54 protein-coding genes, 1 tRNA gene and 1 pseudogene (1 of these 56 only partly in view) are annotated in these 56,991 nt (G+C 68.4%); 48 read left to right on the forward strand and 8 right to left on the reverse strand.

Annotated elements, in window-relative coordinates:
* The 3 genes and pseudogenes from ACFVTC_RS37305 to ACFVTC_RS37315 all read left to right on the forward strand — a co-directional run.
* Positions 1-92 (forward strand): annotated as a pseudogene (locus ACFVTC_RS37305) (IS5/IS1182 family transposase); the annotation flags it as partial.
* A 655-nt stretch (positions 93-747) separates the two neighbouring features.
* Positions 748-1,545, forward strand: a complete 798-nt coding sequence (locus tag ACFVTC_RS37310) for a hypothetical protein (RefSeq protein ID WP_390133552.1) — start codon at positions 748-750, stop codon at positions 1,543-1,545.
* Positions 1,532-3,664, forward strand: coding sequence for a DNA methyltransferase (locus ACFVTC_RS37315; protein ID WP_390133396.1), 2,133 nt, complete (start codon positions 1,532-1,534; stop codon positions 3,662-3,664). Before ACFVTC_RS37310 ends, ACFVTC_RS37315 begins: the two co-directional genes overlap by 14 nt.
* 593 nt (positions 3,665-4,257) lie before the next feature.
* On the opposite strand, the gene ACFVTC_RS37320 is transcribed toward ACFVTC_RS37315, so the two are convergent.
* Both ACFVTC_RS37320 and ACFVTC_RS37325 read right to left on the reverse strand, forming a co-directional pair.
* Entirely contained in the window at positions 4,258-5,043 is a 786-nt protein-coding gene (locus ACFVTC_RS37320) for a hypothetical protein (protein WP_390133398.1), read from the reverse strand.
* Positions 5,040-6,128 carry a DUF1152 domain-containing protein gene (locus tag ACFVTC_RS37325; RefSeq protein WP_390133400.1) on the reverse strand — a complete coding sequence of 363 codons (1,089 nt, stop codon included), beginning with the start codon at positions 6,126-6,128 and terminating at the stop codon, positions 5,040-5,042. Before ACFVTC_RS37325 ends, ACFVTC_RS37320 begins: the two co-directional genes overlap by 4 nt.
* Positions 6,129-6,208: 80 nt before the next feature.
* On the opposite strand from ACFVTC_RS37325, the gene ACFVTC_RS37330 reads away from it, so the two are divergent.
* The 14 genes from ACFVTC_RS37330 to ACFVTC_RS37395 all read left to right on the forward strand — a co-directional run bounded on the left by ACFVTC_RS37330 (position 6,209) and on the right by ACFVTC_RS37395 (position 15,123).
* Positions 6,209-6,949 (forward strand): GntR family transcriptional regulator, encoded by a 741-nt coding sequence (locus ACFVTC_RS37330; protein ID WP_351726424.1) that lies wholly within the window; start codon positions 6,209-6,211, stop codon positions 6,947-6,949.
* A 281-nt stretch (positions 6,950-7,230) separates the two neighbouring features.
* Entirely contained in the window at positions 7,231-7,671 is a 441-nt protein-coding gene (locus ACFVTC_RS37335; protein ID WP_390133402.1) for an ATP-binding protein, read from the forward strand.
* An 89-nt stretch (positions 7,672-7,760) separates the two neighbouring features.
* Positions 7,761-8,489 carry a GntR family transcriptional regulator gene (locus ACFVTC_RS37340; protein WP_390133404.1) on the forward strand — a complete coding sequence of 243 codons (729 nt, stop codon included), beginning with the start codon at positions 7,761-7,763 and terminating at the stop codon, positions 8,487-8,489.
* 123 nt (positions 8,490-8,612) lie between these two features.
* The gene (locus tag ACFVTC_RS37345; protein WP_390133406.1) at positions 8,613-8,963 is read left to right on the forward strand and encodes a hypothetical protein; all 351 of its coding nucleotides are present in this window, start codon (positions 8,613-8,615) and stop codon (positions 8,961-8,963) included.
* A gap of 4 nt (positions 8,964-8,967) precedes the next feature.
* Positions 8,968-10,344: an FtsK/SpoIIIE domain-containing protein gene (locus ACFVTC_RS37350; RefSeq protein WP_390133408.1), complete on the forward strand. Its 1,377-nt coding sequence runs from the start codon at positions 8,968-8,970 to the stop codon at positions 10,342-10,344.
* An 80-nt stretch (positions 10,345-10,424) separates the two neighbouring features.
* Positions 10,425-10,634 (forward strand): hypothetical protein, encoded by a 210-nt coding sequence (locus tag ACFVTC_RS37355; RefSeq protein WP_266701378.1) that lies wholly within the window; start codon positions 10,425-10,427, stop codon positions 10,632-10,634.
* Positions 10,631-11,257, forward strand: coding sequence for a DUF2637 domain-containing protein (locus ACFVTC_RS37360; RefSeq protein ID WP_390133411.1), 627 nt, complete (start codon positions 10,631-10,633; stop codon positions 11,255-11,257). Before ACFVTC_RS37355 ends, ACFVTC_RS37360 begins: the two co-directional genes overlap by 4 nt.
* A gap of 18 nt (positions 11,258-11,275) precedes the next feature.
* Positions 11,276-11,467 carry a hypothetical protein gene (locus ACFVTC_RS37365; RefSeq protein ID WP_351625549.1) on the forward strand — a complete coding sequence of 64 codons (192 nt, stop codon included), beginning with the start codon at positions 11,276-11,278 and terminating at the stop codon, positions 11,465-11,467.
* A complete protein-coding gene (locus ACFVTC_RS37370; protein ID WP_390133413.1) occupies positions 11,467-11,658 on the forward strand; it encodes a mobile element transfer protein in 192 nt (63 codons plus the stop codon). The genes ACFVTC_RS37365 and ACFVTC_RS37370 overlap by 1 nt, the downstream gene beginning before the upstream one ends.
* Before the next feature lie 10 nt (positions 11,659-11,668).
* Positions 11,669-11,863, forward strand: coding sequence for a hypothetical protein (locus ACFVTC_RS37375; RefSeq protein ID WP_153288610.1), 195 nt, complete (start codon positions 11,669-11,671; stop codon positions 11,861-11,863).
* Between the two features lie 14 nt (positions 11,864-11,877).
* Positions 11,878-12,129, forward strand: a complete 252-nt coding sequence (locus ACFVTC_RS37380) for a SpdD protein (protein ID WP_390133554.1) — start codon at positions 11,878-11,880, stop codon at positions 12,127-12,129.
* A 116-nt stretch (positions 12,130-12,245) separates the two neighbouring features.
* Positions 12,246-13,562: a replication initiator gene (locus ACFVTC_RS37385; protein ID WP_390133556.1), complete on the forward strand. Its 1,317-nt coding sequence runs from the start codon at positions 12,246-12,248 to the stop codon at positions 13,560-13,562.
* Positions 13,563-13,582: 20 nt separating this feature from the next.
* Entirely contained in the window at positions 13,583-13,753 is a 171-nt protein-coding gene (locus ACFVTC_RS37390; RefSeq protein ID WP_028805806.1) for an AlpA family transcriptional regulator, read from the forward strand.
* Positions 13,750-15,123: a tyrosine-type recombinase/integrase gene (locus ACFVTC_RS37395; protein WP_390133415.1), complete on the forward strand. Its 1,374-nt coding sequence runs from the start codon at positions 13,750-13,752 to the stop codon at positions 15,121-15,123. The genes ACFVTC_RS37390 and ACFVTC_RS37395 overlap by 4 nt, the downstream gene beginning before the upstream one ends.
* 113 nt (positions 15,124-15,236) lie before the next feature.
* Here the strand turns inward: ACFVTC_RS37395 and ACFVTC_RS37400 are convergent, their stop codons facing one another.
* Both ACFVTC_RS37400 and ACFVTC_RS37405 read right to left on the reverse strand, forming a co-directional pair.
* Positions 15,237-17,945 (reverse strand): NACHT domain-containing protein, encoded by a 2,709-nt coding sequence (locus ACFVTC_RS37400; protein ID WP_390133417.1) that lies wholly within the window; start codon positions 17,943-17,945, stop codon positions 15,237-15,239.
* 792 nt (positions 17,946-18,737) lie between these two features.
* A tRNA-Arg gene (locus ACFVTC_RS37405) sits at positions 18,738-18,809 on the reverse strand.
* 270 nt (positions 18,810-19,079) lie between these two features.
* On the opposite strand from ACFVTC_RS37405, the gene ACFVTC_RS37410 reads away from it, so the two are divergent.
* From ACFVTC_RS37410 to ACFVTC_RS37535, 26 genes are all read left to right on the forward strand, one after another.
* Complete coding sequence (locus ACFVTC_RS37410; protein ID WP_390133419.1) at positions 19,080-19,670, forward strand: response regulator; 591 nt, start codon at positions 19,080-19,082, stop codon at positions 19,668-19,670.
* 300 nt (positions 19,671-19,970) lie between these two features.
* Positions 19,971-21,227 carry an ArgS-related anticodon-binding protein NrtL gene (gene nrtL / locus ACFVTC_RS37415; RefSeq protein WP_390133421.1) on the forward strand — a complete coding sequence of 419 codons (1,257 nt, stop codon included), beginning with the start codon at positions 19,971-19,973 and terminating at the stop codon, positions 21,225-21,227.
* Positions 21,228-21,234: 7 nt separating this feature from the next.
* Positions 21,235-22,626, forward strand: a complete 1,392-nt coding sequence (gene lysA, locus ACFVTC_RS37420; RefSeq protein WP_390133423.1) for a diaminopimelate decarboxylase — start codon at positions 21,235-21,237, stop codon at positions 22,624-22,626.
* A gap of 167 nt (positions 22,627-22,793) precedes the next feature.
* A complete protein-coding gene (locus ACFVTC_RS37425) occupies positions 22,794-24,092 on the forward strand; it encodes a homoserine dehydrogenase (RefSeq protein ID WP_168534062.1) in 1,299 nt (432 codons plus the stop codon).
* Positions 24,093-24,098: 6 nt separating this feature from the next.
* The gene (gene thrC, locus ACFVTC_RS37430) at positions 24,099-25,157 is read left to right on the forward strand and encodes a threonine synthase (protein WP_390133425.1); all 1,059 of its coding nucleotides are present in this window, start codon (positions 24,099-24,101) and stop codon (positions 25,155-25,157) included.
* Positions 25,158-25,608: 451 nt separating this feature from the next.
* Positions 25,609-26,538, forward strand: coding sequence for a homoserine kinase (thrB, locus tag ACFVTC_RS37435; protein ID WP_390133427.1), 930 nt, complete (start codon positions 25,609-25,611; stop codon positions 26,536-26,538).
* A 388-nt stretch (positions 26,539-26,926) separates the two neighbouring features.
* On the forward strand, positions 26,927-29,017 hold the full coding sequence (gene rho, locus ACFVTC_RS37440) for a transcription termination factor Rho (RefSeq protein WP_390133429.1): 2,091 nt from the start codon (positions 26,927-26,929) through the stop codon (positions 29,015-29,017).
* 127 nt (positions 29,018-29,144) lie between these two features.
* Positions 29,145-30,959, forward strand: coding sequence for a trypsin-like serine protease (locus ACFVTC_RS37445; protein ID WP_390133431.1), 1,815 nt, complete (start codon positions 29,145-29,147; stop codon positions 30,957-30,959).
* A 210-nt stretch (positions 30,960-31,169) separates the two neighbouring features.
* Positions 31,170-32,309, forward strand: coding sequence for an LCP family protein (locus ACFVTC_RS37450; RefSeq protein WP_390133433.1), 1,140 nt, complete (start codon positions 31,170-31,172; stop codon positions 32,307-32,309).
* 169 nt (positions 32,310-32,478) lie between these two features.
* Positions 32,479-32,700, forward strand: coding sequence for a 50S ribosomal protein L31 (gene rpmE, locus ACFVTC_RS37455; RefSeq protein ID WP_390133435.1), 222 nt, complete (start codon positions 32,479-32,481; stop codon positions 32,698-32,700).
* 173 nt (positions 32,701-32,873) lie between these two features.
* Positions 32,874-33,950 (forward strand): peptide chain release factor 1, encoded by a 1,077-nt coding sequence (prfA, locus tag ACFVTC_RS37460; protein ID WP_390133437.1) that lies wholly within the window; start codon positions 32,874-32,876, stop codon positions 33,948-33,950.
* A gap of 79 nt (positions 33,951-34,029) precedes the next feature.
* Positions 34,030-34,869, forward strand: a complete 840-nt coding sequence (prmC, locus tag ACFVTC_RS37465) for a peptide chain release factor N(5)-glutamine methyltransferase (protein ID WP_329290446.1) — start codon at positions 34,030-34,032, stop codon at positions 34,867-34,869.
* 53 nt (positions 34,870-34,922) lie between these two features.
* The gene (locus ACFVTC_RS37470) at positions 34,923-35,570 is read left to right on the forward strand and encodes an L-threonylcarbamoyladenylate synthase (protein ID WP_168530259.1); all 648 of its coding nucleotides are present in this window, start codon (positions 34,923-34,925) and stop codon (positions 35,568-35,570) included.
* Between the two features lie 52 nt (positions 35,571-35,622).
* Complete coding sequence (locus ACFVTC_RS37475; protein WP_390133440.1) at positions 35,623-36,270, forward strand: protein-tyrosine-phosphatase; 648 nt, start codon at positions 35,623-35,625, stop codon at positions 36,268-36,270.
* A gap of 191 nt (positions 36,271-36,461) precedes the next feature.
* On the forward strand, positions 36,462-37,703 hold the full coding sequence (gene glyA / locus ACFVTC_RS37480; protein ID WP_390133442.1) for a serine hydroxymethyltransferase: 1,242 nt from the start codon (positions 36,462-36,464) through the stop codon (positions 37,701-37,703).
* Between the two features lie 126 nt (positions 37,704-37,829).
* A complete protein-coding gene (locus ACFVTC_RS37485) occupies positions 37,830-39,197 on the forward strand; it encodes an MraY family glycosyltransferase (RefSeq protein ID WP_390133444.1) in 1,368 nt (455 codons plus the stop codon).
* Positions 39,198-39,482: 285 nt separating this feature from the next.
* Complete coding sequence (locus ACFVTC_RS37490) at positions 39,483-39,920, forward strand: hypothetical protein (protein WP_390133446.1); 438 nt, start codon at positions 39,483-39,485, stop codon at positions 39,918-39,920.
* Positions 39,921-40,130: 210 nt separating this feature from the next.
* Positions 40,131-40,967 (forward strand): F0F1 ATP synthase subunit A, encoded by an 837-nt coding sequence (gene atpB, locus ACFVTC_RS37495; protein WP_390133559.1) that lies wholly within the window; start codon positions 40,131-40,133, stop codon positions 40,965-40,967.
* A gap of 73 nt (positions 40,968-41,040) precedes the next feature.
* A complete protein-coding gene (gene atpE / locus ACFVTC_RS37500; RefSeq protein WP_031039373.1) occupies positions 41,041-41,271 on the forward strand; it encodes an ATP synthase F0 subunit C in 231 nt (76 codons plus the stop codon).
* 40 nt (positions 41,272-41,311) lie between these two features.
* A complete protein-coding gene (locus ACFVTC_RS37505) occupies positions 41,312-41,863 on the forward strand; it encodes a F0F1 ATP synthase subunit B (protein WP_390133448.1) in 552 nt (183 codons plus the stop codon).
* The gene (locus ACFVTC_RS37510) at positions 41,860-42,681 is read left to right on the forward strand and encodes a F0F1 ATP synthase subunit delta (RefSeq protein ID WP_390133450.1); all 822 of its coding nucleotides are present in this window, start codon (positions 41,860-41,862) and stop codon (positions 42,679-42,681) included. Before ACFVTC_RS37505 ends, ACFVTC_RS37510 begins: the two co-directional genes overlap by 4 nt.
* A 125-nt stretch (positions 42,682-42,806) precedes the next feature.
* Entirely contained in the window at positions 42,807-44,396 is a 1,590-nt protein-coding gene (gene atpA / locus ACFVTC_RS37515; RefSeq protein ID WP_390133452.1) for a F0F1 ATP synthase subunit alpha, read from the forward strand.
* A gap of 21 nt (positions 44,397-44,417) precedes the next feature.
* The gene (locus ACFVTC_RS37520) at positions 44,418-45,335 is read left to right on the forward strand and encodes a F0F1 ATP synthase subunit gamma (RefSeq protein WP_329527421.1); all 918 of its coding nucleotides are present in this window, start codon (positions 44,418-44,420) and stop codon (positions 45,333-45,335) included.
* A complete protein-coding gene (gene atpD / locus ACFVTC_RS37525) occupies positions 45,335-46,771 on the forward strand; it encodes a F0F1 ATP synthase subunit beta (protein ID WP_390133454.1) in 1,437 nt (478 codons plus the stop codon). The genes ACFVTC_RS37520 and atpD overlap by 1 nt, the downstream gene beginning before the upstream one ends.
* 130 nt (positions 46,772-46,901) lie before the next feature.
* Positions 46,902-47,276, forward strand: a complete 375-nt coding sequence (locus ACFVTC_RS37530; RefSeq protein ID WP_054233220.1) for a F0F1 ATP synthase subunit epsilon — start codon at positions 46,902-46,904, stop codon at positions 47,274-47,276.
* Between the two features lie 161 nt (positions 47,277-47,437).
* Complete coding sequence (locus ACFVTC_RS37535) at positions 47,438-47,884, forward strand: DUF2550 domain-containing protein (protein ID WP_153288573.1); 447 nt, start codon at positions 47,438-47,440, stop codon at positions 47,882-47,884.
* Positions 47,885-47,974: 90 nt separating this feature from the next.
* Here ACFVTC_RS37535 and ACFVTC_RS37540 read toward each other — a convergent pair whose 3' ends face one another.
* Together ACFVTC_RS37540 and ACFVTC_RS37545 are read right to left on the reverse strand one after the other, a co-directional pair.
* A complete protein-coding gene (locus ACFVTC_RS37540; RefSeq protein ID WP_390133457.1) occupies positions 47,975-49,813 on the reverse strand; it encodes a glycosyl hydrolase family 18 protein in 1,839 nt (612 codons plus the stop codon).
* 192 nt (positions 49,814-50,005) lie between these two features.
* Positions 50,006-50,578 (reverse strand): cob(I)yrinic acid a,c-diamide adenosyltransferase, encoded by a 573-nt coding sequence (locus ACFVTC_RS37545; protein WP_390133459.1) that lies wholly within the window; start codon positions 50,576-50,578, stop codon positions 50,006-50,008.
* A 41-nt stretch (positions 50,579-50,619) separates the two neighbouring features.
* Here ACFVTC_RS37545 and ACFVTC_RS37550 point away from each other — a divergent pair, with 41 nt between their 5' ends.
* The 4 genes from ACFVTC_RS37550 to ACFVTC_RS37565 all read left to right on the forward strand — a co-directional run bounded on the left by ACFVTC_RS37550 (position 50,620) and on the right by ACFVTC_RS37565 (position 55,148).
* Positions 50,620-50,862 (forward strand): hypothetical protein, encoded by a 243-nt coding sequence (locus ACFVTC_RS37550; RefSeq protein WP_390133461.1) that lies wholly within the window; start codon positions 50,620-50,622, stop codon positions 50,860-50,862.
* A gap of 125 nt (positions 50,863-50,987) precedes the next feature.
* Positions 50,988-51,836, forward strand: a complete 849-nt coding sequence (locus ACFVTC_RS37555; RefSeq protein ID WP_390133463.1) for a 3-hydroxyacyl-CoA dehydrogenase family protein — start codon at positions 50,988-50,990, stop codon at positions 51,834-51,836.
* A 153-nt stretch (positions 51,837-51,989) separates the two neighbouring features.
* The gene (locus tag ACFVTC_RS37560) at positions 51,990-52,313 is read left to right on the forward strand and encodes an STAS domain-containing protein (protein ID WP_168530273.1); all 324 of its coding nucleotides are present in this window, start codon (positions 51,990-51,992) and stop codon (positions 52,311-52,313) included.
* Between the two features lie 291 nt (positions 52,314-52,604).
* On the forward strand, positions 52,605-55,148 hold the full coding sequence (locus ACFVTC_RS37565; protein WP_390133466.1) for an ATP-binding protein: 2,544 nt from the start codon (positions 52,605-52,607) through the stop codon (positions 55,146-55,148).
* An 84-nt stretch (positions 55,149-55,232) separates the two neighbouring features.
* Here ACFVTC_RS37565 and nucS read toward each other — a convergent pair whose 3' ends face one another.
* On the reverse strand, positions 55,233-55,904 hold the full coding sequence (gene nucS, locus ACFVTC_RS37570; protein WP_194280581.1) for an endonuclease NucS: 672 nt from the start codon (positions 55,902-55,904) through the stop codon (positions 55,233-55,235).
* Positions 55,905-56,147: 243 nt separating this feature from the next.
* Here nucS and ACFVTC_RS37575 point away from each other — a divergent pair, with 243 nt between their 5' ends.
* Positions 56,148-56,540 (forward strand): SCO5389 family protein, encoded by a 393-nt coding sequence (locus ACFVTC_RS37575; protein ID WP_101400700.1) that lies wholly within the window; start codon positions 56,148-56,150, stop codon positions 56,538-56,540.
* Positions 56,541-56,621: 81 nt separating this feature from the next.
* Here the strand turns inward: ACFVTC_RS37575 and ACFVTC_RS37580 are convergent, their stop codons facing one another.
* Positions 56,622-56,991, reverse strand: the 3' end of a protein-coding gene (locus ACFVTC_RS37580) for an LLM class flavin-dependent oxidoreductase (RefSeq protein WP_390133468.1). Its footprint extends 659 nt past the window's final position; the window shows 370 of its 1,029 coding nt (coding positions 660-1,029); its start codon lies off the right edge, out of view; its stop codon occupies positions 56,622-56,624.

Consider the following 56,991-nt stretch of genomic DNA (forward strand, 5'->3'; position numbering starts at 1 on the left):
GGCGACTGCACCGCCGCTACGAGCGCAAAGCCGAGCATTTCCTCGCCTTCACCAGCATCGCCTGCACCCTCATCTGCTACCGCAGACTCACCAAAAGAGATGACTTCTTAGACCGAGGCGTCCGTCGAGTGGATCGTGACCTTCGATGCTGCCCTCTACGTGATGCCTGATGGCGATGAGATGCGCAAGCGAGTGTTCGGCACCATGGGGCTTCGTCGGGTACCACGAGGAGCTGGGCCAGAACCACGGTGAGGCGTGCCTGTGGATCGACGCCTTGTGCCGGGAGGCCATCGGGGTGCTCTCCGCGTTCCTGCGGGAGGAACCGCTCCCGGAACCCTCGCAGTTCTTCCTGGATCACGGGACATGGTCAGGGCGCACCGTCGTTCCCTCGAAGCCCCGTCATGACGCCCGTCAGCTGTGTCGGGGTGTATCGCAGATAGTGCGCGAACAGCGAGAGATAACGAGAAAGAGCGGGAGCCAGTGAGACTGACTCCCGCTGTCTCATCTGGGCATCCGCCCAGCTCAGCGGGTGTTTCTTGCTGGCTGTGTGGCGAGTGCCCCCGGCAGGATTCGAACCTGCGCACACGGCTCCGGAGGGCGTTTCAGTCCTCGACAAAGAAGCTGGTCATAGCCTTGCGCACGCTCTGGGGGTCGCGATCCGTCCACACACAGTCCACGGTGCCACTAGGGTTGCCCGGCAAGTTGACATGGGCTACAGGATCGTAAAAAGGGCGAATCTTGACAATCGTGACAGTTGCCTCAGTTTTCATCTCTTGCCATGAGGCCATGCGGCGTGGGGAATTGATTCACCGCAGAAACAGGAGGGATAAGGAGTTTCACTTCCAGGATTGGGTCGGTGATCGAATCACAGAAACGGGGTTTTCATGGGAAGAAACAAAGAGGAATAGGTACCCTGACTACATCATGGCCGACCATCTCGAAGGGTACGAGGTGAAAGGGCTAGAGACCCCGGGGAGGCAGGCGGATTTCGACTGTAATAGTCAGCTCGCGACGGGAATGCATGAAGGGAGGTCGGTCTACTACATTTTTGGCCGCTATCCCAAGAAGTTCGAGGGTGATGAGTTCCCGGTTCTTGACCTAGTGATCTGTCATGGTGATTTCCTGAACGCTCACCACGACTATGTGCACAAGAACGACAGCTTCCGCGATTTCGGATCCTACGGCGATATCTTGGTGCGTGACCGGAAGATGTATGTCGCTCCCACGCCTTATGTGCTGGCGGACGGCCTAGTTTCCAATTGCACATTGATCGCTCCAGAGGGTGAGGTGCTTGACGGGGCTGACAGTCTCCGGGAGGTCGGCTCCTTGCTACGTGCTGATGCTGATAAAATTGCAGCTAAGTACACCTTCAACTTCCGCGACAACTCGCTGCGCACGGAGTTGGCAGATAATCCGACAGCCGGGTCCACTCGCGCCTTCACGGCGTATAGGGCAAAGAGTGATCCGGCCGGTGAAGTTGCCATGAAGCCCGTGAGGCGAGTCCCCCGACAGCCCCTATTGGATGAGAACGATGAACCTTCCTGATCACTTGGCTCTCTTCGGCGCTGACGTCCAAGTTCATCGGGGCGTCCCGAGCTCCTCCGCGCTTGAAGTGAATTTTCCGGCGATCGAGCTAAGCAAGATCGCAGAGAATGAGTCGTGGCGTAAGGAAGTTCATCGGCCGGCTACGAGTACTCACAAGTGGTGGGCCAAGCGGTTGGGGAGTGTGTTCCGCGGCATCATTGCGGCCGCAGTCACTGAAGCAGACGGCGACGCGCTCAAGACCTACAGCAGTGCAGCAGATCTGGGTGGCTTGGTTGTGCTTGATCCGTTCGCGGGTTCCGGCACAACCATTGTCGAAGCAGTAAAAATGGGTGCAAGTGCTATCGGGTCAGACATCAACCCTGTTGCAACACTCGTTCAGCGCCAAGCGGTGCAGCAGTGGGATATCTCTGAATTGCGCCGAGCATTCAAACTTGTCGAATCAAAATGCCGTGAAGAGATTGATCGCGTACACCGCACCGAGAGTGGCGAGTCGGTGCTCTATTACTTCTGGGTTACGGTGGCCCGCTGCCCACATTGTGAGGTCAGGACCCGTCTTTTCTCGACTCACGTTTTCTCACAGAACGCCTATCCTAAGAAGGTTCCCGCGGCTCAAATTGTTTGCCCGGTATGCTTGGACGTGCAAGCGGGGCGTTATGACTTCGCATCGGCGGAATGCCGCAACGGCCACAAGTTTGAGCGCGTCGGCGCGGTTAATCGCAGTCAAGTGACATGTCCTAACGGGCACACATCTAAGGTGATTGACGCTTTGGGTGGAGAAGTTCCAGAGCGTGAAATGTATGCGAAGCTTGTTCTGGGGCTTGATGGGAAAAAGCGATACGAATCTATCAATGCGTTTGATCATTCCTTGTATGCAGAGTGTGTTGAGCTATTGCAAACGAAGGAACGTGACCTCATTCTTCCGGTCGGTCAACTCGATCTGGGAGAAAATACTCGTCAGGCGATGCGCTGGGGGTTCACGGAGTGGCGTCAGTTCTTCAACGAGCGGCAACTCTATTCGCTAGGGATGCTCGGTTCTGCGATTCGTGATGTAAATGCTGGGGATGCCGAGCGAGAGGCGCTCGTTGCGCTTTTCTCCGGAACGCTGGAATTTAATAACATGTTCTGTTCCTTCAAGGGTGAAGGAACAGGTGCGGTTAGGCACATGTTCAGTCATCACATCCTCAAGCCTGAGCGTATGCCACTCGAGGCGCACCCATGGGGTACACCTGCGTCGTCTGGCTCGTTTTCTACGCTATTCCGTAGCCGTATCACTCGCGCCCACGAATACAAGACTGATCCCTTTGATCAGGTTTTGATCAATGGGGGTGTGCAGAGAACCGCAGGATTGTCCATGCCATTTGACGGGCGGCTCGTTGACGCATGGCCGGAGCAAGGGCTTGAGCGTAGGCAAGTCTACATTCGGAATGGTGATTCGTCTCGCACCGATCTGCCTTCCGGGTCTGTAGACCTCATCGTGACAGATCCTCCCTATATGGATAATGTTCATTATTCGGAACTTGCCGATTTCTTCCATGCTTGGCTCATTGGAATGAAGCCCTTCTTGGGATACCCATCTTCTGAGGAGACGACAAGGCGTGCGGAAGAGGTGCAGAGTGCTGATCCGCGGAAATTCGGTGATGCGATCTCGCAGGTTTGGAAGGAGTGCGAGCGAGTCCTGAAGCCTGGAGGCTTGTTGGCTTTTACCTTCCACCAGGCTCGGTTGACAGGGTGGGTCAGCCTCGTTGAAGCACTGACTAGCGCTGGTCTTGGGGTTACTGCTATTCAGCCGATCAAGGGCGAGATGAGTACGAGTGTCGCGAAGGGCGGAAATGAACCGTCAAACCTCGACTCGATCATCGTATGCAGGAAAAGGGGTGAGATTCCTTCCGGTTGCGACTCGCCTGAGGCTGCGGCTGCACGAGGAGAGAAGCTCCTGGGTGAATTGCAGGAGGCAGGTATTCAGGTTGGCGTTGGAGACGTGAAGTCGGTAATCCGTGGGCATGTCCTCGCGACCTACACGCTCGGGCACGGAGTGGAGCTTGCAGCCCTTTCGGAGCTGGCTGAGTCTCTGACGGTTAGCAGCGTCGCTCGGCTTTGCGGCGCAGCTGTCAGCGGCTGACTTGATGAGGTGAGTCGCCTAGCGTGATCAGAGGGCACTTCGGGCGGCGACTCGGGTGAGCGATCACAAGACCCTGCCCGTTACGTAGACAGGGTTTTCAGCCGTGGTGCTGCTTTGACCGGCGAACACGCCCCGCGTCCGTTGCGACGCCGCCGGCCCGCACCGAATGCCAGAATCCGACGGTAGGGCGAGCGAGCGGTCGGCGGAGCGGGTTTGGCCGGTGGCCTGCCCGGTCTGGGGTCGAGCATGATCAGGGGGCCGTACGCTGGTTGGCAACTCGGGCAGGCTTTGGGCCTGACCGCAATTAGCACGAGTGGCCCCCTGGTCTTGCTCGACGCGGGACCCTGACCGGGGAGGTGGCTAAAGCCGCGGAACCGATCGCCCCAGCCACGATGTACCCCTTCTCTGGTACCAGGTGGCTGATCGCTGCGAGCGCGGTGCGGGCGCTGGCCGGGCTGGAGCGGGGCGGAGACAGGAGCGCAGGCCCGGCCGGGGGCCGGGCCGCGCGCGGTGAGCGGAGCGAGCCGCCTTGAACCAGTAGAGAAGGTTGTAACTCACCGACGGGTGCGCTCATGATCACGGTCCGGCCGGAGCTAGAACGGTGGCCTTTCGCCGTAGCTCTCGCCGAGGCTAGGGTCTGTGGGCAAAGGGAAGCTGTCCGCCGTTAGGTCGCTGTCGCAGAAGAGGAAAGGATTCCGTTGGCCTTCCAGCCCAGACGAGTCCTCGCCCCAAGCGTCGAGTGCATCGATGGCCCGTTCCCGGTGCTGCCACCGCTCGCTGGTTCCGAGGACCTCGCGGAGCAGGGGTACCAGCGTCGCTCGGTGGGGCAGCAACTCCGCGTCGTCCAGGAGCGGGATGCATGCTGCGATCGCCGCTTCGCTCACATGCCGGTCGGCGTCATGGACGTACGCGAATGCGGCGGCGAACAACTGCGGTCTGGTTTGCCGGATGGCCGCGGCGGGCGGATAGCTGTCGAGAGGGAACCCATGGAGGCGGCTCGCGGCATCGATCTCGTCGGTCACCTCGTCGGCAACAGAGCCGATCCAGGCCAGTAGTTCGGCCCGCATGCAGCCGGGGGCGTCTCGGCGGTTCTTGTCGACCGGGAGTGCCGTTCTCGGGTCGGTCAGGATCGCGGCCAGGTAGAGCGCGGTGGGGACTGTTGCTTCATAGATCGTGTTCTGGTGATGAAGGATGTCGTGAACGTAGGCGAGGGCCTTCGTCCTCACGGTCTGATCTATGTCCAGCAGCGCGCCCAACATCTTGGGCGCGTCCGTCGCCGGTCCATAGGCATGGTTCAGCCCCGCCCAGTCGGTCTGTGTGAGTGTCCAATGCGGGTCGGGCAGATCAGTGGTGGTAGAAGACGCCTGGTCGTTCCTCACGCGATGCGCCACAGGGGTGCTGTGTGTCGCTCCGGGCGGGTACTGATCAGCAGTCGGCGCAGATCTTCACGTTGGGAGCCGCTGAGGTTCAGCACCTCCGTAAGCCGGCGGAACGTCGTATGGCTGACTCCGCGGCCCCGGGCCTCGTTCTCGAACTCGTCGAGCTGGGAAAGCACCGTGTCGGGATCGAGCGTGACCGCTGGCTGGTCCTTGAGCCATGCCGCTTTGTTGCGCTCGTAGTCGATCTCCGAGTAGCCGCAGATCTCCCGGCTGAGTGCCTCGGCCTCGTCCAGGGTGTTCGTCGACAGGATGGCGCGGGCCAGCTCGTTGCGGCTCAGCGCGTCGTCCAGGTCGACTTCGTGGACCGTGGGGCCCTCGTCCGTGAGTGGGATGGGGAGTCCGGCGTCCCGGACTTCACAGGTGCCTCGCACTCCTCGCGCCGTGGCGGCGAGCATCCCGGTTGCCTCGGAGGGGTGCCATTCCAGGACCGAGCTGATCGGTTCTGTGTCCTGTGCGGTGAACCTGTGGACGAGGGGGCCGAGCAGGCTCCGCAGGTCGTCGAGTGGGAGTTCGCCGTCCAAGCCTGGGCCGGCGACCAGCAGTCGCACGGGGGTGGACAGCTGGGAGCACGCCGCCAGTGTCAGGGCGTCTCCGAGCGGGCTCTTGAGGGTCGGCTCATCGCCTCGCGCGAGGATGTCGCCGCCGACGTCGAGAAGATCGATCGAGGTCGGACGGAAGTGGCCGACCAGTTCTTCCAGTTGGCGCGCGATGCCCGTGGCGCCGTGGTGGGGGTCGATCAAGGCGAACGTGTGCGGGAGCTCTGCGGCCAGTCGGGGGAGCGTGGATCCCGCCGGCGGGATCGGACGGGCTGTGGCCGGTACCGACCAGACCGCGGGTTTCACGGGTTCGAGGCCCGAGAAGTTGTCGGGCCCTCGTGGCCCTGGCACCGGGTCGATCAGCAGGCGGTCCCACGCGTACGTGAGGATCACCGCCCGGTCGTCCTCGTCGCCGTACAGGGCGGCGTCAAGCATTGCGGCGGCGACAGCGTCGCCCCCTCCTCCTGCTGCGACGATCAACCGCGTCATGTCCCCAACACTACGGGTTCGGTAATTGACCAGTCACCCTATAGTGGCCAGAGGCCATAGCCACTTGAGGAGGAGGGGACATGCCTCAGATCGAGGAAGCGCAGCCGAAGTATCTCCAGATCGCCCACTACATCCGCGATCAGATCCTTCGAGGTGACCTGCGGCCAGGGGACGAGGTCCCGTCGGAACGGCAGTTGGCTTCCACCTGGAAGGTTTCCAGGCCAACAGCCGCACGGTCCTTGGAGGCTTTGAGTCATCAAGGGCTCGTCGAGAAGAGGCAGGGGTCCGGAACGTATGTACGCAGCCTGGAAGTCAACCGGCGTGCCAGGGAGTTGTACGGCAGGGCCCGGCAGACGGGGAAGATCTACACCTCCGGCGAGTACGCGATCATCACCTCGACCGGTTGGCTGGACGCTCCGGATCACGTCGCTGAGGCGCTGGGCTTGACGAAGGATCGGCGAGCCGTGCACCGCCGGCGCGTGACCAACGATCAGAGCGGACCCATCACCTTGTCCACTTCGTGGTTCGCGCCCGACGTGGGAGAACGGGCGCCCAAGCTCCTTGAGCCCGAGCGGATCCAGGAGGGGACGCTGATGTACGTCGAGAGCATGACGGGACGGCAGGGAAGTTACGCCGAGGACCGGATGTGCGCTCGACCGGCGACGGAAGAGGAGTCGCAGGACCTCCAACTGGACTCGGGGTCCGCGGTCTTGATCGTGAACCATGTGGTGTTCGACCTCCAGGACCGGCCGTTGGAGTTCGCCGAGGCCACCTACCCGCCGCATCGGTGGGCGTTCGAGCAGGGGTACCCCCTCACCTGACAGTCGACGGTTGCTCGTTTCGGCGAACCGCTTGCGTCTCACAGGTGGCCAATGCCACTATCCAGTAAGTGGCTAAGGCCACTTACTGAAGGGGGCGCGGTGTGACGAGTCGGCGGCCGGACCAAGGCGCGCACTTACCTTGCCGGGGATGTCGTGGGCGCGGTTGGAAGCGAGTCGGCTCCCGTACGGCCCTGGCGCTCACCACCGTCAATGACCGTGTCCGTCCCACATCGAAACGGCGCTGTCTCGATTGCGACGGCAGCGGCAGGGAGTGAACGCGGATGAGTTACCTGATCGACCGCCATCCCTCGTCGGACTCGCCGCGGCTCGGTGCGATGACCTTGCACCCCGTCGCGGAGTCCGTGCCCCGGGCCCGGCGCTGGTTCCGGAAGTTCATCGCCCCGTACAACCCGGCCTGCTCGGTGGACGACTGCGTACTGATGGTCTCCGAGCTGGTGACCAACGCCATCGTCTACGGGCACTCGGACGACCCGTGGATTGTCCAGATCGAGTGGTTCCGCGAGGGGGCCTCACTCCGGGTCGATGTGCACAACCCGGGGTATCCGGCGAACGTGCGGCTCCGGCGCCCTGGGGCCAATGAGGCGCACGGGCGCGGCTTGCTGCTCGTCGATTCCATCGCGGAGTCCTGGCGGTCGGGTCCCAGTCGCTTCGGTGGCACGGTCGTCTCCTTCGTGATGGCTGATGCCTGGCCCGACAGCTGAGGTGGCCGCAGCGCAGCAGTACTGCGCAACACGATTTCTCGCTAGTGTGGTTGACCAGTTGACTTGGCCAATCTCGACAGGCGGCGTTCATGGCGTATGAAGTGGCGGCACCCAAGTACGTCCGCCTCGCCCAGACGATCCAGAGCCGCATCGAGGACGGCACGTACCCCCCAGGCACGCGGGTGCCCAGTGAGAACCAGTTGGTCCAGGCGTTCGGGATGTCGCGGCCTACCGTCGTCCGGGCTCTGGAACTGCTGAAGCGTGATGGCTGGCTGGAGTCCCGGCAGGGGTTCGGCACGATCGTGCGGGGGCGGCCGGCCGCCGTCGAGCAGAAGAGTCGGCGCGGGCGGGAAACACTGGAGCGTGACGAGTCGCAGACTCCGGGGCGGCTGGTCGCGGTTGACCGAGTGTCCGTTCCGGCGCGCGTCGCCTCGGTGCTCGGGCTGCCCAAGCGCGCCGAAGTCCTGATGCGCCGGTTCCTGGTCGAGGACGAGGGGGAGGCGGTCGAACTCGTCTCGTCGTACTTCCCCGCCGGCCTGGTCGATGGCACCGATCTCGGGAGCTCCGAGCCGTTGGGCGCCGGGATCCGGGAACACTTGGAGGGGCGGAGGAAAGTCCGCTACGACCATGTGACGGAGAGGGTCTCCGCCCGGCTGGCGGATGCCGGCGAAGCGGAGCTCCTCGGCCTGCCCGACGGTGTGCCCGTCCTCAGCGTTCTGGTGGCCGCCTTCGATGCCGCGGGCCAGGCGCTACAGGTTTCCGACGTGCTGCTTCCCGCCGATCGGCAGGAGCTCGAAGACACGTACCGCTTGAACTAGCCCCAGGACGACGGCCGTTGGGGCGGAATCGCGCTTGACAAGTCAACCTGGCAACTCTAACTTCGAACTTGCTAAGTCAACCTGTCAGGTGATGGGTTGATCTTCCTCAGAAGGAGACTCTCTGTGCGTGTGATCCGTATCGATGCCTCGTCCGCCACGATCCTGCTCACCGAAGCGCCGGCGCCGAAGGTGCGTGACCGACAGACCGGTGAGATCGCCAAGGACGCCGTGAGCGGCGAGACCCTGATGACCCTGGGAGTCGTCTACATCGACGACGGCGAATCGGCCCTGATTCAGGTCACGGTCCCTGAAAGCGGGGTCACGGAAGAGTTGACTGTCGGAGCCCCGGTCGCGCTGCCGGGCCTGGTGGCCCGCCCTTGGCAGAGCGTGTTCAACGGCCAGCAGCGCCACGGCATCGCCTACCGGGCGACCGCCGTCATGCCGGGGACCTTCTCGATGGCTGAGGCGGGCTGATCGCGTGACCGATCTGGTGACGGTGGCCGAGCTGGGCGGGGCCTTCGCCGCGATAGGCGGCACGGCCTATCTCAGGCACGCTCACCCCGCCGCGTACTGGTCCACGGTCGGGGTGCCGGTCTCGGTGGCCCGGCTGGTGGGCTCCTACTCCTCGACCATGGACGCATGTGGTCTGACCGTCGAGCCTCCCCGCTGGCGGGCCCTGGCTGTCAGGGCGACCACTCGACGTGAGGTCCGGCCGGTACCGCCCCGCCGGGGCATCATCCGGCCCACCTCGACTGGTCTGCGTATGCGGCTCAGGCTCGCCCCGGGTCAGGAACCCGCGGACCTGGCGGCCTCGGCCGAACGCCTCCGGCACGCCTGGGGCGTTCACGCCGTGTACGTAAGGGACATCAAGCCCGGAGTCGTCGAACTGCGGCTCGTCGGCTTCGACGTCCTGCGGAAGGTACGGATGCCGCGCCGGGCCAGGGCCGATCTCTTACGGGTGCCGGTGGCGCTGCGGGAGGACGCGACCGCGTTCGTCCGTGACTACCGGGCCGTACCGCACGAACTCGTCCTCGGCGCCACGCTCTCGGGCAAGTCCATGTACCTGCGCAACCTGATCGCCGGCCTGGCCGCGCAGCCCGTCGTCCTGGTCGGTATCGACTGCAAGCGGGGTGTCGAACTCTCACCGTTCGCCGCCCGGCTCTCTGCCCTGGCGACCGACCCTGAGCAGGCGGCCGAACTGTTGCCGGTGCTCGTGAAGGAAATGGAGGACCGGTACGACCTGATCAAGGCCCGACAGGGCACCGCCCCGGGCACCCCCGACGAACTGATCACCTCCGACATCTGGGGTCTGCCCGAAGACGAACGCCCTTCTCCCGTCGTGCTGTTCGTCGACGAGGTCGCAGAACTCTTCCTCGTCGCGACACGCAAGGAAGAGGAACGACGGGACGAGATGGTCACCCACCTCATCCGACTCGCCCAGCTCGGCCGCGCGGCCGGCATCTACCTGGAGGTCTGCGGGCAGCGCTTCGGCGCCGAGCTGGGCAAGGGCGCCACCATGCTCCGCGCCCAGCTCACCGGCCGCGTCTCCCACCGCGTCAACGACGAAGCCTCCGCGAAGATGGCGCTCGGCGACATCGCGCCGGAAGCCGTGTCCGCCGCTTGCTCCATTCCCGCCGAGCGCCCCGGGCTCGCCGTCGCCGGTGACACCTCCGGCGGCTGGTCCCGCATCCGTACCCCGTACATCTCGCTGGCCGACGCCGCCGCCACCTGCCGCGGCACGGCTCACCTTGCCCCCGACGTACCGGCGCTCTCTCCCTTCAAGCCCTACGTCCCTCCGGCACCGGCCGCGAAGCCTGCCGAGCCGCTGAGCCACCCCCAGCCGGTCGTCGAGTAGACCCAACCCGCCCCCCAATTCGACGCGCCCAAGCGTCAGGTCCCTACCCCGCCATGCCCGAAAGGAGGAGAGCACCCGCCATGTGCCCCGACTGCGAGGACTTCGCCCGAACCGTCGTCCTGCTGGGACAACTCGCCCTGTACGCCGACAGGTCGGACGCTGACGCGACGTTCGTGGACGCCGTGGGCGTGTCCCTGGCCGCGTCCCTCCCGGAGCCGCCGCCCGGCATCTTCCCGCCCGGCTACGACCCCGACGACGGCCCGGCCTACCCCGGTGAAACGCCCCGATGACCCGCCCGGTCTTCCGTGCGGACGCCGTCCTGGTCCAAGCCGTCATCGCCGGGGCCCTGTCCTTCGCCCACCTGCACGACCTCGCCGGCGCTGCGGGACAGAGCGGATGGAAGGCCTGGGCCTATCCGGTCTCGGTCGACCTGCTTCTCGTCGCCGCCTGGCACCGACTCCGCACCGGAGGACCGAAAGCCGCGGCGTGGGCCTGGTTCCTCGTCGCCCTGACGGCCTCGCTCGGAGCCAACGTTTCGACCGCCGGCCTCCTCGACCTGGACCACGTTCCCGCCTGGCTGCGGATCCTCGTCGCCGGATGGCCCGCGGTCGCCTTCCTCGGCGGAACGCTGCTAGCCCACCGCGGCCCCGTCACGGCAACGGAACCGGAACCAGGGCGGGAAAGCACACCCGTCCGGCTCGACGAGAAGGAACCGATCACCCCGGCTCCTGAGCCGTCCGCCGCCCATTCCTCCCTTAATGCCGCCGTGCCGCCCGCCCTCGTCGCACTGGCCCACAAGGTCGCCGACGAACACCGAGCCCGAACGGGCACGGCCATCGACACCTCGACCCTGCGCGCCCGCCTCGGCGTCCCGCTGCCGCTCGCCGAAGCCATCGCCGCCCAACTCGCCTGACCCGGAGGACATCCCACCGTGCGCCCGTCCACGCTCCGCGCGCTGAACCGCGCTGCCGAGCTCACCCGACAGAACCGGCTCACCGAAGCCATGTTGATCGCCGAGCCGGTCATCCTCGCCGCCGACTTCTACGAGGGCGAGGAGATCAAGGCCTGGCTGGTCAGCCACGTCGCCGATTTCACGGGAGAGAACAGGAAGGTAACCGACTGATGCCCGCGAACCCGCGCTTCCGCCGAGTCGTCCGCATCGGCCCCGTCCAGGTGGCCACGTACTACGACTCCCGTGGCCGAGAGAAGCACGCCGCCGCCTGTACCGCACCGCGCTGCGGCTTCTCCACCGACTACGACAGCCGCGCCGCCGCCGAACTCGCCGCGCGCACCCACCGCTGCGCCGCCCGCTGAGGGAGCTCCCATGACCGTCTCGCTGCCGCTCGTCCTCGTCCTGGGGCTCATCGCCTGGGCCGCGATCAAGTTCTTGGGCGTCCGCGTCTGGATCGTCGTCGTGATCGCCCTGTTCGGCTTCCTGCTCTCCAGGACCTTCCTCGCCCCGGTCATCGACTCCGGCACCCGCTCCGGTGTCGACGTCGTCAACGGCACCCACGACTGAGAAGGAGACCCGCCGTGTTCCGCCCCAAGCTGCCCGACGTCCCGACGCTGCCCGGCTCGAACGCGCTGAGCCCTCACCACACCCACACCCCGGCACTCTCCGCCGGCCGCCCCTCCCTGAGCCCGTACGTGGGCGCGGTCGCCGCAGTGGTCGTTGTCGGGGTCGTCCTGACCGCGCTCCTCGCGGTCGTCGCCGTCACGGCCGTGTCCGTGGCCATCGCCGCCGTGGTCCTGCGCTCCCTGGTCACCGGCGCGAACAAACGCTGACCGGCCACCGGGGCGGCAACAAGCCGCCAAGCATCCCGCCGCCCCGGGGCCGTCCCTCCGAACCGCCGAAACAGCCGAAAGGAAATCTCATCATCACTCGGCAGACTCCGCCCCCGCTGGCGGAACTCTCCACGCTGGCCTCCATAGGCACCCTGCCCGAACTGGCCCGCCAGCTTTCCACCTTGGGCGGCTGCACTCGCCCTGTCCGCCTCGACGGTCACCGCACCGAGTACGCGGTCGACACCACGACCGGCGAGATCGGCCCTCCTCTACACCACCTCGACTCGACCGCCCTTCCGGCTGGCAACCTCCTCGTCCGCTGCAACAACCGACGCGCGACCCGCTGCCCGGCCTGTGCCGAGACCTACCGCCGCGACACCTTCCACCTGATCACCGCGGGACTCCGCGGCGGCAAGGGCACCTCGGACCAGGTCGCGACACACCCACGCGTCTTCGCCACCTTCACCGCACCCGGCTTCGGCCCCGTCCACAACCGTCCCACAGGCGGCCGGGCCTGCCGCTGCGGCACTCACCACGACGACCAGGACCCGGCCCTGGGGACGCCGCTCACTCCCGACTCCTACGACTACGAAGCGGCCGTTCTCTGGAACGCACATGCCGGAGCCCTCTGGCGTCGCTTCTCGATCTACCTCCGCCGGGAGGTCGCCAAGCGCGCCGGCCTCACCCAACGGGCCTTCCACGATCATGCCCGTGTCTCCTTCGCGAAGGTGGCCGAGTACCAGAAGCGCGGCGCGGTCCACTTCCACGCGGTCATCCGCCTGGACGGCCCCGAGGGCGGTGACACCACGCCTCCGGCTTGGGCGACTGCCGAGCTTCTTACCGACGCCATTCGGGCCGCAGCGACCGCCGCCCGTGTCGACGGGCCGGAAGTCGACGACCGTCAGCACTCCTTCGTCTTCGGCCGGCAACTCGACGTCCGCCCGATCCGCTCCGCCGACTTCGACGACGGCCAGGAGCTCACCGAGCGGGCCGTCGCGTCGTACATCGCGAAGTACGCCACCAAGGGCGCGGAGACCACGACCGGCACCCTCGACCGCCCGCTCAGGTTCCTCGCCGAGCTGGCCCAAGCCAGGCTCGCCGAACATGCTCGCTGCCTGATCCGCACCGCGTGGACCCTCGGTGCCCGCAAGGACCTGGAACACCTCCGCTTACGCGCCTGGGCTCACATGCTCGGCTTCCGCGGTCACTTCTCCACCAAGTCCCGGCGCTACTCCACCACCCTCGGCGCCCTCCGCACGGCCCGCGCGGACTGGCGCCGTGTTCAAACGGCGTCCGCGCAGCCCGAGCGCGAGCCCGAGACGACGTACGTCCTCGCGCACTGGGCCTTCGCCGGAACCGGCCTCTCGGCCGCCGAAGCCTGGCTGTCCGCGTCGCTCGAACCCGCCCTCGGTACGGAAGGAGAACCGACGTGAACCCGCAGCGCGATGAGCTGATGACCGTGCGCCAGGTCCTGAACGAGCTGGGTGGGGTTTCTCGCCGGACGTTCTATCGCTGGCGTGAGCTGGGGCATGGGCCGGCCGCATTCAAGCTGCCCAACGGGGAGCTCCGGGTGTGGCGAAGTGACTTCTCCACGTGGCTGCGAGAGCTGGAGGCCGCGGCGTGAAGTCTCTTGACGTGAAGGTCTGGGCCGTTCGGAAGCGTGACACGAAGACGCCCTCTTACGGCGTTCGGTGGTCCGTGGCGGGCAATGTCTTCTCCGACTCGTTCCGGACGAAGGCACTCGCCGATCACTACCGCTCGAAGCTGATGCGGGCGATGCGCGACGGCGAGGAGTTCGACCAGACGTCCGGGCTTCCGGACTCGATGGAACCGAAGAAGTCGGCTGTGTCCTGGTACGACTTCGCCCTCCGGTACCTCGCCATGAAATGGCCGCACGCCGCCCCCAATACGCGCGACGGCATCAACGAATCGCTCACCAGCGTGACCGTGGAGCTCCTCGACGATCGGGCTGGACGGCCGTCCGATCGGGCCATCCGCCAAGCGCTCCGCAACTGGGCTTTCGTCCTGCCGGGGCCTGATGACCGAGACGTTCCGGACGGCGTGCAGAACGTCCTTCACTGGGTGTCGAAGGCATCGCGACCGCTGGCCGATCTTGCTGAACCGGCCACGGCGCGTGCGGTGCTGGACTCGCTGAAGCTCAAGCTCGACGGCACGGCCGCGGCAGCCGAGACCGTGCGGCGTAAGCGGCGGACCCTTGTCAACGCTGCCAACTATGCGGTCGACCTGGGGGAGCTGCGCGAGAACCCGATCACGGCCGTCCGCTGGCAGAAGCCGAAGGTTTCCAACCAGGTCGATCCTCGCGTTGTCGCGAACCCCGAGCAGGCTCGGAATCTCTTGGCGGCCGTCTCTTACGTAGGCGGCTACCGGCGGGCCCGTGGTCGGCGCCTGGTGGGTCTCTTCGCTGCGATGTACTTCGGCGGTCTCCGGCCGGCTGAAGCGATCGGCCTCGTCGAGACGGACCTGAGCCTTCCCGAACAGGGCTGGGGAGCGGCGCTGCTTCACCGGACTCGTCCGTCGGTCGGCAAGCAGTGGACCGACTCGGGGGAGACTCACGACGACCGTGGTCTGAAGAATCGGCCGGTTGAGGACGTCAGGCGGGTGCCGATCCCGCCTCAGCTCGTGGTCGCACTTCGCGAGCACCTGGCTACCTTCGGCACGGCGGACGACGGACGGCTCTTCTTCAGCGAAAAGGGCTCGGTCGTCCCGTCCTCGACCTACTACCGCGTCTGGCAGGAGGCCCGTCTCCTCGCGCTCCCGCCGTCCGTCGCGGCCTCGCCGCTCGCGAGTCGGCCGTACGATCTGCGGCACTCGGCTTTGTCGACGTGGCTCAACGCGGGCGTCGACCCGACAGAGGTGGCCGAGCGTGCCGGCAACAGTGTCGAAGTCCTGCTGACTCGCTATGCGAAGTGCCTCGACGGACGGCAGGACGTCGCGAACCGGCGTATCGAGGACCTGCTTCGCGAGTACGAGTGAGGCGACCTATACCACATTGAGGCCCTAGGTATGCCGCCTGGGGCCTCTCGCGCATCGTGTTCTACCTGCGGCGATACTTCATTAAGAAAAGCGCCTCCTGCGAGGATCAGGCTTCACTCCTCAAAGAACGACTCCGTCGGCCGCAAACGCCACTTCTGTTGGCCGGCCGCGTTCACCCGTTCCTCGATCAGTTTCCCCTCTTCTATCAGTCGCTTGGCGAAGGCTTGCCACCTGTCTCCGTGCTCGCGTGTCCACTTCATCCGGACGTCTTCGTCCGGTGGGTTGTAGTGCCGGTCCACTACGATGGCTGCCCTGGCATTGGCGATCTTGTCCCGGAAGAACGCCTCAATGTCACTCTCGTCGACGGACTCTTCAGACAAGCCGAGCAGTTCTCTTATCTGGCGTGGGGTAGTCGCCAGGCCACCTTGAGTCAGAAGCTCGCCCACCTGCTTGTGGGAGTCGTCCAGCAGTGGGTTGCCGGATGCCCGGGACAGGTCCAGCTGATCGATCTGGCTGTCAGTCAGTCGCACGGTGACTCCCGGTCCCACTACCAGGTGCTTCACCTTTGCCTGGTTGAGCGTCACCGCCCCGGAACCATTCAATTCAAGCTTGTCAACCATGATCCGGCTGACGGTCCTCTGGTTCTCCGTAGTCCCGTGTACTCTCGCCCACAGCTCGCCGAGACTGGCCATGGCGGGACGGCACTCCTCAGATGACTGGGCTGCACTCACCCAGGCTTGAAGCGCGGCGACAAGCGCTTCCAATGACTCTTCCCGGGCCTCCTCCGACCACATCGAAGCGATCAGCTGAGCGCACAGGGCTGAGATTGCCACTTCGGACAGCAGAGCCAGAGCTTGCTGGAACGGCACCCGAACGATCTGTCGGGCGAGAAAGTGTTCGGCGATAGCGAGGTGGGTGAAGCTAAACGAGAGCTCATGCTCAGACCATTCGGCGCTCATGCCGCACAGGGCGACCAGGCGCCGTTGCTCCTTCTCGTCGAGCTCCCTGCCCAACGCGACTTCCGCCGCGGTTACCAGGTCAGACTCGTCGACCTCCGCAGCCACGTTGCGCGCGGTCATCTCTGCAACCTCGCAGAAGATCTCGGAGAGGTCGTCCTGGCTGAAGAGCTCGGCGTTCTGAGAGTCCACCAGCTTGCTCAACTCGCGCTGGAGGTAGGTATCGACCACAAACCGCAGGAAGTCACCGGGCGGATCGGTCTGCTTCCACGCGATATAAGCGAGGCAGAAGAACGGTGTGGTCAGCAGTTGCCGGATCTCTGATGCTTCCTGGACGACCGTTTCGCTCGAGAGATGGCCAGCGAGCTTGAGTAGCTCGGCACGCCGCCACGGCTGCAACTTCATCGTCGTCAGCCGGTGGTTCGACGCCTTGGCAGGATGCTCTGTCAAGCTCTTCCAGAGCCGCGCCTCGGAGTAGCTCGCTCTCGCAGAGAGGATGACAGCGCCCCGGTTGCGGAGCTGGTCGAGGATCGGCTGCAAGCCCGATAGCGGGTCGTCGTAGGACCGGAAGCCCAACATCTCGTCGAACCCGTCGATAACCAGTATCGCGAGGCCAGCCCGGCACAGCGCCAATACCGGCTCCCGGTCCAGAATGCGTGTGCCAGCGACCCTCTCGGTGATCAGTTTGTCCAGGCTGGTCGCGCTAGTTCTGCTGGAGGAGATATAGATCGCCACCGGGGCGAGGTCGGCGCCCTCGGCCAGCGACTCCCGTGCGTACTGAAGCAGGCTATGGGTCTTGCCGGCCCCGGCTTCGCCGGTCAGCGTGATTAGGTTCGTGCTGCCGCGGTACGCATGGATGCCGTCTGTAACCTCCTTGCATGCCTCGGCGATGGTGAGGTCAGTGCGAGGGCCCTGGTAGTCGTCGTCGAACTGCACCATCGTCGGCACATGAGGAACGTGCTGCTTCAGGTTTGGGAACAACTCCCGGCTGATCCGCTTCTCCGCAGCGACCTGTTCCTCGAGTTCCTCCAGCAGTCGTCGCTTGAGCAACGGCCAGTTACATACATCCGCCAGGAACGCCTTGTATGGCTTCGTCGCCCCTGAGTCCGTCAGCCACATCCGGGCGTGATCCGCGCCGATGACGAAGCGATCGACTCGCGGAACTGGTCCGTCAGAGCTGCGCCGGTCCCAGCGCACAGCGATCGGTTCGGGCGGCGACGCTAGGACGTAGACCGAGTCACGTTCCGCAAAGCCCTTGAGGTCCCGGGCGATGTCCTGCGCGAAGTCGTCGAGTAGGCGATCACCGCGCTGAAAGTTCAACTTCTTCAGGGCATCCATCACGTCGGGATCGGTCACATCACGGGCTTCGCCGCGACGCGGCCAGTACTTCGCTGCCGTCCCCGAGAAGGAGTGCAGCGCCGCGAGCGCGCCGTCGATCATTCGGAAGTAGGGGCTCAACTCGGAGGCGTGGCCGTGATCGTAGATCCGCACGATGCGCTCGGCGTTATAGGTCACTGCCCTATGCAGGACTGCGCGGTCGATACTCTCTGGGATCGGACCGCCGTGGCACACCTGGTTGCGTACCCGTCTGATCGACGTTTGCGGCGCTTTGACGACCACCGTCTCGATACTGTCGGCGACCCCCGTTGCATCCGTTCGGCACTCGGTGCAGCCCAGCTTTTCGCTTTGCTTACGGCAATATTCGGCCCATGTCTCGAGTGAGCCAGGCGTGCTGAATTTGGCCGGCTCCTCGTCCGCAGCTGCGCACAGTAGCCCCAGCACGCGGAGTTGATACTCCACGTGGACCAGTGCACTGAATGACTCCTGCTGCGAGTCCGGTGCTGCGACGAGGTCTGCGATAGTCACATGCACTCCAACGTGTGCAGAGGGGCGAGAGAAGAATCCAGGAGACCTAAAAATCAGATTGCTGTCGCTCTGTCAAATCAAGTGGCTGCCAGCGTCAGTAGCCGATCACGTTAGCGGGCGCGCGGCCTAGCCTCGTCGAAGCCGTCATGCATAGGCGTACCGCGGAGCCTGGGGAGCGGCCCGGCCTCCCTTCGGGGGCGATGGCGGGAGCTTTCCCAATAGCAGGTGGTCAACCGGACCGGTGCGGAGATCTGAGCCCTCATCGAACAGGCCCTGCCCACGCTCACGTACGAGCGGCCCCTACACAATCTTCGCTCGCCCCCGTGCTGGCCTGCTTCAGGCAGACCTCAACCCTTGTCTGCCCAGATCAGACCGAGCTCAGTGGCTTCAGCCGTGGCCGGCGCACTGGCTGAGCACTGTCTGCCCCAGAGTCCCACCCAGTGTTCGTTCGACGCTCATGAGTGCTACGGCAAGCGTGATCACATCCGCAAGATCCCCCGACTCGTGGATCTATCCGCTCGTAGGTGGCGCCTGAAGACGGTAGGACAGGCATCCACGTCACGGTCGTGATCGCTGGCCTTGTCATGTGGTCTAAGTTCAGGACGACGAGGAGCAGCTCTGCTCGGTTCGATGGAGCCTCATCACCTGCGGCGATGCCCCAAGATCCCGTCCACGCCTCGTCCACAGACCCCGACATACGGCCGCTTCGGGCGGCATCCGGCTGCACATACGCGAAGACCCCGGCCTCAGCGTTTCCGCTGGTGACGGGGTCTTTGGGCACCTCATGAGGGGTGCCCCCGGCAGGATTCGAACCTGCGCACACGGCTCCGGAGGCCGTTGCTCTATCCCCTGAGCTACGGGGGCGTGTCGGCCTTGGTGTGGGGCGACGGGTAGAACCCTACCAGCTCTTTCGAGGGTGGCTGGCATGGGTTTATGTGGGGGAGGGGCGGTGTGTTGGGGAGGGAGCGGGCGGCTCGGGGGTGTGGGCCGAAGGGGTTCACGGTCCCCGGCGAGCGCCCCGGATACTGGCTCGGGGCGGGGTCCGGGGCGGGCCCGAGCGGGTTCGGGAACACGTCCGGGGTGGAAGTGGGGAAAAGCCGGACGCGGTGCCGGGCGCGGACCTACTCTCGAGTTGTGTCCGGCGCGTCCGGTCGGGTGCTTGTTGTGGACGACAACAAGGTCATCCGGCAGCTGATCAGGGTCAATCTCGAGCTGGAGGGCATCGAGGTCGTGACCGCGGCCGACGGTGTCGAATGCCTGGACGTGGTGCATCACGTGCGGCCTGATGTGGTGACCCTGGATGTGGTCATGCCCCGGCTCGACGGGTTGCGGACCGCCGCTCGCCTCCGTGCCGATCCGCGCACCCGGAGCCTTCCCCTCGCCATCGTCAGCGCCTGCACCCAGTACGAGGTCGAGAGCGGGCTCGAGGTCGGCGTCGACGCCTTTCTCGCCAAACCCTTCGAGCCTGCTGAACTCGTTCGAATCGTGCGGCAGTTGATGGAACGGCGGGGGAGTCGGGGCGGCGAAGGCGGTGGTGGCGACGACTGCGGGTCGCCCTTCCAAGGTGCCTTCCGTAGCGCGGACGGGGGAGAAACAGAGGGAGCGGGAGAGGGAGCGGGGTTTGGCTCCGAACGGTTCGGTACGGATGGTTTCCGTACGGAGAGGTTCGGTGCCGAGGGGTTCGGGGTCGACGAAGCCGAGCGTGCCGGTCGGTCCGGTCACTGACGGCAGCCGTTGACCCGCCGCACACCGTCGTACCCGTCCCACCCCGTCGTCACCCATGGATGGACCGTGGTCGACCCGCACACCCATGGACCGTGGTCGACCCGCACACCGTCGTACCCGTCCCACCCCCTCGTCACCCATGGACCGTGGTCGTCGAGTCACCCCTACGGACGCAGGGCCGCCGCCCGGCCCCGCACCCCTGGGCCCCGCCGTCCGTACCGACCCGTACCCCGTCCACATCCCGGACCTCCGGCCAAACCGACTCGCATACCCACCCCCCTCCTCCCCTACGCTGGTCACGTGACCCCCGTCGAGCTCTCCCGTACCGTGCTGCGCGCGGTGCGTCGTGCCGTGGACGCGGGTGAGCTGAGTGTGGCCGTGCCGGCGCGGGCGGTGGTGGCGCCGCCGGGGCCCGGTGGGTGCGGGGACTACGCCACGAACATCGCGTTGCAGCTGGCCCGCCCCGCCGGGCGCTCCGCGGTGAGGGTCGCCGAGATCCTGCTGCCCCACCTCGTCGGCACCGACGGTGTCGCCGACGTCGCGATCACCGGGCCCGGGTTTCTCAACATTCGCCTCGGCGGCGCGGACTCGGCCGTCGCATCCCTCGTACGGGAGATCGGGCGCGGTTCCTACGGTCATGGCGACGCCCTCGCCGGGCAGGTCGTCCCGCTGCGGATCCCGATGCCGTACGACATCCGTGCGGAGGTCGTCGCCGACGCGCTCGTACGGATCATCGCCACCCAGGGTGGCCGGGCCCTCGTGCAACACGCCGGGCCTCCGCACGCCGGCGGCGGCGATGACGTCCTGCTTGCGGATGCGGCCAAGCCGCCGCACACGGATCGCTCCCACACGGATCGCTCCCATACAGACCTCTCCGACACGGGCCTCTCCGACACGGTCCCCTCCCACACCGACCTCCCAGGCGTCGCCCCCGCGTACACCGGCCTTCCGCCCGGCGGCCCACGGCACCCCGAGGGAACGCACACCCTGGGAACGCACCCCCTCACCCCCGCACCCGCGGCCCTCACCGCCCCCGGCACCGGCACCCCCACCACCCCCGTAACCCTCCGCCCCGTCCCCGCCCCCGAAGACCCCACATCCCTCGGCCCCGACGCCTCCCGCTGGGCGCTGCTGCATCCGGCCGGGCACGACCGGCCACGGATCGATGCCGGGCATCTTCTTCAGCAGGAGAGCAACCCTCTCTTCCGCGTCCGGTACGCCCACGCCCGCACCCGGGCCCTCACCCGTAACGCCGCCGCCCTCGGCTTCACCGGCACCCCCGGTGACGTCCCGCGGGCGGACGACCTGCTCGGTGCCCTCGCCGAGTACCCCCGTGCCCTGCGCGTCGCCGCGACCCATCGCGCCCCCGACCGCCTCGCCCGGCAGCTCGTCACCACCGCCGACGCCTTCCTCGCCCTCCAGCACCTGGTGCTGCCGCTCGGCGACGAGAAACCCTCGGCCGCCCACCGCGCCCGGCTCGCGCTCGCCGAAGCCACCGGGACGGTGCTGGCCGGCGGCCTGTCCCTGCTCGGCATCAGCGCCCCTGACTATCTGTGAGAGAAGAATGAGCCGTTCCGCACACCCCGCCGGGCCCCGTCACGCCGATGTCCTGTCCGAGGGGCACTACAGCGCCCCGCCCTCGGACCTCAACGCCCTCGACCCCAAGGTCTGGGCCCACACCGTCACCCGTACCGACGACGGGGTCGTGAGCGTCGGCGGTGTCGAAGTCACCACCCTCGCGGAGGAGTTCGGCACTCCCGCCTACTTCCTCGACGAGTCGGACTTCCGCGCCCGCGCCCGCGCCTGGCGCACCGCCTTCGGGCACGACGCCGACGTCTTCTACGCGGGGAAGGCGTTCCTCTCGCGCGCCGTCGTGCGGTGGCTGTACGAGGAGGGGCTGAACCTCGACGTCTGTTCGGGTGGTGAACTGGTCACCGCCCTCTCCGCCGGTATGCCCGCCGACCGCATCGCCTTCCACGGCAACAACAAGTCCGCCGAGGAGATCACCGCCGCCGTCCGCGCCGGCGTCGGGCGGATCGTCCTCGACTCCTTCCAGGAGATCGTGCGCGTCGCCCACATCGCCCAGTCCCTCGGCACGCGGCAGCGCGTACAGATCCGGGTGACGGTCGGCGTGGAGGCGCACACGCACGAGTTCATCGCCACCGCCCACGAGGACCAGAAGTTCGGCATCGCCCTCGCCGACGGGCAGGCCGCGGAGGCCGTACGCCGTGCGCTCTCCCTCGACGGTCTCGAGCTGGTCGGGATCCACTCGCACATCGGCTCGCAGATCTTCGACATGGCCGGGTTCGAGGTAGCCGCCCGGCGCGTCGTGGCGCTGCTCGCGGCCGTCCGTGACGAGCACGGGGTCGAACTGCCCGAGATCGACCTCGGCGGCGGCCTCGGCATCGCGTACACCAGTGACGACGATCCCCGGGAGCCGCACGAGATCGCCAAGGCCCTCAGCGAGATCGTCAGCCGGGAGTGCGAGGCCGCGAGGCTGCAAACGCCCCGGATCTCGGTGGAGCCAGGGCGCGCCATCGTCGGGCCGACCGCCTTCACGCTCTACGAGGTCGGCACCATCAAGCCGCTCGAGGGGCTGCGGACGTACGTCTCCGTGGACGGCGGCATGTCCGACAACATCCGCACCGCGCTGTACGACGCCGAGTACAGCGTCGCCCTGGTCTCGCGCACCTCCGATGCCGAGCCCATGCTCGTGCGCGTCGTCGGCAAGCACTGCGAGAGCGGTGACATCGTCGTGAAGGACGCGTTCCTGCCCTCCGACCTGGCACCGGGCGACCTGCTCGCCGTTCCGGCCACCGGCGCCTACTGCCGGTCGATGGCCAGCAACTACAACCACGCGCTGCGGCCGCCGGTCGTCGCGGTCAACGACGGCGAGGCGCGGCTCATCGTCCGGCGCGAGACGGAGGACGACCTGCTCCGGCTCGATGTGGGATGACGGGCGGCGGCCACCGGCGGTGTCCCGGCGGCCGGAGGAAGATCTCCGGTTCGTCGGCCCCGCAAGAATGAAATAGACATCTCACGATCCGGACGAGGGACAGAAAGCCCCGTCCGGTGAGTGAGACTGGTTCCACCGTAGACGGTATGAGGAAACGAGGTCGGATGATGCGTACGCGTCCGCTGAAGGTGGCGCTGCTGGGCTGTGGGGTTGTCGGCTCAGAGGTGGCTCGCATCATGACGACGCACGCCGACGACCTCGCCGCGCGCATCGGGGCCCCGGTCGAGCTGACCGGCGTCGCGGTGCGGCGGCCCTCCAAGGTCCGTGCGGGCATCGACCCCGCCCTGGTGACGACCGACGCCACCGCCCTGGTCAAACGCGGGGACATCGACGTCGTCGTGGAGGTCATCGGGGGGATCGAGCCCGCCCGCTCCCTCATCACGACCGCCTTCGAGCACGGCGCCTCCGTGGTGTCGGCCAACAAGGCGCTGCTCGCCCAGGACGGTGCCGCGCTGCACGCAGCCGCCGAGGAGCACGGCAGGGACCTCTACTACGAGGCCGCCGTCGCCGGTGCCATCCCCCTGATCCGCCCGCTGCGCGAGTCGCTCGCCGGCGACAAGATCAACCGCGTGATGGGGATCGTCAACGGCACCACGAACTTCATCCTCGACAAGATGGACTCCACGGGAGCCGGCTACCAGGAGGCCCTCGACGAGGCCACCGCGCTCGGGTACGCGGAAGCCGACCCGACCGCCGACGTCGAGGGTTTCGACGCCGCCGCCAAGGCCGCCATCCTCGCCGGGATCGCCTTCCACACGCGGGTGCGTCTCGACGACGTCTACCGCGAGGGCATGAACGAGGTCACCTCCGCCGACTTCGCCTCGGCCAAGGCGATGGGCTGCACCATCAAACTGCTCGCCATCTGCGAGCGGGCCGCGGACGGGGGCTCGGTGACGGCGCGCGTGCACCCGGCGATGATTCCGCTGAGCCACCCCCTCGCCTCCGTGCGCGGCGCGTACAACGCCGTGTTCGTCGAGTCGGACGCGGCCGGTCAGCTCATGTTCTACGGGCCGGGCGCCGGCGGCGCCCCGACCGCCTCCGCCGTCCTCGGTGACCTCGTCGCCGTCTGCCGCAACAAGCTCAACGGCGCGACCGGCCCCGGCGACTCCGCGTACACCCAGCTGCCCGTGAGTTCGATGGGCGAGGTCGTCACGCGCTACCACATCAGCCTCGACGTGGCCGACAAACCGGGTGTCCTCGCCCAGGTGGCCACGGTCTTCGCCGAGCACGGCGTCTCGATCGATACGGTTCGCCAGCAGGGCCGGCAGGACGGAGGCGGCGAGGCCTCTCTCGTCGTGGTCACCCACCGTGCGTCCGACGCGTCCCTGAACGGGACCGTCGAGGCGCTGCGCAGCCTCGACACCGTGCGGGGTGTCGCCAGCATCATGCGGGTTGAAGGAGAGTAACCAGCAATGACCCACCAATGGCGCGGAATCATCGAGGAGTACCGGGACCGGCTTCCGGTGTCCGAGAACACGCCGGTCGTGACGCTCCGTGAGGGCGGTACGCCGCTCGTGCCCGCGCAGGTGCTCTCCGAGCGCACGGGCTGCGACGTCCACCTCAAGGTGGAGGGTGCGAATCCGACCGGGTCCTTCAAGGACCGCGGTATGACCATGGCCATCACGCGGGCGAAGGAGGAGGGCGCGAAGGCCGTCATCTGCGCCTCCACCGGCAACACCTCGGCCTCCGCCGCGGCCTACGCGGTGCGGGCCGGGATGGTCTGTGCCGTCCTCGTGCCGCAGGGCAAGATCGCGCTCGGCAAGATGGGGCAGGCCCTCATCCACGGCGCGAAGATCCTCCAGGTCGACGGGAACTTCGACGACTGCCTGACGCTCGCGCGTTCGCTGTCCGACAACTACCCCGTGGCGCTGGTCAATTCGGTCAATCCGGTGCGCATCGAGGGCCAGAAGACCGCGGCGTTCGAGATCGTGGACATGCTCGGCGACGCGCCCGACATCCATGTCCTGCCGGTGGGCAACGCGGGCAACATCACGGCGTACTGGAAGGGCTACACCGAGTACGCCACCGACGGCATCGCCGCGCGGACCCCGCGCATGTGGGGTTTCCAGGCCTCCGGTTCCGCGCCCATCGTGCGCGGTGAGGTGGTCAAGGACCCCTCGACCATCGCCACCGCGATCCGCATCGGCAACCCGGCCTCGTGGCAGTTCGCGCTGGCCGCGCGGGACGAGTCGGGCGGCTTCATCGACGAGGTGACGGACCGTGAGATCCTGCGCGCCTACCGGCTGTTGGCCGCGCAGGAGGGCGTCTTCGTCGAGCCGGCGTCCGCCGCGTCCGTCGCCGGCCTGCTGAAGGCCGCCGAGCAGGGCAAGGTCGACCCCGGCCAGCGGATCGTCTGCACGGTCACCGGAAACGGGCTCAAGGATCCGGACTGGGCCGTCGCCGGCGCCCCGCAGCCCGTCACCGTCCCGGTGGACGCGGCCACGGCGGCGGAGCGGCTCGGGCTGGCGTAAAGCCGCCTGGCGCGAACCCGCCGCCGCCCCGTGGGAGTCCCCGACCGGAGTCCCCGGGGGTCGCGGGGACTCCGGGAGCGCGCCGGGCCGCGTCGGCGGCCTTCGGTGCCGGGTGGAAAGTGCCGGAAAGCGGCGGAAAGCGGCACCCGTCGCGACCGGCCCCGACGTGATCCGGCGGGGGGTGCACAGGGGGCTTACGACACGCATCGTGCGCCTCCTGTGCGCCCTATGTCGCCACAGAACCTTCCTTCGATAGGCTGTACCGAACCCGCCCGCCGCATATGCCGCGGTGCCGCGCCGTCCTTGCGGCCTCCGGGTCCTTTCGTAGGCATGGCAATCCGTCGCAGTTCCTCGCAGCAGTTCACCGCAGTTCCTCGCACCAGTCACCGCAGTTCCTCGCAGTTCATCGAGAATCTCGCACATCACGCAGCTCAAGGAGAGTCATCGAGCGATGGCCGGTCCAGCGTTCCGCGCCGCCGCCGTCCGGGTGCGCGTCCCCGCCACCAGCGCCAATCTCGGGCCGGGCTTCGACGCCTTCGGCCTGTCACTGGGGCTGTACGACGACGTGGTCGTCCGGGTGGCCGACTCCGGGCTGCACATCGACATCGCCGGGGAGGGCAGCGAGACGCTGCCGCGCGACGAGAGCCACCTCCTCGTACGTTCCCTGCGCACCGCCTTCGATCTGCTGGGCGGACAGCCGCGCGGCCTCGAGATCGTCTGCGCCAACCGCATTCCGCACGGACGGGGTCTCGGTTCCTCCTCGGCCGCCATCTGCGCCGGAATCGTCGCCGCGCGTGCCGTGACCATAGGCGGCGACAGCAGGCTCGACGACTCCGCGCTGCTGGAACTCGCCACCGAGATCGAAGGGCATCCCGACAATGTCGCGGCCTGTCTGCTCGGTGGTTTCACGCTCTCCTGGATGGAGGCCGGAGCCGCGCGGGCGATCCGGATGGAACCCGCCGATTCCATCGTTCCGGTGGTTTTCGTGCCGGGAAAGCCGGTGCTCACCGAGACCGCGCGCGGTCTGCTGCCACGCACCGTCCCGCACGTCGACGCCGCCACGAACGCGGGCCGCGCCGCACTGCTCGTCGAGGCCCTCACCAGGCGCCCCGAGCTGCTGCTGCCCGCCACCGAGGACCGTCTGCACCAGGAGTACCGCGCCCCGGCGATGCCGGAGAGCGCCGCACTGGTGGAGCGGCTGCGGGCCGACGGCGTTCCCGCGGTGATCTCCGGCGCGGGCCCCACGGTCCTCGCGCTCGCCGACGGCGAATCGGCCGACAAAGTCGCTGACCTCGCAGGTCAGGGCTGGGCCGCCAATCGACTGGACCTCGACGGCACGGGGGCGAGCGTGCTGCCTCTCGCGCCCACGGGCGTCCATTAAAAGCGCGCGGTTGCCGGATTTCGAGAGGGGGAATGTTTGTTGGATCCGGTAGTGTTAACCTCAAGTCTGCACCCGACCCCACCATGGCGAGGTGCATCGTGTCCCCGTCCGGGACAACCTTTCTTCCGGGAGCCTCCCAAACTGCTTTGTGCCATGCATTGGGTGCTATGCGCTGAGCAGTGCTGAGCACGCTCCGGAACCGGCGTGACCGTGCCGATGACACCGCAATTCAGTGCCACGGCTCCGGAATCGTCATCACCAGACATGTCTTCCGCCGCTTTGGCGGACCACCGCCCCGGCGCGGTCCACACCACAAGGACCAAAGCCGGACAGCACAACCGGTCGCCGAGCCAGACAGGCCGACGTCCGCTCCAGGGAAGGACCCTTCGTGAGCGACACCACCGATCTGATGGGCGCGCGTGTCGAGGAGACCGCTGCCGCGCCCGCCACGGACGCCTCTGCCGCGCCTGCCTCCGGTGCCGGCTCCCGGCGGCGCCGCGGTACCGGCCTCGACGGCATGGTGCTGGCCGAGCTTCAGCAGGTCGCGTCAGGCCTCGGTATCAGGGGCACCGCGCGGATGCGCAAGAGCCAGCTGATCGAGGTCATCAAGGAGGCGCAGGCGGGCGGTGCCCCGGCGCAGGCCGCCGACACCACCGCCGAGGCCAAGCCCAAGCGCCGGGCCACCTCCAAGGCCCGTACCGGCGACGAGGCCACCGCGGCCGGGACGAAGGCCGAGAAGGCCGCCGAGAAGGCCGTGGCCCAGCAGCAGATCGAGATCCCCGGCCAGCCCGCCGGAGGCCCCTCCCGCGCGAGCGAGGCCGAGCGGGACGACGCCCCCGCCGTGGAGCGCCGCCGCCGTCGCGCCGTCGCCGAGGCGGGCAGCCCCGAGACGGTCGCCGTCGAGGCGAAGAGCGAGCCGAAGGCCGACACGGCCGGCGAGGCCAAGGGTGACGCCGGCGACGGCGCCGACGGCCGCCAGGGCCGCCGTGACCGCCGGGACCGCGGCGAGCGCGGTGAGCGCGGTGAGCGCGGTGAGCGCGAGCGTGGCGGACGCGAGCGCGACCGTCGGGGCGGCAAGGGCGACGAGCAGCAGCAGGGCCAGGCCGGCGGCGGACAGCAGCGCCCGGAGCGCCAGGAGCGTCAGGACCGCCAGGACCGTCAGCAGCAGGGCGGCGGTCGTCAGGACCGTCAGGACCGTCAGCCGCGTGACAACGGCCCGCAGGACGACGACGACTTCGACGGTGGCCGTCGCGGCCGTCGCGGCCGTTACCGCGACCGCCGTGGCCGTCGTGGCCGCGACGAGTTCGCGACCAGCGAGCCGCAGCTCGCGGACGACGACGTCCTGATCCCCGTCGCGGGCATCCTGGACATCCTCGACAACTACGCGTTCATCCGCACCTCGGGCTACCTGCCGGGTCCGAACGACGTGTACGTGTCGCTGGCCCAGGTCCGCAAGAACGGCCTGCGCAAGGGTGACCACGTCACCGGCGCCGTGCGTCAGCCCAAGGACGGCGAGCGCCGCGAGAAGTTCAACGCGCTGGTCCGCCTGGACTCGACCAACGGCATGGCCCCCGACTCGGGGCGCGGGCGCCCGGAGTTCAACAAGCTGACGCCGCTGTACCCGCAGGACCGGCTCCGCCTGGAGACCGACCCGGGCGTGCTGACGACCCGGATCATCGACCTCGTCGCGCCGATCGGCAAGGGCCAGCGCGGTCTGATCGTGGCCCCGCCGAAGACCGGCAAGACCATGATCATGCAGGCGATCGCCAACGCGATCACGCACAACAACCCCGAGTGCCACCTGATGGTCGTCCTGGTCGACGAGCGTCCGGAAGAGGTCACCGACATGCAGCGGTCGGTCAAGGGCGAGGTCATCTCCTCGACCTTCGACCGTCCGGCCGAGGACCACACCACGGTCGCCGAGCTCGCCATCGAGCGTGCCAAGCGTCTGGTGGAGCTGGGTCACGACGTCGTCGTGCTGCTCGACTCGATCACGCGTCTGGGCCGTGCGTACAACCTCGCCGCCCCCGCCTCCGGCCGCATCCTGTCCGGTGGTGTCGACTCGACCGCGCTCTACCCGCCGAAGCGCTTCTTCGGTGCCGCGCGCAACATCGAGGACGGCGGCTCGCTGACCATCCTGGCCACCGCGCTCGTCGACACCGGCTCGCGCATGGACGAGGTCATCTTCGAGGAGTTCAAGGGCACCGGCAACGCCGAGCTCAAGCTCGACCGGAAGCTCGCCGACAAGCGTGTCTTCCCGGCCGTGGACGTGGACGCGTCCGGTACCCGTAAGGAAGAGCTGCTGCTCGGCGCCGACGAGCTCGCCATCACCTGGAAGCTGCGTCGCGTGCTCCACGCGCTCGACCAGCAGCAGGCGATCGAGCTGCTGCTCGACAAGATGAAGCAGACGAAGTCGAACGCGGAGTTCCTTCTGCAGATCCAGAAGACGACGCCGTCGCCGGGCAACGGCAACGACTGACCCTGCACGACTGAGACCGAGGGCCGCTCCCGATCCGGGGGCGGCCCTTTGTGCTGTCTGGCACGCGTGTACGATCGCGCCTTCTCGCAACAGATAGGTCTCAGGGGGGACTTGAGTGGATCCATCCTTGTCCGGGCGTGGTCGTCACAGACGCCGGATACGCATCGCCGTTCCCGTCGCCGCCGCGACCCTGGCGGCCGCCGTCGGCGGCGCGCTGCTGATGTCGTCCGCGAACGCAGCCACGCCGCAGTCGGCGCCGACGGCCAGGCCCGGCCACCCGTCGCCCGGCCTCGCCACGCTGGAGAAGAGGATCGCCGCCGCCGTCGCCAGTGACGGCACGGCGGTCGCGTCGACCCCGAAGCCCTCGCGAGACGCGGGCACCGGCACGAGCGTCGGCAGGAGCGCGGGTACCGGCTCCGTCGATCCGAAGATCATCGGCGGTACCACGACGACCATCACCACGGCTCCGTGGATGGCTCAGCTCTGGTACACGGACGACAAGGGCACGAGCAGCACCAGCGACGACACCGGGTTCTTCTGCGGTGGCGCGGTGGTGGCTCCGACGAAGATCCTCACCGCCGCGCACTGCGTCAAGGGCTTCGACTGGAAGGCCCACGGGGCCGTCCTGACCGGCACCGGCCAGCTGCCCTCGGACGGCGGTACGAACCTGCACGGCGGTACCGTCTCGGGTGTCTGGCGGCAGTGGAACCACCCCTCGTACAGCGCGTCGGCCATCGACAACGACATCGCGGTGCTCACGCTGCCGGGTCCGGTCAAGGCCAAGCCGATCCGGATGACGACGTCGGGCGACACCGCCTCGTACGCGTCCGGCACCAAGGCCACGCTCTACGGCTGGGGCCGCACCACCTCCACCACGCAGGACATCGCCGAGAACCTCAAGACGGCCACGCTGCCCCTCCAGTCCGACACCACGTGCGGCCGCTACTACGGCACGGACTTCGTCAAGGGTCACATGGTCTGCGCGGGCGACCCGGCGACCGGCGGCGACGCCGGCACCACCTCGGCCTGCAACGGTGACTCCGGCGGCCCGCTGATCGTGGGCGGCCGCATCGTGGGCGTCGTCTCCTGGGGCGTGGCGGACTGCGTGAAGAAGGGCGCGTACAGCGTCTTCAGCAAGGTCAGCACCTATGTCGGCGCGGCCCTCCCGCGCGTCGACGACACGAACCTGAGCGGTGACCACAGGGCGGACCTGTTCGTCCGCCAGGCGTCCACCAAGACGCTGTACGAGAAGGACTCCAAGGGCACCTCGCTGGGGGCCCGGCAGTCGTGGGGCTCCTGGAGCACGTCGAACGTGGTCCTGCAGGCCGACCTCGACCGTGACGGCTACCAGGACATCGTGGAGCGCCGCAGCTCCAGCGGTGACATCCACTGGTGGCACTTCCTGCCGTCCACGGAGAAGTGGGCCGACACGAAGATCTTCACGAACTGGAAGACCCGCACCCGCGTCGTCGCCCCCGGCGACGTCACCGCTGACGCCCTGCCCGACCTGCTCTCCGTCGACTCCGGCGGCGTCCTGTGGATCTACCCGGGCAAGGGCAACGGCACCTTCTCGGCCCGCGTCGCGGTCGGCTCCGGCTGGAACCAGTACAACTCCCTGCGCGCGCACGGTGACTTCACCGGGGACGGCAAGGCCGACCTGATCGCGCGCAGCGCGAGCGGCTCGTACGTATACCTCTACAAGGGCACCGGCAAGGCGGGCAGCGGGGCGTTCTCGGCCCGCGTCAAGGTGCGCACCTGGGGCGGGTACAACGCCTTCGACGCCCCGGGTGACGTGACCGGCGACGGCAGGGCCGACTTCCTGGCCCGTACGCCCGGCGGCACGCTGTATCTGTACCCGGGTACCGGCAAGGCCACCAGCGAGATCTTCGCCACAAGGATCAAGATCGGTACCGATTTCGGGCAGTACGACATCTTCGGCTGAAAGAGCAGGTGAGCGCGTTTCCGTCCGGACGCGCCGAGCATTCGATGTGCCCATCGCGGTCGGCGGTGGGCACATCGCGTTGTGCAACCCTTTGCCGAGTTTCCCCGTCTGACGGTACGGAGTGACCATGGAGAAGCACGTGTCACGACCGCAGACGGGCCTGGCCCTGACAGACAGGGGTAACCGACAGTACGAGGACTGAGGGAGCACATGCCTGCCGAGAGCACGCCGGGACCCGGGACACCGGGCGAGTCCGGCACGAGCCGTCCGCGCCGCGGTGCGAAGGGCAGCCGCCGCAAGCCGCGGGGAACGCGACGCAAGGCGCTGCTCATCACGGCCTGGACCGCGGCGGGCATCGTCGTGCTGGGCGGCACGGGTGTCGGGATCCTCTACTTCAAGCTCAACGACAACCTCAAGACCGTCGACATCAACCAGGCCCTCGGTTCGGACCGGCCCCTGAAGGCCGACAACGGCTCCGAGAACATCCTGGTGCTGGGGTCCGACACGCGGTCCGGCGGCAACGAGAAGCTCGGCGGCGGCGTCGACGACGGCAGCGCCCGCTCGGACACGGCGATGGTCGTGCACGTGTACGAGGGCCACAAGAAGGCCAGCGTGGTCTCCATACCCCGCGACACCCTCGTCAGGCGCCCCTCCTGCACGGACGCCAAGGGTGTCACCCACGACGCCGCGACCGGCGTCATGTTCAACTCCGCGTACTCCACCGGTGGCGCCACCTGCGCCGTGAAGACCGTCGAGTCCCTGTCCGGTATCCGCATGGACCACTACGTCGAGGTCGACTTCAGCGGCTTCCAGAAGCTCATCGACGATCTGGGCGGTGTCTCGGTCACCACGACCAAGGACATCAAGGACCCCGACAGCCACCTGAACCTCACCGCCGGCCCGCACACGCTCGACGGACGGCAGGCGCTCGGTCTGGTCCGCACCCGGCACGGCGTCGGTGACGGCTCGGACCTCGGCCGCATCCAGCTCCAGCAGGCGTTCATCAAGGCCCTGGTCGACCAGGTCAAGCACCTCGGCGTCCTCACCAGCCCCACGAAGCTCTACCAGCTCGCCGACACCGCGACCAAGACCGTCACCACCGACTCCGACATCGGTTCGGTCAAGGACCTCGCGTCCTTCGCCGACGGCCTCAAGGGCATCGGCTCGTCGCACATGAACATGGTGACGATGCCCGTCCAGTACGACAGCGCGGACGCCAACCGCGTCCTGGTCGACGAGGCCAAGGCCAAGACGGTCTGGAACGCCCTCAAGGACGACCGGGCGATTCCGAGGGCGGCCACCGAGGGCACCGCCACGGGCACCGCGAAGGGCGTAGTGAACGCCTCGTGAGCCCCGTGCACAGGCCCTGAGCGGCCCGTACACCTGCCCGGGAATAGATGATCCGTCCCCCCGGTTTTGGGGGATGCGCCCAGTCCTGGCAGACTGGTACGTCGGCTCCGGTTCACGCTCCCGCATCCCGCGGCGGCGACCCGGCGCCCTCCCGAAACTAGGAGACACCTTGAAGCGCGAGATCCACCCCGAGTACGTCGAGACGCAGGTCAGCTGCACCTGTGGCGCGTCGTTCATCACCCGCAGCACGATCGAGTCCGGCGCCATTCGTGCCGAGGTCTGCTCCGAGTGCCACCCGTTCTACACGGGCAAGCAGAAGATCCTCGACACCGGTGGCCGCGTGGCCCGCTTCGAGGCCCGCTTCGGCAAGGCTGCCGCTGCCAAGAAGTAGCGAGCCCACAGCGCCGGTCTCCGGCGTCCCCGGCACGGGGGCGCCGGGACCGGCGCTTTGCGGTGCAGCCCCTTCCCCCGGGGCCCGGACCCCGTCCGGACCGGGGGACCCCCACGCCGTACCTACGTCCCCGAGCCCGTCACGGAGCGGGGGACAGTCCATTGGAGCCGGAGATGTTCGAGGCGGTCGAGGAACTCATCGGTGAACACGCCGATCTGGAGAAGAAGCTCGCTGACCCGTCGGTCCACGCCGACCAGGCCAACGCGCGCAAGCTGAACAAGCGCTACGCCGAGCTGACCCCGATCGTCGCGACGTACCGCTCCTGGAAGCAGACCGGGGACGACATCGGGACCGCGAAGGAGTTCGCGGCCGACGACCCCGACTTCGCCGCCGAGGTCAAGGACCTGGAGAAGCAGCGCGGGGAGCTCACCGAGAAGCTCCGGCTGCTGCTGGTCCCGCGCGACCCCAGCGACGACAAGGACGTCATCCTGGAGATCAAGGCGGGCGCCGGCGGCGACGAGTCCGCCCTCTTCGCCGGCGACCTGCTGCGCATGTACCTGCGGTACGCCGAGCGCGTCGGCTGGAAGACCGAGATCATCGACTCCACCGAGTCCGAGCTCGGCGGCTACAAGGACGTCCAGGTCGCGGTGAAGACCAAGGGCGGCCAGGGCGCCACCGAGCCGGGACAGGGCGTCTGGGCGCGCCTGAAGTACGAGGGAGGCGTGCACCGCGTGCAGCGCGTGCCGTCCACCGAGTCGCAGGGCCGCATCCACACCTCCGCGGCCGGCGTGCTGGTCACGCCGGAGGCCGAGGAGGTCGACGTCGAGATCCACGCGAACGATCTGCGCATCGACGTCTACCGCTCCTCCGGACCCGGCGGACAGTCCGTGAACACGACCGACTCCGCGGTGCGCATCACGCACATTCCCACCGGAGTCGTCGCCTCCTGCCAGAACGAGAAGAGCCAGCTGCAGAACAAGGAGCAGGCGATGCGTATCCTGCGCTCCAGGCTCCTCGCGGCGGCGCAGGAGGAAGCGGAACGGGAGGCCGCGGACGCCCGCCGCAGCCAGGTCCGTACCGTCGACCGCTCCGAGAAGATCCGTACGTACAACTTCCCGGAGAACCGCATCTCGGACCACCGCGTCGGATTCAAGGCGTACAACTTGGACCAGGTCCTCGACGGCGACCTCGACGCGATGATCCAGGCCTGCGTCGACGCGGACTCGGCGGCCAAACTCGCCGCCGCGTAAGAAGCTCACGACAACAGCCCAGCCCCGGAGGACCAGCGTGCAGCAACATCTTGGGGGGCGACCCCCAAACCCCCGCGGCGTGCTGCTCGCGGAAGTGGCCCAGGCCACCCAGCGGCTGGCCGACGCCGGCGTGCCCTCACCGCGCAACGACGCGGAGGAGCTCGCCGCCTTCGTGCACGGCGTGAAGCGGGGCGAGCTGCACACCGTCAAGGACGCGGACTTCGACGCCCGCTACTGGGAGGTGATCGCGCGCCGGGAGGCCCGCGAGCCGCTCCAGCACATCACCGGGCACGCCTATTTCCGCTACCTGGAGCTCCAGGTCGGCCCCGGCGTCTTCGTGCCCCGCCCGGAGACCGAGTCGGTGGTCGGCTGGGCCATAGACGCCGTCCGCGCGATGGACGTCGTCGAACCACTGATCGTCGACCTCTGCACCGGCTCGGGCGCCATCGCGCTCGCCCTCGCGCAGGAGGTCCCGCGCTCCCGCGTGCACGCCGTGGAGCTGTCCGAGGACGCCCTGCGGTGGACGCGCAAGAACGTCGAGGGGTCCAGGGTCGACCTGCGCCAGGGAGACGCCCTGGAGGCCTTCCGCGACCTCGACGGGCAGGTGGACCTGGTGATCTCCAACCCGCCGTACATCCCGCTCACCGAGTGGGAGTACGTGGCGCCGGAGGCCCGGGACCACGATCCCGAACTCGCCCTGTTCTCCGGCGAGGACGGACTCGACCTCATCCGCGGCATCGAGCGCACCGCGCACCGGCTGCTGCGCCCCGGCGGCGTCGTCGTCATCGAGCACGCCGACACCCAGGGCGGACAGGTGCCGTGGATCTTCACCGAGGAGCGGGGCTGGGCCGACGCGGCCGACCACCCGGACCTCAACAACCGGCCGCGGTTCGCGACCGCCCGCAAGGCGATGCCGTGATGACGCGCATCCCGTTCCCCAGCCAGCAGTACGTGTACGAGGAGGCCCGCTAAATGGCACGGCGATACGACACCAACGACGCGACCGACCGCACGACCGGTCTGCGTGAGGCCGCGTCCGCCGTCCGCCGTGGCGAGCTGGTGGTCCTCCCGACGGACACCGTCTACGGCATCGGTGCCGACGCGTTCACCTCGGAGGCCGTCGCCGATCTGCTCGACGCCAAGGGCCGCGGCCGCAACATGCCCACCCCTGTCCTCATCGGCTCCCCGAACACCCTGCACGGGCTCGTCACGGACTTCTCCGAGATGGCCTGGGAGCTCGTCGACGCGTTCTGGCCGGGCGCCCTGACGCTCGTCGCCAGGCACCAGCCGTCCCTGCAGTGGGACCTCGGGGACACCCGGGGCACGGTGGCCGTGCGCATGCCGCTGCACCCGGTCGCCATCGAACTGCTCACGGAGGTCGGCCCGATGGCCGTCTCCTCCGCGAACCTCACCGGCCACCCGGCGCCGGAGGACTGCGACGCCGCGCAGGAGATGCTCGGGGACTCCGTCTCCGTCTACCTGGACGGCGGTCCGACCCCCGGCAACGTGCCCTCCTCGATCGTGGACGTGACGGGCAAGGTGCCCGTGCTGCTGCGCGCCGGGGCGCTGTCGGCGGAGGAGCTGCGGAAGGTCGTACCCGACCTCGAGGTGGCGAATTGACAGCCCCTGACGCCCCCAGGCTCCCGGGCCCCCTCGACCAGGGGGCACCCCCATGCGTGGCATAGGCACGGGGAGCGCGGGGTCCAACGGTGCTCCCGGGGGGTCCTTCCGCATCCTCCACGTCAGCACCGGCAACGTGTGCCGCTCGCCCATCACCGAGCGGCTGACCCGTCATGCCCTCGCGGACCGGCTCGGCGACCCCCTGTGGGGCGGCCTGATCGTGGAGAGCGCGGGCACCTGGGGCCACGAGGGCGCGCCCATGGAGGCCAACGCCGAGACCGTCCTCGCGGACTTCGGCGCGGACGCCACGGGCTTCGTCGGCCGCGAGCTCCTCGACGACCACGTCATCAGGGCCGACCTGGTGCTGACGGCCACCCGCGACCACCGTGCCCAGGTCATCTCCATGGGCCACTCGGCGGGTCTGCGCACTTTCACTCTGAAGGAGTTCACCCGCCTCGTACGGGCCATAGACACGGCGACGCTGCCCCCGCTGGAGGACGGCGTGGTCGAACGCGCCCGCGCCCTGGTGCGGGCCGCGGCGGCGCTGCGCGGGTGGCTGCTGGCCCCGACGGCGGAGGCGGACGAGGTGTACGACCCCTACGGTGCGCCGCTGCCGTTCTTCCGGTCCATCGGGGACGAGATCAACGAGGCGCTCGACCCGGTCGTGACGGCGCTGACGGGCGTGCGGGCGAGCGCCTGAAGCGGGCGCGCCCGTGTCAGGCGGGGCCCGCGCGTGGGCGTGGGGCGCGGGCGCCGGCCGGTCCGCGCGGCGCCGCCGGGGTACGGGTCCGGGCGAGACCGGGCGCCCGCGGGGCCGCGGTTCTACATTGGACGTAGCGCATCTCGCCGCCCAGGACGTGGCGCACCCCCTGCCGAGGTCCGGAGACCACCATGCCGGTCACACACACGCTGGAAGCGGATGTCCTGCGCAGACAGGACCCGGAACTCGCCGAGATCCTGCTCGGGGAGCTGGTGCGGCAGTCGACGACGTTGCAGCTGATCGCGGCCGAGAACTTCACCTCGCCGGCCGTGCTGGCCGCCCTCGGCTCGCCACTCGCCAACAAGTACGCCGAGGGGTACCCCGGCGCCCGTCACCACGGCGGCTGCGAGATCGTCGACGTCGCCGAGCGGGTGGCCGTGGAGCGCGCCAGGGCCCTGTTCGGCGCCGATCACGCGAATGTGCAGTCCCACTCCGGATCCTCGGCCGTGCTGGCCACGTACGCCGCCCTGCTGCGCCCCGGCGACACCGTGCTCGCCATGGGACTGCCCTTCGGCGGTCACCTCACGCACGGGTCGCCGGCGAACTTCTCCGGCCGCTGGTTCGACTTCGTCGGCTACGGCGTGGAGCCGCGGACCGGGCGGATCGACTACGAGCAGGTGCGGGCGCTGGCCCGGACGCATCGCCCCAAGGCCATCGTCTGCGGCTCCATCTCCTATCCCCGGCACATCGACTACGCGCTCTTCCGGGAGATCGCCGACGAGGCCGGCGCCTACCTCATCGCCGACGCCGCCCACCCCATCGGGCTGGTCGCCGGGGGAGCCGCGCCCAGCCCGGTACCGTACGCCGACGTGGTCTGCGCGACGACCCACAAGGTGCTGCGCGGGCCACGCGGCGGCATGATCCTGTGCGGCGCGGAACTGGCCGAGCGCGTCGACCGCGCCGTCTTCCCGTTCACCCAGGGCGGTGCGCAGATGCACACGATCGCCGCCAAGGCCGTCGCGTTCGGCGAGGCGGAGACGCCCGCGTTCACGGCGTACGCGCATCAGGTGGTCGCCAACGCGCGGGCGCTGGGCGAGCGGCTGGCCGCCGAGGGACTCGCCCTGACCACGGGCGGCACCGACACCCACATGCTGACCGCCGACCCGGCGCCGTTCGGCCTCGACGGACGCACCGCGCGCGGCCGGCTCGCCGCCGCCGGAATGGTCCTCGACACCTGTGCGCTGCCTCACGGGGAGACGCGGGGCCTGCGGCTGGGCACCGCGGCGATGACCACGCAGGGCATGGGTGAGAGGGAGATGGCGCAGGTCGCGGCGGTGTTCGCGGCGGTGCTGCGAGGCGGGAAGGACAGCAGGACCGCGCGTGAAGAAGTGCGGGAGCTCACCGGAAGATTTCCGCCCTATCCGGACCTCTGAGGGGTACACGCACTCGTGTGCACAGCCACTCGTGCAACCATCGTCGCTACCCGGAAGTCCTCAACCGTATGCGCGCATCGCTAGGGTGTGGGGCTGAGATGGCCAGCGAGACCTGTGGGGAAGCCCGTGCGTGAATATCTGCTGACACTCTGTGTCACGGCCGCGGTGACGTATCTGCTGACCGGGCCGGTACGGAAGTTCGCGATCGTGGCCGGGGCCATGCCGCAGATCCGGGCGCGGGACGTGCACCGGGAACCCACACCGCGGCTCGGCGGTATCGCGATGTTCTTCGGTCTGTGCGCCGGACTGCTGGTCGCCGACCACCTGACGAACCTCAACGCGGTCTTCTCCAACTCCAACGAGCCGCGCGCGCTGCTCTCCGGGGCGGCGCTGATCTGGCTGATCGGCGTGCTGGACGACAAGTTCGAGATCGACGCCCTGATCAAGCTGGGCGGTCAGATGATCGCCGCGGGTGTGATGGTCATGCAGGGTCTGACGATCCTGTGGCTGCCGATCCCCGGTGTCGGCCTGGTGGCCCTCACCCAGTGGCAGGGCACGCTGCTGACGGTCGCGCTGGTGGTCATTACGATCAACGCCGTGAACTTCGTCGACGGGCTCGACGGGCTCGCCGCCGGCGTGGTGTGCATCGCCTCCGCCGCGTTCTTCCTGTACGCCTACCGCATCTGGTACAGCTACGGCATCGAGGCCGCCGCCCCGGCGACGCTGTTCGCGGCGATCCTGATGGGCATGTGCCTGGGCTTCCTTCCGCACAACATGCACCCGGCGCGGATCTTCATGGGGGACTCCGGCTCGATGCTGATCGGGCTGGTGCTGGCGGCCGGCGCGATCTCCATCACGGGGCAGATCGACCCCGACGTGATGAACCTCTTCACCGGTTCCCCGCGCAACACCGTTCACCAGACGGTGCCCGTCTTCATCCCGCTGCTGCTGCCGCTGACGATCATCGCCATCCCGGCCGCCGACCTCGTGCTCGCCATCGTGCGGCGCACCTGGCGCGGACAGTCGCCGTTCGCCGCCGACCGCGGGCACCTGCACCACCGACTGCTGGAGGTCGGCCACTCGCACAGCAGGGCCGTGCTGATCATGTACTTCTGGTCGGCGCTCATCGCCTTCGGCGCCCTCGCCTACTCGGTGAACTCCGGAGCCATGTGGAGCGTGCTCGGCATCGCCGCCTTCAGCGCGGTCGGTCTCGTGCTGCTCCTGCTGCCGCGCTTCACCCCGCGCGCTCCGCGCTGGGCCGAGCACCTCGTACCGCCGCGCTACCGGCGTCGCCGTGCCGCCGCCTCGGCGCTTTCGGCCGACGGTGGTGAGGAGGCGTCCGCGCAGGGCGCAGGGGCCGCGGGGGAGCGGGAGGACATCGACGACGAACAGCGTTCCCCGGTCGTTGTCGGAGTCTCAGGAGTCAACGGGGCGACGGCGATTGGCACTCGTGCGCGGGTCCTGGACCGGCCCGGGGCCGAAAGTTCACGCTGACGCAAAGTAAGAATTTTGCAAGAGCCGCCAGCGGCAAACCGCTCCAATACCAGACAAGTTGCCCGTTATTTTGCACAGACGCGCAGGTTCACTCTCATGTGTGACAGCGAGCACACCATCTAGGTAAAGACCGCATCAAATAGTTTGTGATACGGTTCACGAGAACCCGGGGTGGAGCCGAAGGGCCGTCGTGAGACGGCCCCTTGGCGTGAGGATCTCTCTCGACCCGGGACTACGCTCGTCCATGACGACACCCTGCCCCCCTTAGCAAGCGGAGTTGCCGCCATGCCGTCCAATGACGCCCGGATTCTCCTTCAGGCCGCCGTGCCCACAGCTGCCGTCGGCGCGATCGCCGCCGTGGTCAGCGGTGTGGTCGCGGGCGGCAAGGGAGCGCTCGGGGCGGTCGTCGCGACGCTGGTCGTGATCCTGTTCATGGGCATCGGGCTCTACGTTCTGCAGCGCACCGCCAAATCGCTTCCGCACCTGTTCCAGGCGATGGGCCTCCTGCTCTACACGGCACAGATTCTTCTGCTGTTCATCTTCGTCGCCGCGTTCAAGAACACGACGCTGTTCAACCCCAAAGCCTTCGCGATCACCCTGGTCGCCGCCACGCTCGCGTGGATCGGCGCACAGGCGCGTGCCCACATGAACGCCAAGATCCTTTACGTCGAGCCCGACTCCGCGAAGGGCGACAAGCCCGAAAAATCGGAGCACTCGTCGTGAGGGGTAGGGCCGGGATAAGTGCCTGTAGGAGATCCTGCTATCGTCCGGTGCCAACTGCGGCATCGCGGGCGCGGGCATCTGAGCTGACGCCTGCTCAATCGCGAGGCTTGATGCCCCACAGCCGCCCTCCCATCCGTAACACCAGTCCAGTGCCGAACCGCGGCTGCGCGCCGCGCCGACACAACGAGGTTGCCGTACCTATGCGCCACGCTGAAGGAGCCCGCGGTGAGTGCTGACCCGACGCAGGTGCTCGCCTTCGAGACCGACTGCCACATCTTCGACGGCTGTGGCTTCCCGGCTCCCGGCCTGCACTCGTTCCTGTTCAAGCCCCTGTTGGGCGACGGGGACAGCAACTTGTACTTCAACAAGACGATGCTGCTGGCGCTGCTCGGCTCGATCATCATCGTCGCCTTCTTCTGGGCGGCCTTCCGCAAGCCGAAGGTCGTCCCGGGCAAGCTCCAGATGGTCGCCGAGACGGGTTACGACTTCGTCCGGCGCGGCATCGTCTACGAGACCATCGGCAAGAAGGAAGGCGAGAAGTACGTACCGCTCGTCGTCTCGCTCTTCTTCTTCGTCTGGATGATGAACCTCTGGTCGATCGTGCCGGTCGCCCAGTTCCCGGTCACCGCGATCATCTCGTACCCCGCGGTGCTCGCCCTGATCGTCTACGTCCTGTGGGTCTCGCTGACCTTCAAGCGTCATGGCTTCGTCGGCGCCCTCAAGAACTTCACGGGATACGACAAGTCGCTCGGCGCCGTGCTGCCGCTGGCCATGGTCATCGAGTTCTTCTCGAACCTGATCGTCCGGCCCTTCACGCACGCGGTGCGACTCTTCGCGAACATGTTCGCCGGCCACACCCTGCTGCTGCTGTTCACGATCGCCAGCTGGTACCTGCTGAACGGCATCGGGATCGCCTACGCGGGCGTCTCGTTCATCATGGTGATCGTCATGACGGCCTTCGAGCTGTTCATCCAGGCCCTGCAGGCGTATGTGTTCGTGCTGCTGACCTGCTCCTTCATCCAGGGCGCGCTGGCCGAGCACCACTGAGCGCCCGCTTCTCGACCCCGCAGTCGTCCGGTGGCCAACCCCCACCGGTCCGTAAAGAAAAGGAAGAACTGGCATGTCCCAGACCCTTGCCGCTGTCTCCGGCTCGCTCGGCTCGATCGGTTACGGCCTCGCGGCCATCGGCCCCGGCGTCGGCGTCGGCATCATCTTCGGTAACGGCACCCAGGCGCTCGCCCGTCAGCCTGAGGCCGCCGGTCTGATCCGCGCCAACCAGATCCTCGGCTTCGCCTTCTGTGAGGCGCTCGCCCTCATCGGTCTGGTCATGCCGTTCGTCTACGGCGTGTGACGTCGGATCGACGACAGCCCACTAGACGAAAGGCACTGATATGAGCCAGCTGCTCATTCTGGCGGCCGAGCAGGAGAACCCGCTCATTCCGCCGATCCCTGAGCTTGTCATCGGCCTGATCGCCTTCGTCATCGTCTTCGGCTTCCTCGCCAAGAAGCTTCTCCCGAACATCAACAAGGTTCTGGACGAGCGTCGCGAGGCCATCGAGGGCGGTATCGAGAAGGCCGAGGCCGCTCAGACCGAGGCCCAGAGCGTGCTGGAGCAGTACAAGGCCCAGCTCGCCGAGGCCCGGCACGAGGCCGCGCGGCTGCGCCAGGAGGCGCAGGAGCAGGGCGCCACGCTCATCGCCGAGATGCGCGCGGAAGGCCAGCGGCAGCGTGAGGAGATCATCGCCGCCGGTCACTCGCAGATCGAGGCCGACCGCAAGGCCGCTTCGCAGGCGCTGCGTCAGGACGTGGGCAAGCTCGCCACCGACCTGGCCGGCAAGCTCGTCGGTGAGTCCCTCGAGGACCACGCCCGGCAGAGCCGCGTCATCGACCGCTTCCTCGACGGACTCGATGAGGCCGCCACGAAGGCCGAGGCGACTCGATGACAGCGCACGGAGCGAGCCGCGAGGCGTTCGCTGCAGCCCGTGAGCGTCTCGACGCGCTGACGGACTCGACGTCCGTGGACGCGACCCGGCTCGGCGACGAGCTGGCCGCCGTCACCGCCCTGCTCGACCGCGAGGTGTCCCTGCGTCGGGTCCTGACCGACCCGGCGCAGCCCGGTGAGGCCAAGGCCGAGCTGGCCCAGCGCCTGCTGGGCGGCCAGGTCGGCGGTCCGGCCGCGGACCTGGTGGCCGGTCTGGTGCGCTCGCGCTGGTCGCAGTCGCGCAACCTGGTGGACACGCTGGAGGAACTGGCGAACATCGCCGACCTCACGGCCGCCCAGCGGGCGAACACGCTCGACGACGTCGAGGACGAGCTGTTCCGGTTCGGCCGGATCGTCTCCTCGAACACCGAGCTGCGTGCCGCGCTGACCGACCGCGCCGCCTCGAAGGCGGCCAAGAGCGAGCTGCTGCGCAGCCTGCTCGGCGGCCGTGCCGACGTGACCACCGAGCGTCTGGTGACGCGCCTTGTGACCGCGCCGCGTGGACGTAGCCTGGAGGCGGGACTCGAGTCCCTGTCCAAGCTCGCCGCCGAGCGCCGGGACCGCATGGTCGCCGTCGTCACCTCGGCGGTGCCGCTGAGCGACGGCCAGAAGCAGCGCCTCGGCGCCGCTCTGGCGAAGCTCTACGGCCGCTCGATGCACCTCAACCTCGACGTGGACCCCGAGGTCCTCGGCGGGATCCGGGTGCAGGTCGGTGACGAGGTCATCAACGGCGCCATCGCGGACCGGCTCGACGACGCCGGCCGCCGCATGGCCGGCTAGCAGCAACTCAATACGCGTAACACGTTGTACCTACGGCCCTGGTTGGGCCGTGCAGAGGATTCCTGGGGGCTGACCCCAGACCCCCAAGAACACTTCGGGCCCAACAAGGAGAGCAGGGAACCCAGATGGCGGAGCTCACGATCCGGCCGGAGGAGATCCGGGACGCGCTGGAGAACTTTGTCCAGTCGTACCAGCCGGACGCGGCCTCGCGCGAGGAGGTCGGTACGGTCACCGTCGCCGGCGACGGTATTGCCAAGATCGAGGGTCTTCCCTCGGCGATGGCGAACGAACTGCTGAAGTTCGAGGACGGGACCCTCGGTCTCGCGCTGAACCTGGAAGAGCGCGAGATCGGTGCGGTCGTCCTCGGCGAGTTCAGCGGTATCGAGGAGGGCCAGCCGGTGCACCGCACCGGTGAGGTGCTGTCCGTCGCCGTGGGCGAGGGCTACCTCGGCCGCGTCGTCGACCCGCTCGGCAACCCGATCGACGGCCTCGGCGAGATCGAGACGACCGGCCGCCGCGCCCTCGAGCTGCAGGCCCCGGGCGTCATGGTCCGCAAGTCGGTGCACGAGCCGATGGAGACCGGCTACAAGGCCGTCGACGCGATGACCCCGGTCGGCCGTGGCCAGCGTCAGCTGATCATCGGTGACCGTCAGACCGGCAAGACCGCGCTGGCCGTCGACACGATCATCAACCAGCGCGACAACTGGCGCTCGGGCGACCCGAAGAAGCAGGTCCGCTGCATCTACGTCGCCATCGGTCAGAAGGGCTCCACCATCGCCTCCGTGCGAGGTGCCCTGGAAGAGGCCGGCGCGCTCGAGTACACGACCATCGTCGCCGCCCCGGCGTCCGACCCGGCCGGCTTCAAGTACCTGGCGCCGTACACCGGTTCGGCCATCGGCCAGCACTGGATGTACGACGGCAAGCACGTCCTCATCATCTTCGACGACCTCTCGAAGCAGGCCGACGCCTACCGCGCCGTGTCCCTGCTGCTGCGCCGTCCGCCGGGGCGCGAGGCCTACCCCGGTGACGTCTTCTACCTGCACTCCCGTCTGCTGGAGCGCTGCGCGAAGCTCTCCGACGAGATGGGCGCCGGTTCGATGACGGGTCTGCCGATCGTCGAGACCAAGGCGAACGACGTGTCGGCGTTCATCCCGACCAACGTCATCTCCATCACCGACGGCCAGTGCTTCCTGGAGTCCGACCTGTTCAACGCCGGCCAGCGTCCGGCCCTGAACGTCGGTATCTCGGTCTCCCGCGTCGGTGGCTCCGCCCAGCACAAGGCGATGAAGCAGGTCTCCGGCCGGCTCCGTCTCGACCTCGCCCAGTACCGTGAGCTGGAGGCGTTCGCCGCCTTCGGTTCCGACCTGGACGCCGCGTCGAAGTCGCAGCTGGAGCGCGGTCAGCGACTGGTCGAGCTGCTCAAGCAGTCTCAGTACCAGCCGATGCCGACCGAGGACCAGGTCGTCTCCGTCTGGGCCGGTACCACCGGCAAGATGGACGACGTACCGGTCACCGACATCCGCCGCTTCGAGAAGGAGCTCCTGGAGTTCCTGCACCGCAAGGAGCAGGGCCTCATGACCTCCATCAAGGAGGGCGGCAAGATGTCGGACGACACCCTCACCGCCGTCGCGGACGCCATCGCGGACTTCAAGAAGCAGTTCGAGACCTCGGACGGGAAGCTTCTCGGCGAGGACGCTCCGGCCGCCGCCAAGTGACGTAAGGAAGGGACCTGACTCATGGGAGCCCAGCTCCGGGTCTACAAGCGTCGCATCCGATCCGTCACCGCGACCAAGAAGATCACCAAGGCGATGGAGATGATCGCCGCCTCGCGTGTCGTCAAGGCGCAGCGCAAGGTGGCGGCCTCCGCGCCGTACGCGACCGAGCTCACCCGCGCGGTCACGGCGGTCGGTACCGGTTCGAACACCAAGCACCCGCTGACCACCGAGGCGGAGACGGCGACCCGTTCCGCGGTGCTGCTCCTCACGAGCGACCGCGGACTGGCCGGCGCCTTCAACTCCAACGCCATCAAGGCGGCGGAGCTGCTGACCGCGCGTCTCGCGGCGGAGGGCAAGGAGGTCGACACGTACATCGTCGGCCGCCGCGGTCTGGCCCACTACCACTTCCGCGAGCGCACGGTCGTGGAGTCGTGGTCGGGCTTCACCGACGAGCCCACCTACGCGGACGCGAAGAAGGTCGCGGGTCCGCTCATCGAGGCCATCGAGAAGGAGACGGCGGACGGCGGCGTGGATGAACTCCACATCGTCTACACCGAGTTCGTCTCGATGATGACGCAGACGGCGATCGACAGCCGACTGCTTCCGCTGCGCCTCGAAGAGGTTGCGGAGGAGACGTCCAGCACGGGCGAGATCCTTCCGCTGTACGAGTTCGAGCCATCGGCGGAGGACGTCCTCGACGCCCTGCTGCCGCGCTACGTCGAGAGCCGTATCTACAACGCGCTGCTCCAGTCGGCTGCTTCCAAGCACGCCGCCACGCGCCGCGCGATGAAGTCGGCGACCGACAACGCGGGAGACCTGATCACCACGCTCTCCCGCCTTGCCAATGCGGCCCGCCAGGCCGAAATCACCCAGGAAATCAGCGAGATCGTCGGTGGCTCCGCAGCCCTTGCCGACGCGACCGCGGGGAGTGACAAGTAATGACGACGACTTCTGAGACGGCCGTTGCCACGGGCCGCGTCGCCCGGGTCATCGGCCCGGTCGTCGACGTGGAGTTCCCCGTCGACGCGATGCCGGACATCTACAACGCCCTTCACGTCGAGGTGGCCGACCCGGCCAACGCCGGCGAGAAGAAGACGCTGACCCTGGAGGTCGCCCAGCACCTGGGTGACGGCCTGGTCCGCACGATCTCCATGCAGCCCACCGACGGTCTGGTCCGCCAGGCCGCGGTCACCGACAGCGGTACCGGCATCACGGTCCCGGTCGGCGACTTCACCAAGGGCAAGGTGTTCAACACCCTCGGTGAGGTGCTGAACAGCGACGAGAAGTACTCGGGCGAGCGCTGGTCCATCCACCGCAAGGCCCCGCGCTTCGACGAACTCGAGTCGAAGACCGAGATGTTCGAGACCGGCGTCAAGGTCATCGACCTTCTCACCCCGTACGTCAAGGGTGGAAAGATCGGTCTGTTCGGTGGTGCCGGTGTCGGCAAGACGGTGCTCATCCAGGAGATGATCTACCGCGTCGCCAACAACCACGACGGTGTCTCCGTGTTCGCCGGTGTCGGTGAGCGCACCCGTGAGGGCAACGACCTCATCGAGGAGATGTCGGACTCGGGCGTCATCGACAAGACCGCCCTCGTCTTCGGCCAGATGGACGAGCCCCCGGGCACCCGTCTGCGCGTGGCCCTCGCGGGTCTGACCATGGCGGAGTACTTCCGCGATGTGCAGAAGCAGGACGTGCTGTTCTTCATCGACAACATCTTCCGCTTCACGCAGGCCGGTTCCGAGGTCTCGACCCTGCTCGGCCGTATGCCCTCCGCGGTGGGCTACCAGCCGAACCTGGCCGACGAGATGGGTCTCCTCCAGGAGCGCATCACCTCGACCCGCGGTCACTCGATCACCTCGATGCAGGCGATCTACGTCCCCGCGGACGACCTGACCGACCCGGCCCCGGCCACCACGTTCGCCCACCTCGACGCGACGACGGTGCTCTCCCGTCCGATCTCCGAGAAGGGCATCTACCCGGCCGTGGACCCGCTGGACTCCACGTCCCGCATCCTGGACCCGCGGTACATCGCCGCGGACCACTACGCGACCGCGATGCGCGTCAAGTCGGTCCTTCAGAAGTACAAGGACCTTCAGGACATCATCGCGATCCTCGGTATCGACGAGCTGGGCGAGGAGGACAAGCTCACCGTCCACCGTGCCCGTCGCGTGGAGCGCTTCCTGTCCCAGAACACCCACGTCGCCAAGCAGTTCACCGGCGTCGACGGGTCGGACGTCCCGCTGGACGAGTCGATCGTGGCCTTCAACGCGATCATCGACGGTGAGTACGACCACTTCCCGGAGCAGGCGTTCTTCCTGTGCGGTGGCATTGAGGACCTCAAGGCCAACGCCAAGGAGCTCGGCGTCTCCTGAACCTCGTGTTCATGAGTGAGGGGGGCGGGGCCGCACCTCGCGGGGTGCGTCCCGTCCCTCTCCTCACGCCCATTAGACTTTGACCCAACACCCGGCGGCAACGGCCGGGTGGTGACCCGAGGAGCCCACCTTGGCTGCTGAGCTGCATGTCGAGCTCGTCGCCGCGGACCGCAGTGTCTGGTCCGGCGAGGCCACCCTGGTCGTCGCGCGTACCGCGTCCGGCGACATCGGCGTCATGCCCGGTCACCAGCCGCTTCTCGGTGTGCTGGAGTCGGGCCCGGTGACCATCCGTACGAGTGATGGTGGAACGGTCGTCGCCGCGGTGCACGGCGGTTTCATCTCGTTCGCGGACAACAAGCTGTCGCTGCTGGCCGAGATCGCCGAGCTGTCGGACGAGATCGACGTCCAGCGCGTGGAGCGGGAGCTCGAGCGCGCCAAGGCGGAGGGCGATGCCTCCGCCGAGCGTCGGGCGGATGTCCGACTCCGGGCGGTGTCGGCGCGCTGATCCGGGGGCACCTCCCGGACCCTTAGGGTACTGGGGGAGTGCCGAGTGATGCTTTGCCTCAGCCGCGGCTGGGACCGGATGATTCCGGCCCCGGCCGCGGCTGAGGCGAATGCGGAGGTTTTTTCTTTTCCGTTACCTAGGAGACGAGGAGGTCGGTGTCGATGGTCCTCGCTCTGACTGTGTGCGGATTGGTAGTGGCTCTCGTGGTGGTGGGGCTGTTCGTCTTCGGCCTCCGCCGCCGGCTCATCCAGCGTTCCGGCGGCACGTTCGACTGCAGCCTGCGCTGGGACGTGCCCGAGAAGAGCGACACCAGTGGCAAGGGCTGGGGCTACGGCGTCGCCCGCTACAACGGTGACCGCATCGAGTGGTACCGGGTCTTCTCGTACTCCCCCCGCCCGCGCCGTGTCCTGGAGCGCTCGGCGATCGAGGTGGCCGGCCGGCGTGCCCCGGACGGTGAGGAGGAGCTCGCGCTGCTCTCCGACGCGATCATCCTGGCCTGTGTGCACCGGGGCACACGCCTGGAACTGGCGATGAGCGAGGACGCGCTGACCGGGTTCCTCGCGTGGCTGGAGGCGGCCCCGCCCGGACAGCGTGTGAACGTCGCCTGACCCTCGCCCGCCGATGTCCGTGAACCGGGAAGACCGCCGCGGACGGACCCGGAGGTCCGCCCGCGGCGGCTGTACGGGGTGGTGCAGGGGTCAGCTCAGGCCGGTGTTGACGGCGCTGACCAGTTCACCGTTGCTGGTGTCGCCGCTGAAGTCCCAGAAGAACGCGCCGCCCAGACCCTGGGTCCTGGCCCACGCCATCTTCGTGCCGATGGTGGCGGGGGTGTCGTAGCTCCACCAGTTGCTGCCGCAGTGCGCGTACGCGGTTCCGGCGACCGTGCCGGTGGCCGGGCAGGACGTCTTGAGGACCTTGTAGTCCTCGATGCCCTGCTCGTACGTGCCCGGCGCGGGTCCGGTCGCGGTGCCGCCCGGCGCGTCCTGGGTGACGCCCGTCCAGCCGCGGCCGTAGAAGCCGATGCCGATCAGCAGCTTGCTCGCGGGCACGCCCTTCGACTTGAACTTGGCGATCGCGTCGGCGGTGGTGAAGCCGGGCGTCGGGATGCCGTTGTACGAGGTGAGCGGGGAGTGCGGGGCGGTCGGGCCCTGTGCGGCGAACGCGCCGAAGAAGTCGTACGTCATCACGTTGTACCAGTCGACGTACTGCGCGGCGCCCGCGTAGTCGGCGGCGTCGATCTTGCCGCCGGAGGTGCCGTCGGCCGTGGTGGCCGCGGTGACCAGGTTGCCCGTGCCGAACTTGGCGCGCAGGGCCTGCATCAGGTTCTTGTAGGCCGCGGCGCCGCTGGTGTCACAGGACAGACCGCAGGCGTTCGGGTACTCCCAGTCGATGTCGATGCCGTCGAAGACGTCGGCCCAGCGCGGGTCCTCGACGAGGTTGTAGCAGGACTGCGCGAAGGCGGCCGGGTTGGCGGCGGCCTGGGCGAAGCCGCCGGACCAGGTCCAGCCGCCGAAGGACCAGAGGATCTTGATGTTCGGGTACTTGGCCTTCAGTTCGCGGAGCTGGTTGAAGTTGCCGCGCAGTGGCTGGTCCCAGGTGTCGGCGACGCCGCTGACCGACTGGTCGGCGGTGAACGCCTTGTCGTAGTCGGCGTAGGAGTCGCCGATCGCGCACTGGCCGTTGGTGACGTTGCCGAAGGCGTAGTTGATGTGCGTGATCTTGGCGGCCGAGCCCGACGTCACCAGGTTCTTGACGTTGTAGTTGCGGCCGTAGATGCCCCACTCGGTGAAGTAGCCGAGCTTGACGGCCTTGCCGGTGGGCGGCGGGGTGGTGGTGCCGCCGGTGGTGTGCACCGAGACCGCGCCGCTGGCCGGGCCGGTCTGGTCGGTGGTGTCACGGGCCTGGACGGTGTACGAGTAGTCGGTGCCGGCGGTCAGGCCGGTGTCCGTGTAGGTCGTACCGGTCACGGTGGCGACCTTGGCGCCGCCGCGCAGGACGTCGTAGTTCTTGACGCCCTTGTCGTCGGTGGCCGCGCTCCAGGAGAGCTTCACCGAGGTGTCGGTGAGGGAGGAGGTGGTGGGGGTGCCGGGCGCGGAGGGCGGGTTGTCACCGGGGACGGTGGTGCCGCCGTCGCAACTGCCGCCGTTCAGAGTGCAGTTGGAGGGGGAGCCGGAACCGGCGCCGTTGAAGCCGAAGGAGACGGAGGCGCCTGCGGCGAGGGTGCCGTTGTAGGACTTGTTCTTGGCGGTCCAGTGGGTGCCGGAGCTGGTGACGTCCGCGTCCCAGGCCGAGGTGACGGACGTCCCGGAGGGGAAGTCCCACTGGATCGTCCAGGAGCTGATGGCGGTGGTGCCGGTGTTCTTGACGGTCCACTGTCCGCCGAAGCCCGTACCCCAGTCCTGGGTCTTGGTGTAGGTGGCGGTGGCCGAGGCGGCCGCATGGGCGGGGCTCGCGAGGCCGACGAGGGCGGCGAGGGGGAGGAGCAGGGTGGTGAGACCTGCCACGGTTTTCTGTCGGGCTCTGTGCCGGAAGCGCATGATGCCTCTCCTCGGGGGTGTCGTGGGCATGACTGAGCGCAGTGCGGTGAGAATAGAAAGGTCTGGACCATAGGTCAATAGGTCTGGACCAGTGAACGTGGCACTGTGCCGAAGCCCCAACTCCCCTGGGGGAAGGGTGGCTTGGGCCCGGCGATCAGCCGCCGGGCCCGTCCGCTCCCGGGCCGCTGTGGGTCAGCGCTCCCCGCCGGGCACCCACAGGACGTCGCCGGTCGCCTTGTTCGCCGTCCGAGCCAGGATGAAGAGCAGGTCGGAGAGGCGGTTGAGGTAGGTGGCGGTCAGCGGGTTCATGAGCTCGCCGTGCACCTCGAGTGCGGCCCATGTCGAGCGCTCGGCCCGCCGCACCACCGTGCACGCCTGATGCAGCAGTGCCGCGCCGGGTGTGCCGCCGGGCAGGATGAAGGAGCGGAGTTTCTCCAGTTCGTCGTTGAAGCGGTCGCACTCCGCCTCCAGCCGGTCGATGTAGAACTGCTCGACGCGCAGGGGCGGGTACGCGGGGTTCTCGGCCACGGGGGTCGACAGGTCGGCCCCCACGTCGAACAGGTCGTTCTGCACACGGGTGAGGACGGTGACGACGTCCTCGTCGAGCCCGCCGAGCGCGATCGCCGTACCGAGCACCGCGTTCGCCTCGTTGGCGTCCGCGTACGCCGAGATCCGCAGATCGGTCTTGGAGACCCGGCTCATGTCCCCGAGGGCGGTACTGCCCTGGTCGCCGGTCCTGGTGTAGATGCGCGTCAGATTGACCATGGGGTCAGCGTAGTTACGCCCCGGCCTTCCGGCGCGCACGTGTGCCCACCGTCACGGCGGGCACCGCCGGGCCGACGGCGACCGGGACGCCGTACGGCCCGTGGGCGGCGGCGCGGACGCCCGCGCGCCGCTCCTTTCCCGCGTCCACCGGACGGCGCGGCGGCAATGCGGGAGCCGGCCGTAATCCGGACGAAGTGTCACGCGAGGCGGTCGCCCTCCCCTGCGGGACCCAGGACCTGTTGGCCGGGAAGGCGCTCAACTACGGGGTGCGCGGCGCGGGGTGAGCCATCCGGTGTGATGTCCGTCAGATGAGACGTGACGCGCATTACTTACCGGTCACAGGGGCCCGCGCGAGCGCTAGTGTCCGCCCGAGAGGCAGACATATACAGCGCGTCAGGGGAGTCGCACAGTGGCACGGAAGCTCGCCGTCATCGGAGCCGGCCTGATGGGGTCCGGCATCGCCCAGGTGTCCGCGCAGGCGGGCTGGGACGTCGTCCTGCGCGACGTCACCGACGAGGCGCTGAAGCGTGGCACGGACGGTATCAAGGCCTCCTACGACAGGTTCGTGAGCAAGGGCAGGCTGGAGGCGCACGACGCCGACGCCGCGCTCGGCCGGATCACCGCGACCACCGACCTCGACGCCGCCGCGGACGCGGACGTCGTGGTCGAGGCGGTGTTCGAGAAGCTCGAGGTCAAGCACGAGATCTTCCGGACCCTGGACAAGATCGTCCGTCCCGACGCCGTACTCGCCTCCAACACCTCCGCGATCCCGATCACCAAGATCGCGGCGGCCACCGAGCACCCGGAGCGGGTCGTCGGTGTCCACTTCTTCTCGCCGGTGCCGATGATGCAGCTGTGCGAACTGGTGCGCGGATACAAGACGAGCGACGAGACCCTCGCCACCGCGAAGGAGTTCGCCGAGTCCGTCGGCAAGACCTGCATCGTCGTCAACCGTGACGTGGCCGGCTTCGTGACGACCCGTCTCATCTCGGCCCTCGTCGTCGAGGCCACCAAGCTGTACGAGTCCGGCGTGGCGAGCGCCGAGGACATCGACCTGGCCTGCAAGCTGGGCTTCGGACACGCCATGGGACCGCTCGCCACGGCCGACCTGACCGGCGTCGACATCCTGCTGCACGCCACCGGCAACATCTACACCGAGACCCAGGACGAGAAGTTCGCCCCGCCCGAGCTGATGCGCCGGATGGTTGACGCCGGTGACATCGGGCGCAAGAGCGGGCAGGGCTTCTACAAGCACTGACATCGCGTGCGCCTCTGGAGCATCACCCCATGAGGTGAATTCGGTATCGGTTCGCTTACAGACGGCAACCTCTGAGCCCTCAGGGCAGTCAGACGGTGCACACGGAAGACGCAGGCTGACGCAGCGTACGAGACGCACTCCCGGGGAGCGCATATGTACATCAGGGGCGACCACGCCGAGGTGGTCGTCGGGGGCCGCCTCGACGTACGCAGCGCGGCGGACGCCCGTACGGTCCTGCACTCGGCCGTCGACGACGGAGCCGGCGACCTGGTGCTGGACCTGTCCGAGCTGGACTCCTGGGACGCCACCGGGCTCGGTGTCATCATGGGCGCCCACCGGCGGGCCGGGCGGTGCGGCCGACGGCTCGTGCTGCGCGGCGTGCCCCCGCAGATGCAGCGTCTGCTGGTGGCCACCCGGCTGCACCGGATCCTCGCGATCGAAGGCGGCATCGGGGTCGAGTCGCTGCCCCGTGTGTGACCCGCCAGCGGCCCTTCCCAGGGAGCCGGCCGGGCGCGCCCCGGCGTACGCGCCGTGAGCGACGTACCACCTGAGCGGCGTACGAAACGTACGACGCGCGCAATCCTCATGAAGCTGTGACGTCTCGGGCGGCGCGGTACCCCGGCTGTTCCTAGATACTGTGCGAAGGTTTAGGGTTCGGCTGCCCGCCGCCCGAAACCCTTCGAGCGGGCACCGGACCAGAAGCGACAGCGCGGTGTGCAGCCAGGCCGGGAGGGGCTCGGCACACGACGCTTTTGGGGGGCTTGGAACATGGACCCGACCAACCGGGGATCCGAAGAGTACGTCCATGACGACGACGGCCAGGCGCCGCGCCCGCGCCCGCCACGCGATCCGCTCACCGCGGACCTGGGGCAGCACACGCCCGTACTCGCCCGTACCGTCCAGCTGGTCTCGGGCGACTTCCTGCTCACCGTCAATCCCGTCGACGGCAGCGAGATAAAGACCTGCCCGCCGGACGAGCGTCCGCAGCGGCCCGTCAAGTTCACCGCCGTGGAGCGCGCCGAGCTGAACCGCGCCTCCCAGCCGCCCGTACCGGCGGGACCGGCCCAGCCCCGACTGCCGCTCCTGGAGCGCCAGGAGGAGCGCGAGAAGCTGGTCCGCCTGCTGGCGCGCGGGCGCTCCGTACGCCTCACCGGTCCGGCCGGCTCCGGCCGCACCAGCCTGCTCGAGGCTGTCGCCGAGGACTGCGCGGACCTCGCGCCCGACGGCGTCGTCCGTCTCTCCGGCTACCGGCGCGGTGCGAACGATCTCCTGCACGACCTCTTCGCCGCCGTGTACCGCGCGCCCCTGCACCGGCCGGAACGGGACGAGCTGAGCGACCTCGTCCACGCGATCGGCGCGGTCGTCGTCCTCGACGACGCGGAGATCGGCGGCGCGGCGCTGGACGAGCTCCTCGAGGCCACACCCGAGTGCGCCTTCCTCGTCGCCGCGACCCCCGACGTCCCCGCGCCGTCCGCCGGCTCCCTCCTCGAAGAGGTGCACCTCGGCGGCCTCGCGCGGGCCGGTGGCCTCGAACTGCTGGAGCGGGCCGTCGGACGCGCGCTGACCGAGGAGGAGTCGAACTGGGCGGGCGACCTCTGGTTCGAGTCCGAGGGGCTTCCGCTGCGCTTCATGCAGGCCGGCGCCCTGCTGCGGCAGCGCGACCAGCTGAGCGCCGACCCGAGCGCCTTCGACGCGTACGGCTACCTCGAGGACGCCCCGGTGGACGCGCCCGTGGACGACGACGAGGGCACCGCGACACCGCTGCCCTCGCTCGCCGAGGGCGCCGCACCCGCCTCGCTGCTCGCGTCCCGGCTCAGCGAGTCGGCCCGCGCCACCCTGCGGTTCGCCGTCGCCCTGGGGGGCGAGGTGCCGCACCAGGCGCACCTGCCCGCCCTCATGGGCGACACCCACGCCGACGCCGCGCTCGCCGAACTGGCGAGCTGCTCGCTGGTCTCCCCGGTCGGCTCCCGCTACCGGCTGGCGGCCGGTGTGCAGGCCCAGCTGGAGACCGCTGGATACGCCGACGACATCGAGGAGCAGGCCGGCGCCGCGGCCCAGCACTACACCTGGTGGGCCGGACACCCCTCGGTCACCCCGGAGCGGGTCTGCGCCGAGGCCGACGCGGTGCTCGCCGCGCTCGGGGTGCTGGTCCCGCTCAGTACGGCCCCGACCGACGAGCAGGACGAGAACCCCGCCGTGCTGCTGGCCCGCACGGCCGCGCCCGCGTTCGCCGCCGGGCTGCACTGGAGCGCCTGGGAGCGGGCCCTGCGGGCCGGCGCCGAGGCCGCTCAGCTCGCCGGAGACGTAGGCGAACAAGCCTACTTCCACCACGAGTTGGGCATCCTCGCGCTTTGCGGCGGTCAGCTGGACCGGGCCCGCGCCGAGCTGGAGGCATCCATCGGTCTGCGCGGCGCCCTCGCCGACAAACGGGGCACCGTGGCGGGCCGCCGCGCCCTCGCCCTGGTCGCGGACCGCTCCGGCGAGGTCCTGCCCGGCGCCCTCGCGACGGCGGGCGAGGAGGTGTCCGACGCGCGGCACGAGGAGTCCGCCTCGCCGCCCGGTGGCGTACCGGCCGCGTTCCCCGCGGTGGCGCTGTCCGATCCTTACGGAGAGCCCTCGACGCTGATCACCCATCGCGCGCAGCCGGGTGCGGACAAGCACGTCGGGGTCGCCGGGCGGCTGGTCAGCGGTACCCGGCGCAATCTGGTCGCGGCGGGCGCGGGCGCGCTCCTGGTGGCCGTGCTGGGCACCGTGGTGACGCTCGGCGCGACCTCGAACAACAACAGCGACACCCCGTCCGAGAGGGTCGGCGTCAACCCGTCGGCGAGTCAGGGCTCCGACGACGACAGTCTCGGCGCGGACAAGCCGAAGAAGGGCGGGGACGACGGCGGGAGCGGCTCGGGCGTGGTGAGCACGCCGACCGATCCCGGCCCCGACGGCACCTACGGGACCTCGGACGACCCGACGCCGCCGGCCGAAGGGAAGCCGTCGGACGATCCGAGCGGAACGCACGGGTCGGGCGGCGGGCCGTCGAAGTCGCCGTCCAAGCCGACCTCGAAGCCGCCGACCTCCAAGCCGTCGTCGTCCCCGTCGAGGCCGTCGTCGAGCCCTTCTCCGTCGAAGTCGTCGACGGCTCCCTCGTCGCCGCCGCCCTCGGACACCTCCAGTCCGTCGACGGAGCCGTCCACCACCGACACCGCGAGCGGCCCCGGCGCACCGGCGAGCAGCGCCACCGTCGGCGCTCCGGAGAGCAGTTCCGCGGGTGTTCCGGAGAGCGGCGGCGCCGGGACCCCGAGCGGCGCGGTGATCTGAGACCGGGTACAGCGAGGAGGGCCGGGTCCGTCAGCGGACCCGGCCCTCCTCGCTGTGCGCTCGTGCGCGTCGCGGCGGTGTGCGTCAGAACAGGCGCAGTTTGTCGTCCTCGATGCCGCGCAGCGCGTTGTAGTCGAGGACCGTGCAGCCGATGCCGCGGTCCGTGGCGAGGACGCGGGCCTGCGGCTTGATCTCCTGGGCGGCGAAGATGCCGCGGACCGGGGCGAGGTGCGGGTCGCGGTTGAGGAGTTCGAGGTAGCGGGTGAGCTGCTCCACGCCGTCGATCTCGCCGCGCCGCTTGATCTCGATGGCGACGGTCCCGCCCTCGGCGTCGCGGCACAGGATGTCGACGGGCCCGATGGCCGTCATGTACTCGCGGCGGATCAGCGTGTAGCCCTCGCCGAGGGTGTCGATGCGGTCCGCGAGGAGCTCCTGGAGGTGCGCTTCCACGCCGTCCTTGATCAGGCCGGGATCCACGCCGAGTTCGTGCGAGGAGTCGTGCAGGATCTCCTCCATCGTGATGATGAGTTTCTCGCCCGCCTTGTTGATGACGGTCCAGACGCCCTCCTCCTCGCCCGCGCCCTCCTTCAGGGTGCACGGCGGCGACATCCAGTTGAGGGGCTTGTAGGCGCGGTCGTCCGCGTGGATCGAGACGCTCCCGTCCGCCTTCACCAGGATGAGGCGGGGGGCCGACGGGAGATGGGCGGTGAGCCGGCCCGCGTAGTCGACGGAGCAGCGGGCAATGACGAGACGCATGGTCGGCAACGCTACTCGACGGGCACAGGTCGACGCGATTCGCCCTGGAAGACGCCTGTTCGTTGGTGGCTGATTGTGTGCCTAGTGGGAGTTCACTATGTGCGCATTCTCCTGGTGCCGTCACCGTACGTTGCTTACCGTATAAACGGGAGGTCGCGATGTGTGTACTCAGCGTGTTGGAGATCGCGAGTTCCCTCATCTGTCCGGCAACCCCCGCGCTCTGGGGGTGCGAGAGGAGAACCCATGTCGCTCGACGTCTCACCGGCCCTACTCGAAAAGGCCGAGCGAGGCGAGGTCGACGAAGCTGAATTCGTCGACTGCGTCCGGACCTCCCTGCCCTACGCATGGGAGATGATCAGCTCCCTGGTGGCTCAGCTGAAGGTGGACGGCGGCAACTTCGCCGACAACCAGACGCCTCCGCCGGACGAGCAGGCACGTGGCCAGCTGCTGCGTGCGCTCGCGAGTGACGCGATACGCGGCGCGCTGCAGCGGCACTTCGGTGTGCGGCTGGCTTTCCAGAACTGCCACCGGGTGGCGGTGTTCCCACTGGACGCATCGGTGGACGACACACTGGCACGCTTCACCTCGGTGCGCAGTCAGTTGCTGAACCAGTCGCCGGAGTTCCGCGACTGCTGACGCCTTGATGCCGCACTGCTTGCCGCTCCGTACGCGGGAGGTGCATCTGTACCGGGGCGGCAAGCTTCCCGCGTGCGGGGTTCAGCCGAGGTGGGGGAGCACCTCGGCGCCGAGCCTGAGCACGTTCTCCTCCGTCGCCGCCAGATCTCCCGAGCCCTCGACGAGCAGGGCGAAGCGGGAGATGCCGGTCCGCTCCGAGGTCGCCGCGAGCCGGTCCGCGCACAGCCGGGGGGTGCCCACCGGGTGCAGCCCGCAGAGCAGTTCGGTGTACGCGTGGGGGTCCCGCATCGAGCGCGCGCGGCCGTCGACCGTGACATGCGCGTCCAGCCCCTGCTTCAACCAGCCCGGCATCGCCTTGAGGAGCGTCTCCACGGCGTCGGTACGGCGGTCCGCGATCTGGCAGACGCCGGCGGACACGTGGGCCGCGGCGCGGATCTCGTCCGCGGGGTGG

It is taken from the genome of Streptomyces sp. NPDC057950, from assembly GCF_042887295.1.
In the GTDB taxonomy this organism is placed as follows: domain Bacteria; phylum Actinomycetota; class Actinomycetes; order Streptomycetales; family Streptomycetaceae; genus Streptomyces; species Streptomyces kaempferi.

Excerpts from the sequence above, each read along its gene's own strand:
- ACFVTC_RS37315 (WP_390133396.1), top strand. The coding sequence starts at position 1,532 with ATGAACCTTCCTGATCACTTGGCTCTCTTCGGCGCTGACGTCCAAGTT.
- ACFVTC_RS37325 (WP_390133400.1), bottom strand. The coding sequence starts at position 6,128 with ATGACGCGGTTGATCGTCGCAGCAGGAGGAGGGGGCGACGCTGTCGCC.
- ACFVTC_RS37330 (WP_351726424.1), top strand. The coding sequence starts at position 6,209 with ATGCCTCAGATCGAGGAAGCGCAGCCGAAGTATCTCCAGATCGCCCAC.
- ACFVTC_RS37335 (WP_390133402.1), top strand. The coding sequence starts at position 7,231 with ATGAGTTACCTGATCGACCGCCATCCCTCGTCGGACTCGCCGCGGCTC.
- ACFVTC_RS37340 (WP_390133404.1), top strand. The coding sequence starts at position 7,761 with ATGGCGTATGAAGTGGCGGCACCCAAGTACGTCCGCCTCGCCCAGACG.
- ACFVTC_RS37355 (WP_266701378.1), top strand. The coding sequence starts at position 10,425 with ATGTGCCCCGACTGCGAGGACTTCGCCCGAACCGTCGTCCTGCTGGGA.
- ACFVTC_RS37360 (WP_390133411.1), top strand. The coding sequence starts at position 10,631 with ATGACCCGCCCGGTCTTCCGTGCGGACGCCGTCCTGGTCCAAGCCGTC.
- ACFVTC_RS37370 (WP_390133413.1), top strand. The coding sequence starts at position 11,467 with ATGCCCGCGAACCCGCGCTTCCGCCGAGTCGTCCGCATCGGCCCCGTC.
- ACFVTC_RS37375 (WP_153288610.1), top strand. The coding sequence starts at position 11,669 with ATGACCGTCTCGCTGCCGCTCGTCCTCGTCCTGGGGCTCATCGCCTGG.
- ACFVTC_RS37390 (WP_028805806.1), top strand. The coding sequence starts at position 13,583 with ATGACCGTGCGCCAGGTCCTGAACGAGCTGGGTGGGGTTTCTCGCCGG.
- lysA (WP_390133423.1), top strand. The coding sequence starts at position 21,235 with ATGAGCCGTTCCGCACACCCCGCCGGGCCCCGTCACGCCGATGTCCTG.
- ACFVTC_RS37425 (WP_168534062.1), top strand. The coding sequence starts at position 22,794 with ATGCGTACGCGTCCGCTGAAGGTGGCGCTGCTGGGCTGTGGGGTTGTC.
- thrC (WP_390133425.1), top strand. The coding sequence starts at position 24,099 with ATGACCCACCAATGGCGCGGAATCATCGAGGAGTACCGGGACCGGCTT.
- thrB (WP_390133427.1), top strand. The coding sequence starts at position 25,609 with ATGGCCGGTCCAGCGTTCCGCGCCGCCGCCGTCCGGGTGCGCGTCCCC.
- ACFVTC_RS37450 (WP_390133433.1), top strand. The coding sequence starts at position 31,170 with ATGCCTGCCGAGAGCACGCCGGGACCCGGGACACCGGGCGAGTCCGGC.
- prfA (WP_390133437.1), top strand. The coding sequence starts at position 32,874 with ATGTTCGAGGCGGTCGAGGAACTCATCGGTGAACACGCCGATCTGGAG.
- ACFVTC_RS37470 (WP_168530259.1), top strand. The coding sequence starts at position 34,923 with ATGGCACGGCGATACGACACCAACGACGCGACCGACCGCACGACCGGT.
- ACFVTC_RS37475 (WP_390133440.1), top strand. The coding sequence starts at position 35,623 with ATGCGTGGCATAGGCACGGGGAGCGCGGGGTCCAACGGTGCTCCCGGG.
- glyA (WP_390133442.1), top strand. The coding sequence starts at position 36,462 with ATGCCGGTCACACACACGCTGGAAGCGGATGTCCTGCGCAGACAGGAC.
- ACFVTC_RS37490 (WP_390133446.1), top strand. The coding sequence starts at position 39,483 with ATGCCGTCCAATGACGCCCGGATTCTCCTTCAGGCCGCCGTGCCCACA.
- atpE (WP_031039373.1), top strand. The coding sequence starts at position 41,041 with ATGTCCCAGACCCTTGCCGCTGTCTCCGGCTCGCTCGGCTCGATCGGT.
- ACFVTC_RS37505 (WP_390133448.1), top strand. The coding sequence starts at position 41,312 with ATGAGCCAGCTGCTCATTCTGGCGGCCGAGCAGGAGAACCCGCTCATT.
- ACFVTC_RS37510 (WP_390133450.1), top strand. The coding sequence starts at position 41,860 with ATGACAGCGCACGGAGCGAGCCGCGAGGCGTTCGCTGCAGCCCGTGAG.
- atpA (WP_390133452.1), top strand. The coding sequence starts at position 42,807 with ATGGCGGAGCTCACGATCCGGCCGGAGGAGATCCGGGACGCGCTGGAG.
- ACFVTC_RS37520 (WP_329527421.1), top strand. The coding sequence starts at position 44,418 with ATGGGAGCCCAGCTCCGGGTCTACAAGCGTCGCATCCGATCCGTCACC.
- atpD (WP_390133454.1), top strand. The coding sequence starts at position 45,335 with ATGACGACGACTTCTGAGACGGCCGTTGCCACGGGCCGCGTCGCCCGG.
- ACFVTC_RS37535 (WP_153288573.1), top strand. The coding sequence starts at position 47,438 with ATGGTCCTCGCTCTGACTGTGTGCGGATTGGTAGTGGCTCTCGTGGTG.
- ACFVTC_RS37540 (WP_390133457.1), bottom strand. The coding sequence starts at position 49,813 with ATGCGCTTCCGGCACAGAGCCCGACAGAAAACCGTGGCAGGTCTCACC.
- ACFVTC_RS37545 (WP_390133459.1), bottom strand. The coding sequence starts at position 50,578 with ATGGTCAATCTGACGCGCATCTACACCAGGACCGGCGACCAGGGCAGT.
- ACFVTC_RS37560 (WP_168530273.1), top strand. The coding sequence starts at position 51,990 with ATGTACATCAGGGGCGACCACGCCGAGGTGGTCGTCGGGGGCCGCCTC.
- ACFVTC_RS37565 (WP_390133466.1), top strand. The coding sequence starts at position 52,605 with ATGGACCCGACCAACCGGGGATCCGAAGAGTACGTCCATGACGACGAC.
- nucS (WP_194280581.1), bottom strand. The coding sequence starts at position 55,904 with ATGCGTCTCGTCATTGCCCGCTGCTCCGTCGACTACGCGGGCCGGCTC.
- ACFVTC_RS37575 (WP_101400700.1), top strand. The coding sequence starts at position 56,148 with ATGTCGCTCGACGTCTCACCGGCCCTACTCGAAAAGGCCGAGCGAGGC.